The organism is Marinomonas rhodophyticola, assembly GCF_026113935.1.
Lineage (GTDB): Bacteria > Pseudomonadota > Gammaproteobacteria > Pseudomonadales > Marinomonadaceae > Marinomonas > Marinomonas rhodophyticola.
Genome location: NZ_JAPEUL010000012.1, coordinates 342,119 through 399,789 on the forward strand (window position 1 = coordinate 342,119; position 57,671 = coordinate 399,789).

Sequence of the window (57,671 nt, forward strand, 5' to 3'; positions counted from 1 at the left end):
AGTGACCGTGATTATTCGAGACGTTGATTCGATGGCCTCTTTGGTAGTGTTAACACCTGACTACTGTGTGGATGAGTTAGATGTTGATGTATCGGAATATCATCCTAACGCGAGCTTGTTGACAACTGACGAGACCATGGGGATGGTTGAAGAGCGTTTGGTGAGTCATCTTTTAAAATCCAATTGTCCGGTTACCAATCAACCTGATTGGAACTTCGGTTTTTATTGATTATAAAGGGCCTAAAATTCACCACGAAAGTTTGTTGAAATATGTTATTTCGTTTCGTGAACATACGGACTTTCATGAGCAATGCGTTGAGCGAGTTTTTATTGATATCATGCGCCAATGTAAGCCTGAGAATCTCACCGTTTATGCGCGTTATGTAAGACGTGGCGGTTTGGATATCAATCCTTATCGCTCAACAATGCCTCTAGTATTGGGGAATGACCGTTTAACACGTCAGTAGCTTTTTATTCAAACGTTGCTTTGGTTCACTTATGTAAAACAAAAAACCGCCTGTTAAAAAACAGGCGGTTTTTGTTTTAAAGGCATGGGTTTATTGGATGTTCAGTTGTTTTCTTACGACCGGCAATGCAGGATTTCCTTCAAAGGTAGACACGCCTTGCAGCCATTTTTCAAGTACTTCTGGGTGAGCCTTGATCCAATTTGCCGCTGCTTGTTCTGGCTTTTCATTTGAGTCGATGATCTCGTTTTCCATTGTTAGGCTAAATTCGAGGTTACTTAATAGTTTGCCAACATTAGGACACTCATCTGCATAGCCTTTACGAGTTAGGGTTTGAATGGTTGCACCACCATAATTAGGGCCAAAATACTCGTCGCCACCTGTTAGATATTTTAGGTCAAAATTTACGTTCATTGGATGGGGACTCCCAGTGCAAGAAACACGATAAAATTGTCACGTTTTACACTTCTTGCCACTTGAGAGAGCATGGCTTGTTCGCCTGACTCTACTACTTTCCAGTCTTGTAAGCTAAAGTCGTTGTTGTCTATCATATTTTGCAATTTTTGATTGGCTGGTGCGCCTGCGTCAATACCATAGATTCGTTGATGAAATTCTTTGCCAAATTTATGCAGGTCGGCGAAGTCTTTGACGCCTGCGTCGAAAACGTATGTTGGAACGGCTAAGGTGAATTTTACACCTTCTAAATTGGTGCGGACCACGTCTACATTGTCTTTGTATTTATCAATAAAAGTGGATTGTGCGGGCATCCAGTTCCCCATGAAGGCGTCTATTTCTGCGTTTTTTAAGCCTTCAAATCCAACTGGCACGCTGAGTAAATATACTTGCGTATCGTATCCCATGGCTTTTAAAAGGGTGATAGCGATGCCATTTGTGGCACCTATATCAGTCCAACCAGGGTCACTAAACGTCACTTTTTTGCATTGCTCAGGTGCGGCAGATATGGCGAAACTACTGCCAATCAGTAGGCTGGCTATCCCTAGGCTTTTTAGTCCTGCGACACTAAAAGGAAGTGCTTTCTTCATTGGTGTGCTCCTATTTGTGATGTAGCTTTTTTATGTATTTGGTTTATTCAACTTTAGGGAAGCGAGATCGACTTTCCAAATCATCGAGGTCGATGTGATTTCTCATATACATTTCGCTGCTATCGAACATGGGTTGATGATCCCATGTTGTTTTTTTGCCTTTGTTCATGGCGCTTACAATTAATCGACGTCTACGCTGGCTGATGACTACGTCTTGGGTAAGAGCGTCCGAATCCCAACGCGCTAATGTTTCTTTTTTGAAGCTTCGGAGTAAATCAGCATATTCTGGGTTAGTCGCAAGATTTACTAATTCATTGGGGTCGTTGTCGAGATCAAAGAGCTGTTCTGGATCGATGTGACAGTAGACATACTTATATTGCGCTCTTCGTATCATTAGCAGTGGCGCTATGGCGCCTTCGCCAAAATATTCACCAATTACTTCATCGTGAGCGCCACTTTTGCCTTGAATGTGTGGCATTAAACTTCGGCCTTGTATTGGCATGGCATATTCATGATTGGAAGTGCCCGTTGCCATTTCAAGGAAAGTGGGCAATAAGTCTATGGTGGAAACCGACTCTTTAACCCGTTTTGCGGTAAAGCGATTGGGGGCATGAACGATCATGGGGACACGAGCAGACCCTTCAAAGAAGGACATTTTATACCAAAGGTTGCGTTCGCCTAACATATCGCCATGATCGCCAGAGAAGACAATAATGGTATTGTCATCGAGCTCCCGTTTCTTTCAGCGTTTTGAGTAGCATACCAATTTTATCATCGACATAACTGATGGCACCATAATAGGCGTGTCTAGCGTTACGGATCTGTTGCTCACTTAAATCTTGAGCGTAATAGTCATACACGTTTTGCAAGCGAGCAGAATGAGGATCTTGGTCTTCTTTTTTAATAGTGATTTTCGGCAGATCGATTTCAGCGTCCTCATATCTGTCCCAGTATTCGGGCGGAATGGCGTATGGGTCGTGAGGGTGTGTCATGGATACCGTTAAGCAAAAAGGACGATCTTGCTCCCGTCTTACATAGTCGTATAGGTAACGTTGTGCGTGGAATACGACTTCATCATCAAAGTCTAGCTGATTGCTGCGTATACAAGGTCCAGCTTGAGTGACAGAAGACATGTTGTGGTACCAAGTAGGGCGTGTTTTTACATCATCCCAATTTGGAAACCAACCATAATCGGCTGGATAAATGTCTGTAGTAAGGCGCTCTTCAAACCCGTGCAGTTGGTCTGGGCCACAAAAATGCATTTTTCCTGATAGGGCGGTTTTGTAGTTTTGTGCTCGTAGGTAATGGGCAAATGTTGGAATATCAGCCGAAAGGTCAGCGGCATTGTCATAAGCGCCTATTTTGCTCGGCAGTTGACCTGTCATAAGGACATATCGAGAGGGGGCGCAAAGTGGGCTGTTGCAATAGGCTGAGTCAAAGACGACACCATTTTGTGCGAGCGAACTCAAGTTTGGGGTTTTAACAAGAGGGTGTCCATAAAAGGGTAGAGCAGAAGCTGCTAGTTGATCTGCCATAATGAAAAGAATGTTTGGTTTTTTTTCTGCCATGATTTTCTCTAATGGATAAGGAGTGAAGGTAAGATAAGTGAACACGGATTGCTCAATAATCTTATGATGTCCACTAGATTGCGCTATGGAAACAATGCTGTAAACTGACTAAAAATTTATACATGGGATAAGCTGAGCTTATGTTATCAGATTCAGATCTTCCACCTTTGCAATCACTTGTCGTTTTTGAGTCAGCAGCAAGGTTGTTAAGTTTTACGGCGGCGGCACGTGAATTAGGTACAACTCAGCCAGCGGTAAGCCAGCAAATACAGGCCTTGGAAGCGTCACTGGGTGTCGCTTTATTTGAGCGGGTATATCGCGGTGTTGTGCTCACCGATGCGGGGCATATTTTGCTAAAAACGACTCAGTCGAGTTTGCGAGATTTGCGTGAGGTGTTACAAAAAATAAAGCAAAAACCCAAATCCCAACGAATTTCTGTCGCAACGGATTTTGCTTTTGCCGCTTTTTGGCTGATGCCGCGCTTGCCTGAATTTCGACGATTGCATAAAGATATTGATATTCGCATCCACACATCTCAATCCGAGGTCGATTTGGCGTCTCTTGAGGCCGATGTGGCTGTACTGTTTGGTGAGGGGCAATACCAAGGGTATGTGGCAGAAAAACTTTTACCAGAAGTGGTCTATCCGGTGTGTAGTCCGAAATTATATGCCGAGTTTGGTGGCTTTCCTGGTCTTGCTGATTTGATAAAGGCGCCATTACTAAAGTTGAATGCAGATATGGGGCAAAAATGGATGGATTGGGATCTTTTATTCCAGCTCAATGGCTCACATTGGACACCTTCAGAATCTGTCATGGAATTTGATAATTATACGTTATTGGCTCAAGCGGCTATTTCTGGACAGGGAATTGGTCTTGGTTGGTCGCCACTGCTGGATGATTTTATCCAAAGTGGCGTTTTGATTGCGCTGCCCGACTTTGCCGTACAATCGGATCATGGTTATCACATTGTTGTCTCAAAAAAACGTGCGCCGACAGCGCCAGTTTCTGCTTTTATCGATTGGCTTAAATCTTAGGTTATTCATATATACAACCACCATAGTAAACCCACTGTACAAAGCGACATTGGCAGTGAAAGCAATATCATGAGTGCAATTTCATCCACGGGTCCTTTGAATTTAGTCGCCAGCATGTAGCTAATAACAGCAACGGGCATGGTGCTAAGAACGATCAGTACAGCACCCTCTAGCTGGCTTAAGGGAAACCACATCACCACAAAACTGGCACATAATGCCCCGACAAGAGGGCGGAACAACGACAGCAACATAGCTCGGTTAATCTTGTTGCTTTCTTTGATCGTAAGGCTGCTGATGGATTTACCAAGCAGCATGAGCATAATAGGTAAGGTTATTTGACTGAGCATGTTCATTGTATTCATTAAAGGCGTAGGCAGGCTTACGTTTAAACTTAACAACACACCGCCAGCGATTAGCGCAATCACAGGGCCATTTTTGAGGATTTGCTTGGGGTGGTAGGCGCCAGACATAAACCCAACACCTAATGTGAAATGGCTTATTTGCACGACAGATGAAATCACCACCGCGATGGCCATTCCTTCCGCGCCAAATAAAGCGTACGCAACGGGGATGCCTAAATTCCCCGTATTGGGGTTGACCAATGGTGGTAAATAAAACCGTGTCGGAAGTTTGAGAAGCTTTAGAAAACCATAAGAAAGTAAACTAACCAGTGCTAAGACAATCGTGGTCGCTACAATGATTTTTAGCATACTAAAAATCTGCATCTGCATGGACAGTACGGAATGAAGTAGCAGAGCGGGTAAGCCTAAATTGGAAACTAGGGCGCCTAGTGACGGATTTTCTAGGTAGTTGGTTTTTTTGCCGAGAAAAAAGCCTAAACAAATCAGTAATAGAATGGGAGTAAGTGCGCCTGCTAGTGCTGTTAGCATAAAGAACCCTTGCGAGTGGTTTGGTTTATGGTTATTTCAATGGAATTAATCGGCGGTTATGTTAAAGGCTTCTATTAAATAGTCCACCAAGGCTTTCACTCTTAAGCTGATATTTCTTGATTTAGGGTAGAGCAAAGTGACGTCAGAAGAGGATAGCTGCCAGTCTGGTAAAGGATTAACGAGTAATCCTTCCGCTATTTCTTGCTCTACATAATAGGCAGGCTGTCTGGAAATACCGGCTCCATTGAGCGTTGCCAGCTTGGAGACATGACCATTTGAACAGGTTAATTTTGCTAATACGGGGAGCCTCATACTTCTCTTTGGTGGTGGTGTGTGTAAAAGACCATCTTTTCACCGAGCCATTGATTAATGCATGGTCTAATAAGTCTTTCGGACTCTTCAGTGTAGGCATGGATTTTAAATAGTCTGGGCTAGCCACGAGATGATTCGTATAGTGAGTTAACTTGCGACCAACTAGGTTAGAGTTGGATAGGCTTCCCATTCTGACCACCAAATCATATTGCGCCTCAATTAGATCTTCCCGAGTACTGGAAAAGCTCAGGTCAATTTCTATTTGCGGATTGTCAATCATAAAGCGAATCATGATCGGTGCGAGTATGGCTTCACCAAACAAACCTCCAACTGAGTTTATGCGAATTTTCCCACTGATACTGGCGTGAGCATTTTGCGCGGATTGAACCGCATGTTCCAACTGATCTATGCCTTGGCGAGAAAGTTGGTAAAAGGTCTCGCCTGCGGGAGACAAAGACAGAGAGCGCGTGGAGCGATAGAGCAATTGAACGCCCATGTGTTTTTCTAATCCACTGATGATTTGCGATATTCTCGCACGTGACAGATTGCGTTGTTCGGCTGCCTTTGAAAAGCTCTGTGTCTCTACCACGGCCAAAAACTCGGGTATGCCTTCTGGGAAGTTGGCGTTCATATTGTTAAGCCTTAATAAACAATGCATTTAATGGATTGATAATTATAAACAGTAAAAAGGCTCGTATAGTAGTGTTATGGGTTATTAGATCTCACTGAGGAGGATGTATGAAAACGAGAGTGTTAGGAAAAACAGGCTTTGAAGTATCAGAAATTGGCTTAGGTTGTTGGCAACTGGGTAACGACTTCGGCCCTTTAGAAGACAAAGACGCTGAGCAGATATTGCAAACGGCGATGGCTGAGGGAATTCGTTTTTTTGACACTGCGGATGTATATGGTGGCGGAATCAGTGAGCAGCGAATTGGAGAATGGCGTAAAGCCTTAGCTAAGCCGCCCATTATTGCCACAAAAGTGGGACGAAATGCCGCGTTATACCCAAACGGTTACAGCAAGGCAGCAGTGAAAAAAAGTCTGCAAGAGTCTGCGAAACGGTTGGGAGTTGATAGTATCGATTTGGCGCAATTACATTGTGTACCAAGAGAGGTACTGTTTGATGGTGATATCCTTGCTTGGATGGAAGATCTTAAGCAAGAGGGCATTATTAAGCATTTTGGTGCCAGCGTAGAAATGTTAGACGAAGCAAGGTTTTGCTGTGAACATCCTGAAATGGCCAGCTTACAAATTTTGTTCAATGTATTTCGTCAAGATGCCGTTGAGTCGCTTTTGCCATTAGCCGAAAAGAATAATGTTGGCATCATAGTACGTTTGCCTTTAGCAAGCGGATTGTTGTCAGGCAAAATGTCCAGCCATCATCAATTTGATGAGCATGATCATCGCTCTTATAACAAAGATGGCGCAGCGTTTCATGTGGGCGAAACTTTTAACGGCATTCCGTTTGAAAAAGGTGTGGCGTTAGTGGAATCATTAAAGACGAAATTACCTGAAGGGCAGAATATTCTTGATGTCTCACTGCGCTGGATTTTAGATCAACCTCAGGTGTCTAGTATTATTGCCGGAGCCAGTCGTTCCTCACAAGTTGTTCGTAATGCGGCGGCGTCTTCACTGCCTCCATTGAGCAAAGAGCTGCATGTGTTGCTGGCCGATTTTTATCGTGATGAGGTGAGATCGGAAATTCGCGGCGGCATTTAACGTATTAAGAATTCAGACAAGAAAAAGTGGGACGCGAGCATAATGGCGTCCCACTCTGAATGCTTTATTTTAGTATTTGTTCTGCATGAGCCTTTGTTTTTACCTTACTAATGACATCACTAATGACGCCATTTTCATCAATGATAAATGTGGTTCTAACGGTTCCCATTGATTCTCTTCCCATGAATTTTTTCAATTGCCAAGTCCCATATAGCTCGTGTACCTCTTTTTCGGTATCGGCAATCAGTGGAAACGGCAAATTGTATTTGGCAATAAAGTTTTGGTGTTTCTTCTCTGTGTCGGTACTTACCCCAAGAACGACATAGCCTTGATCTAACAATGCTTGATAATTGTCACGCAAATCACAGGCCTGAGCGGTACAGCCAGGTGTTGCGTCTCTTGGGTAAAAGTACAGCACCACTTTTTTGCCTTTAAATTGGCTCAAAGTGATGGTTTCGCCATTTTGATCTTTGGCGCTAAAATCAGGCGCAATTTGTCCAATTTCGATTGTCATAATGCTACTCTCTGTGATTAACGAAATGTGTTAAATAAGAATAGCTTACCAAGAGCGAAGCAAAAAATCCCCCCGAATGCGTTTTCTTGCGAATTTACTCCGGCTTTACGTCCCTGAATTATTGTTAAAGCTGAGTCTGGACGTTACTATAGGCGCGCTTATAATTTTATCGGAGACTCGAAATGATCACAGGTAGTTTAGTTGCGCTTATCACTCCTATGTCACCAGATGGCGCTGTAGATACCAAAAAATTAGATGATCTTATAGAGTTTCATATTAATGAGGGTACTCACGGTATTGTAGCGGTAGGGACAACGGGTGAGTCTTCGACTCTAACACCAGAAGAACATGCCAATGTGATTCGTCAGGTTGTTAAGACTGTTAATGGTCGAGTTCCTGTTATTGCTGGTACAGGTGCTAATGCTACACATGAAGCAATTGACCTTACACGTCGTGCCAAAGAGGCGGGGGCTGATGCCTGTTTGCTTGTTACACCGTATTACAACAAACCGACTCAGGAAGGTCTGTATCAGCATTTCAAGGCCATTGCTGAGGCAGTTAATATTCCACAAATTCTATATAATGTACCAGGTCGTACCGCCTGTGATATGCAAAATGAGACAGTTGTTCGCCTTGCTTCTGTTAATAATATTGTGGGTATCAAGGATGCTACAGGTAACCTTGAACGCGGCGAAGCCTTGATTAATGCTTTGCCAGAGCATTTTGCCGTGTACTCTGGTGATGATGCTACCGCGGTTTCGCTAATGCTTTTGGGTGGAAAAGGCAATATTTCCGTAACCGCCAACGTTGCTCCAAGAGCCGTTGCTAAAGCCGCTGAACTCGCTTTAGCGGGAAAAGCTGATCAGGCGCATTCGGTGGACACAACGATTGCATCGCTTCATAAAAATTTGTTTTTAGAATCTAATCCTATCCCCGTTAAGTGGGCTTGCAGCCAATTAGGTCTCTGCGAAGAAGGAATTCGATTACCTCTTACCCCACTTTCAGAGCAACATCATGCCGCTGTAAGACAAGCTATGATAGAAGCTGGAGTTTTATTAGTATGAATAAATTCACGTTACAGCTAATGAGCGCAAGTTCATTAGCTATTTTATTGTCTGGTTGCAGTCTTTTTTTGACCGATCATTCTGACGATTATCAAGATGGAACCCCCACCGCCACAACCTTGGTTGTGCCTGAAGGGTCTATACCGTCAAAAGATGTATTAGTGATTCCGAATGAAGATAAAATTGCCAGTTTGGAGCCCTCTAAGCCGTTTACGACGCCGCGAGCCTCCTTTTGTTTTCTACCCAATGGTTGATGTTGGCGTAATGGAGCAAGATGATGCATTTGAATTGTCTGTGCCAGCAAATATGGAGCAATCTAAGCGAATTGTAGCGGATTTTTTGACTGCTCTGAATGGTGCGGGCGACCCGATCGCATCACAAACACAAGATCACATTATTTCTATTCCTTTTGACTTCCATCCGCAGGGATGGTGGGCATCATTGTGGAGCAAGATTACTCGTTTACACCCTGCGCAAACGGCTTTCTCATTTCGCTTTAGCGAATCTGGCGAGAAAACTTTGGTGAGTGTCCAGTTCCGCAACGTGCAACAGGATGTTGAGCCAAGTGACTGGATGAGTCCTGTTCAGAATAATGATGCTTATTCCGTTGCTGTACGCTTGTGGGGCACAATTGGTCGTCAGTTAAACCAATCATCTGCGTATCTTTCAAACCGTAATGATGCCTCTCCTTTTCCTGTTTGGGTCGATCATCAAGGCGTGTATGCCATTTATTTAGGCAATAAAGTTTCTCAAGCGGACATTGAAGCTAAGTTAAATGCCGCGGATATTTATCTGATTCCGGGGCTGAAAATATGCTTGCTCCTGTGCGACCAGAAGACGTGGCCCGAGTGGGTGATGTCATTGATTTCAGCGTTCCTCTAAGCAATGGAAAAAAGCTGGAATCCATTAAGACAATTCGTCGAGATTTAGACGACGTAAGCTGGGAAGAGCGCGAGTACGCTTATAAAATCACACATCAAAAAGCAGGTGACTTTTTGGTAATTGATGTGTCCTCGATGGCGTTTCCAGAGGTTGTATCGTTTCATTTGGCACAACGTTTTGTAAATTAAAGATTAACCCCTCAAAAAGAAAACCGGAGACTCTCCAATGGAAAAACGACAAGAGCTGTATGCAGGTAAGGCAAAATCTGTATTTCGTACAGATGATCCTGACAAGATGGTTCTAGTGTTTCGTGATGATACCTCTGCCTTTGATGGTAAGAGAATAGAACAGCTTGATCGTAAAGGCATGGTGAACAATAAGTTCAATGCATTCATCATGACAAAATTACAAGAAGCCGGTATTCCAACTCATTTTGAAAAACTGTTAAGTGATAACGAGTCGCTGGTTAAGTGTCTCGATATGATTCCAGTCGAATGCGTGGTTCGAAATGTCGCAGCTGGCAGCCTATGTCGTCGATTAGGTGTTGAAGAAGGTATTACGCTTACACCGCCAACATTTGAGTTGTTCTTAAAGAATGATGCGTTAGGTGATCCAATGATCAATGAGTCGCATGTTGAATCATTTGGTTGGGCGAAAGCCGCGGACTTAGCCAAAGCGAAAGAGCTTACATTCAAGGTGAATGATGTATTAAAAGCGATTTTTGCGGAAGGCGGCATGATTCTAGTTGATTACAAATTAGAATTTGGACTATATAAAGGCGAGGTTGTGTTAGGGGATGAGTTTTCTCCTGACGGCTGCCGTTTGTGGGATGCCAAAACCAAAGAAAAATTAGATAAAGATCGTTTCCGTCAAGGCTTGGGTGGCGTAATCGAAGCTTACGAAGATGTAGGTCGTCGTATAGGTATCGATTTCGACGCATAAGCGTATTGGTAACTTAGTTCAAAATGGAGGAGGCATGCTCCTCCATTTTTACCGCGCAAGGACATACATTGATTAATTTCCTTCCTATTGCCATTGGCTTGCGTTATGCCCGGGCAAAACGTTCCAATCATTTTATCTCTTTTATTAGCTTTTCCTCGATTGCTGGTCTGGCTCTTGGTGTCATGGTTCTTATTACTGTTTTGTCAGTAATGAATGGCTTTGATCGGGAGTTGCGTCAGCGCATCTTGGGTATGGTGCCTCATGCTACATTATGGGGGACTCCTGTGCTCGATGATTGGCGAGCTACGGCCAAGCTTGTTGAAAAAATGCCCAACGTGATTGGTGTTGCGCCTCATATTCAAGCTCAGGTAATGTTTCAATCTGGCGACAGTGTTCATGGTGCCATTCTTAATGGGATTAATCCCAATATGGAAAAAAAGGTCTCGATTATTGATAGCAATATGGCATCGGGCTTCACTGAGTGCACTTGATGATACCAGTTTTGGTATCGTTTTAGGTGCTCAGCTCGCAAAGATGCTCGGTGTGGCTGTGGGGGATAAAGTCACAGCTATTTTACCTAAAGCCAATGTATCGATTGCTGGTGTGGCTCCGGTTCTAAAACGTTTTACGGTTGTTGGTACGTTTGAGGTTGGGGCTGAGTTAGACAGTAGCTTGGCTTATATCAATATCAAAGATGCTGCCAAGCTTAAGCGTTACAATGAAGATGATGCAGAAGCGTTAAGAATATCTTTTGATGATTTGTTTGTGGCACCTGTTCGTATATGGGACATTGCCCGTGACGTACCAGGACAAAATAGAGTCAGTGATTGGACTCGCACGCACGGAAATTTGTTTCAAGCCATCCAGATGGAAAAGACCATGATAGGCTTGCTGCTTCTTCTTATTGTTGCTGTCGCTGCTTTTAACATTGTGTCTACGCTGGTTATGGTTGTCACAGATAAGCGTAATGATATTGCGATTTTAAGAACGATGGGATTAACATCTGCTCAAGTGATGTGGGTGTTTATTGTTCAGGGTATGTTTATCGGGATGTTAGGTACTGTGATTGGTGTGATATCTGGAGTGGCTCTAGCGTTGAACGTCAGTGATCTGATTGCAGCAGTGCAGACATTATTTAACGTTCAGTTTTTGAATTCTGATGTGTATTTCATTAACTACTTACCCTCGCAACTAGAATGGTCTGATGTCAGACTTATTGTAGTGTCCGCTTTTATCATGACGGTTGCGGCGACAATCTATCCCGCTTGGCGAGCTTCCAAAGTGGAACCGGCAGAGGCATTGCGCTATGAGTAATAATATTGTTCTAGAGTGTCACGCGCTTTCCAAGCAGTACCAAGATGGTAAGCAGGTTGTAGATGTGTTTCGTTCCATCGATTTGTCCTTGAATAAGGGGGAGGCCTGCGCCATTGTTGGAGCATCGGGGTCAGGGAAAACAACTTTATTGAATTTGTTGGCGGGTTTAGACCTAGCAACGACAGGAGAGGTCAAGCTTGCGCAAGTTTCTTGGTCTAGCATAAGTGACTCGAAGCGCGCCAAAATGCGCAATCGTGAAATGGGTTTTGTTTATCAATTTCACCATTTGTTGGCGGAATTTAGTGCTTTAGAAAACGTGCTAATGCCAATGTGGATAGCGGGCATGAATAAGCAGGAAGCAAAAGTGCGTGGTGAAGAATTACTTGCTCAAGTGGGTCTGAAGGATCGCTTAAATCATAGACCTTCACAGCTGTCTGGTGGAGAAAGGCAGAGGGTGGCTATTGCGCGAGCGCTGGCTAATAGGCCCGCTTGTGTGTTGATGGATGAGCCAACAGGGAACTTGGATGAAACCACTTCCTTGGAGATTCAGAATTTGATTAACGAGTTGAAAGTGACTTATAACATGGCATTTTTACTCGTTACTCACGATGAAAAAATGCTCAGCTGGATGGATTCTGCTTATCGCTTATCTAAGGGAACGTTACAGAGATTAAAGTGATCGATTGTTCCGTGTTCTAAGAACCTTTCTCAATCTTAAAAGCCAAGCTTATGAATGGCTTGGCTTTTAAGCCTATTTTTGAGATTGGTTACGTTGTGAGCGCTCTTTCCAGCGCTTTACAACGTGTAGTCGCCATAATATGGTGATTAAAGCGTAGCTAATGGCACCTACAATCACGCCGGACACGATTGAACCAACATAGAGTGGTAGCCAAATGTGTTCCATTTTGTCCCAAATCCATTCAACAGAAAGTTGAAAGTCTTTCTTGTCATGAGCGCCAAGGATAAAGGTCCCAAGTTTATAGTTGAAATAAAAGACAAATGGCATAGTCAGTGGATTGGTGATCCAAACCAGTGCAATCGATAGCGGTATATTGGCACGCAAGGGAATAGCGAGCAAAGCGGAAGCCAACATCTGAAAAGGCATGGGTAAAAATGCCCAGAATAGGCCATTAAAAAAAGCGCGAGCAACGGACTTACGGTTTAGGTGCCATAAATTCGCTTCATAAATTTGAGCGCCTAATAAGCCAAGGGCTTTACTCTGCTTCAGCTTTTCTGGATTTGGTATGAATTTTTTAAGATAGTTTTTTGGCATAATTAGGTGAAAAATAATTTAGCAATTTAAGACATGGAGGTCTTGTGTTACTAAGTAGTTTATCCATATTGATGGGCGCCATATTGGTGCCGAGCCATTATTTGTGGCTGTATTCTACGCATATCATTCTGGTGTGTCTCTACCTAATATGGTCAAAGCGTTTAATAGTTTTGTTTTTGACACTTCTCTCCTTTATTTCCGTTCTTTTTAATGAGTTTTCCGCGGTAACCATGCTTACGGTGAGTGCGGGAGACGAAGTATCAATTGATTTTGAAAAGAAAAGTGTGCTTATCGAACAAGCATCATCCTTTGATGAAGCGGCGTTTTCTAGAAATCAGCGTGTTCAAATTATGTACTTTTCTGAAGACGGTTCGCGATTCGTACAAGAAGATTTTACACTTATTTTTTACGACTCTAATGGCGCATCAGTCGCAAGCCGTGACAACGCACAAAAGCCAAACGCCATATTGCATCAAGGCGTTGTTACGGGGGTTGTATTGGCCGATAAAACAGGCCCTTGGTGGCAACGAAATCTTTATATACAAAGACAGTTAGCTCAGCTAAACCTGCGGTTTGAGCATTATGATCCACAGCGCTTCCATCAAGCCGATGTTTCCTTAAGAGACCAGATATTGTTTAAGCTTGATCACCATTTGGAGCGTTTTGACTATTGGCGTTTTACTAAAGCGTTATTACTAGGAAAGGATGACCTATGGAGTCAAAGGGACACCTGGATTGTGCGTACTCTTGGGTTGGCTCATCTATTTGTTGTGTCGGGGTTGCATACTGGTTTTATGTTTATTATTGGTCGAATGCTAAGCCGGATGGTTTGGCAGATCATGCCGCGTAATATTCTTTTATCTGGGGTGACGCGTTGGCATTGTGACGCTGTTATTGTGATTCCTTTGCTGTTTGCTTATGCCTATGTGACAAGCTGGGGAGAACCGGTTGTTAGGGCATCCATTATGCTAAGTGTGTATTTGTGCGCACGCATGCTTGCTTTAAAAGTGTCTCCTTATAGCATCATTACGTTTGCGCTGTGGTTGGTATTGTTGTTTGATCCAAGGGCTGTTTTGAGCTCTGGTTTATGGCTGTCGTTTAGCATGGTGTATTTGTTAATAGGGTTCTGCCAGACGTCGACAAAATTGCTACGCCTATTGATGGTTCAGGTGATGTTAAGCACGGCATCGATGGTGCTCATCCTTGGCTGGCAAGAGGTTATTTCAAGCGTTTCAATTTTAGTCAATATTCTGCTCATTCCGCTTGCGGGCGTTGTCTGGTTTCCATGGGGGCTGCTTTCTTGTGCTGAAGTGTTGTTGCTGGGATCGAGTTATAGCTACGCGCTGTTAGACATAGGGCTTGGTTACCTTATGTTAGGCATCGAGTGGGTCGCTTTTTCGTTGCCAGTATTGTCATTTGACACATTCTCGTCGAATTTACCAAGATGGATAATGTTATCGTTGTTAATTGCATGGGTGTATCAAAGTCCATTAAAACGTGGGTTTATAGCGGCGACAAGTATTTGGGCGATTCTGTTTTTCTCTACCTTTTTTAACGGATTTGAGGCCAATGTAACAATAGTAAACAACCACCATTCGTTGGCATTGATGGATCAAGAAACACCGGTCTTAGTGGATACTTGGGCGGATTCTGATTTGAGTAAATTAAGGTTTGATTCATACTTGAATCGTGCTCAGGATGGGTATTTTTTATCGCCAAAGCCTGCTGCAGAACTCACGCCACACGCTTTGCTGCATCATGATGTGAAATGGGTTGTTTTGCATCAGGAAGGGCTGTCTAAAACCGAGATTATATTGGACGCTTTGGGCGTGAATTGGTTGGTGGTTCCGGCTGGGGAATCACTGGCTTTTTATTTTCATGATGGTTCTGTTTCGTTGCGGCATTCTTTGTGTATTTATGACTTTTTTCTCTTAAAATCTGACACTTGCAAGCGTGTAGAAAAGTTAGAGAGTGTGTTAAATTACAAGCAAATCTAAAATTGGAGAGCGAAGTGTTAGCTTTTATTCAAACTGGTGGTGTTTTTATGTGGCCTTTGTTGGCCTGTTCCATTCTTGCACTGGCTATTATTCTTGAGCGATTTTGGACGCTGCGTAGGTCAGGAGTAGCCCCCAAAGGGTTGTTGTCGGATGTTATGGCGCGATTGCGTGATGACAGAATGACCATTGAGTACATTCGTTCTATGCAAGCGAAAACAGGTCTTGCGTCTATTTTCGCCGCGGGACTTTTAAACTCTAAACATGGTCGAGATGCGATGAAAGAAAGTGTTCAAGAGGCCGCCAGTCATGTAATCCATGAGTTAGAACGCTTTATGAATACTCTGGGTACCATTGCTGCCATTTCTCCATTGTTAGGTTTGCTAGGGACAGTGGTTGGTATGATTAAGGTCTTTTCTGTCTTGATGGAAAGTGGGGCTGGAAATACGGCGTTACTCGCAGGCGGTATCTCTGAAGCATTGCTTACCACCGCGGCGGGTTTAGGTGTGGCCATTCCAGCGTTAATTTTCCATCGGTTTTTCAGTCGTCGAATTGATGAACTTGTTGTAACAATGGAGCAGCAGTCCACAAAATTGGTCGATGCTTTGCATGGCGATCGAGATAAAGCAGGAGTCGCCCAGTGAAGTTTCGTCGTCAGAAAATAGATGACGTTCAAATCAATCTAACACCATTGATTGACGTCGTTTTTTTATTGCTTATTTTCTTTATGGTCAGTACGACATTCAATCAAAGTACTGAGTTGACGATTGACTTACCAACGGCCACCTCAAATGCCCCTAGTTCTGATCGTGCTAAAAATGTCGAGTTGGTCATTACTGCGGATGGTCAGTATGTTATCAATGGCCAAACACTCATTAATGAGAAAGTGAGCACATTAATACAAGGATTAGAAGAAGTCAGTGAGGGCGACTATACTCGTCCGCTTATTATTACTGCTGACGCAAAAGCCTCTTATGACATGGTGCTTAGGGTGTATGATGCGGCAGCAAGCCTCGGTATTACAAAACTTGCTCATACTGCACAGAAAGAAGCCCATCCAGTGAGTTTAGAGTCTTTATTTACTCGTTCTTGGTACGGTCGTTGTGGTTGGACAAATGTGTTTCGGCCGTTACAGCCTCTTGTTCGAAGAGTGATACTCAATAAAAGGCAACGCTTTTTAGCACACCCTGAATGGTCTTATAAAGCGCCTGTTCCCGTGGTGATCGTAGGTAATATCAGTGTCGGCGGTACGGGGAAGTCTCCCATGGTTGTGGCATTGTGTGAACTGTTGTCCGCCCAAGGCTATCGACCCGGTATTGTTTCCCGAGGACATGGCGTAACGCTTAAAGTGCCGACTAGGGTGTATCCTGACAGTTCAGCTCAGGCCGTTGGTGATGAGCCTGTTATGCTTGCTCGTCGAACGGCTTGTCCTATGGTGGTATTCTCAAAACGAGATGAAGCCGTTAAACACCTTCTTGCAACAACAGATGTAAACATTATTGTTAGCGACGATGGTATGCAACATTACCAATTAGACAGAGACATTGAAATCGCAATGCTAGACGCAAAGCGTGGGGTGGGGAATGGCCATTTGTTACCCGTCGGGCCGTTAAGGGAACCGATTGACCGTTTAAAAGACGTGGATTTTATTGTCAGTGTGGCGGACAACATGACGAATGCCCTCGATCAACTGAATTTGCCTATTACCGTCGCACCTTTGGTGCCGAGTATGTTGCTGTCTTTAGATGGCACAAAACGCGTAGATTGTCTTGACGCATTTGTGGATCAGGCAAAATGGCATATTATGGCGGGTATTGGTAATCCAGAGCGTTTTATTGAAACATTAGAGCGACTCGGCCTGCAAAAAGAAAACATTACTCATCAATGGTTTGCCGATCATCACGTGTTTGATGTTAACGATATTCCATCTGATGGTGCCGTTATTATGACGGAAAAAGACGCTGTGAAATGCCAGTCCTTAGGTCTAGAGAATTCAAACGTCTGGTATTTGCCAGTCTCTTTAGTATTGCCAGAGCATTTTAAGCAGCGCTTTTTAGAAAAACTCAACCTTATAAAATTGGATCATAGCCATGAATAAAACGTTATTAGACATACTTGTTTGCCCTGTCACGAAAGCGGCACTTACCTTGAGTAAGGATGGTACTGAGCTGATCAGCAAGATTGGTGGAATGGCGTATCCCATTCGTGATGGTATTCCTGTGTTGTTAGAAACCGAAGCGCGTACTTTAACAACAGACGAGAGACTGGAGTCAGGTTCATCAAAATGACATCGCAAAAAGTGCTGACCGTGTGTTTGGGGAATATATGTCGTTCTCCAGCCGCACAGGGCATCATAGAAAGCTTGAGCGCTGAAAGTAAAAGCGTCTTTTTGGAACTCGATTCTGCTGGGACAGCCGCTTACCACATTGGCAGTCCACCGGATCCTCGATCCATTGCTGTATTAAAGCAAGTTGGCATTCATATTGATCAACAAAAAGCCAGACAAGTAAGTAAGGCGGATTTCGATGAGTTTGATTGGATTCTAGCCATGGACAGAGAGAATTTAGCCAATCTTAAGAAAATTCAACCTAAGCGCAGTCGGGCCACTTTGGTTTTGTTTGGTGAGTTTCATCCAAGTGTGTCCTTTGGGGAAGTGGTGGATCCTTATTATGGCGATGAAAGCGGGTTTATTGAAATGAGACAGCACCTTACTAATATTGCACAAGCGTTTGTGAACCACCTTACTTTAAAACGAGAAGACTCTGTCAGCCGATGAATATGCGACTTAATACCAGCGATTTTTTCACACAAACCGTTGAAGATTCCATCCAAAAAAACATGTCTTTGGCTGCTTACAATACGTTCCGATTTGCTTATCAGGCGGAATATTTTGCTATTGCAGACAGCCTTGAAACGCTTAAAGTCTTATTGGCTTGGGCGAATCGCTTGGAACACCATGTCACCATGATAGGCGGTGGTAGTAATTTGCTTATTTCTGGCGATGTGCCAGGGTTGGTCATTATTAACCGATTGTCTGGTATCAATGCCAGAGAGCACAGTGGCAATTTGATGAGTTTGACGGTTGCGGCGGGTGAAAATTGGCATCAGCTGGTCGAATTTGTTGTCACTCAAGGGTGGTTTGGTATTGAAAATTTGGCTCTCATCCCTGGAACGGTTGGGGCTGCTCCTGTTCAAAATATCGGTGCTTATGGGGTTGAGATAAAAGATGTATTGGCCCGAGTTCAAGTTATTAATACCGTGTCTGGGGATGTTTACTGGATTAATGCTCGCGACTGTGGATTGGCTTATCGCGACAGTTATTTTAAAAGCAAATGGCAATCTGTGTTTATTATTACGGCGGTGGAGTTATCACTGAAAAAACAGGGGCAACTGCAGTTAAGTTATGGCGGTCTCTCTGACCGAGTTCAAGCTCAGCCGAGCTTGAAAGATGTTTTTAACGCCGTGTGTCAGGTTCGCAATGAAAAATTGCCCGATCCAACCGTGCTGGCTAATGCTGGCAGTTTTTTCAAAAATCCAATTGTCAGTCAGGCCAAACATAGCGAGTTAATCGCTCGTTTTCCCTCGCTCGTTTCATTTCCTTTTGAGCAAGGATTTAAATTGGCGGCTGGTTGGATGATTGATCAAGCCGGTTGGAAAGGAAAGCAATTCCAAGGGGTTGGTGTCTATGATAAACAGGCGCTGGTGCTGGTTAATTATCAGGAGGACACAGCGGATTCTTTATTGGCGCTAGAAGCACAGATAAAACAATCTGTTTTGGATTTGTATGGTGTTGAGCTAGAGCGTGAACCCGTTCAATTGCCCTCGACAATCTCGGTTGATCACAGTATGAACGCGGAGTCATTACGTTGAAAGTTGGGGTGATTGATTCTGGCGCTGGGGGCTTAACCATTCTCAACGCGATACATAAAAAACAACCTTATCTTGATTTGGTCTATTTGGCCGATGATGCGTTTGCGCCCTATGGCAGTAAAAGCATCCCGCAATTGCAGGAAAGGTTGATAAAAATAGGACAGTTTTTGAAAATGAAAAAGTGTCTGCCATTGTTGTTGCTTGTAATACGGCAACGGTGGCTGCCATTGATGCGTTAAGGGCGAGCACGTCATTGCCTATTATTGGCGTTGAGCCTGCCGTAAAACCAGCTTTTCGTATTAGTAAGCAGCGTAAAGTGGCGGTGTTGGGTACGCCAGTGACAGCACAAAGTCCGCGTTTGAACCAATTGATTGGGCTTTGGAAGTCGGACAGTCAAGTATCGATTATGTCCAGCGATACCTTGGCGTTTGATATCGACGCCTGGCCTGAAACAGAAGATAAAATCAAACAGACGATCAATGTGTTGAGCCAAGATATGCTAGCTCAAAACATTGATACGTTGGTTTTGGCTTGTACCCATTATCCTTTGGTGAAGCATTTGTTTGTTCAGGCCTTAGGAAGTGAATGCAGAAATTATTGAGCCAAGTGAGGGGGTAACCGCTCAACTTATTCGGCGTTTAGAAGCGTCTTATCCTGAGCAAATGAACGCTTTGCAGAACTCCTCCTCTCAGCCAAAGGGGCAGATAGAGCTATGCAGTTCTTTGGGCGCCAAAAACATGCAGCGACTCACCTCATGGGTGGTGGCAAGTGACGCTATAAGCGATAAAAGACACGTTAATATTTAAACGTGTCCTTCAAAAAAAGCAATAATTCTATCCTTTTCCCACATGGCATCCTGATACCCCAAATCCATCAAGGCTCGGCAATATTGCGGCGTGAAAAGTAAGTAGCTTGCTGCTGAGCTTATTTTCTCTGAAGTCGACCCGCCTGCCGCCTTTAAGAGGATACGCACATTTTTCGGTAGCGTCTTAATGTAGTGATGGGCTATGGCGTTAAGTTCTTCCGATGGAGAAATGATTAACGTCTCTGTGGGAAGGTTTTGATGTAATGCTTGTTTATCTTTAGGTAGATCTCGAATAAGGCTATTCATGATCTCTAATTGGTTGATATCGTCTTCCAAATTATCAATAAAAGCGCTATTCAATAACTGACCTAGTATTTGTGCCATACTGGGAGCGCTGGACTCTACCTCTTCATCCGGTGCGGCCCATTTTTTGGCGCTGCGGTTACCGCTCACGCCAATGATAAATAACTTGTTTGCTCCCAATTTAAGGGCAGGATAGATGGCCGATTTTTGGCGAATGGCGCCATCGCCGTAATAATGATTTTGAATTTTATGAGCAGGAAAAATAGTGGGAATGGCGCTGGACGCTAACAAGTGGTCCACCCCTAAACGCGCTATCACGCCTTTGCGTCTTTTTTCTTGCCAGCCTTGAATATCGGCTTGTCCTTGAAAAAAGTAGTCGATTCACCTGTGCTATAGCTCATAGCGGTGATCGCTAATGCTCTTAGTTGTTGTTTGTCTATTGCAGTGTGTATTTTAGAAAAGTCTAAATGATTTGAGAGCAGTTCTTTCAGTGGCGTATTGTCCATCAATGCCATGGATGTTTCGCTATTGTGGACATGAAAAAGGGATAATAAAGTCTTTGTGAGGGACGTGGCCACAGGCCAGCGTCCCACGGTATAGATTTGATCCGGAGTTAAATGACGCCACACAAAAGCTAAGGTCGAAACGGCTTTCGAAAAATTGTCTGCATAGGAGGCCAGCATAGTGGCGTTCAATGCGCCAGCAGAGGTGCCGCATAATATTGAAAAAGGTAAAGCGGTATGTTTTGGCAGTATTTTTCCCATGGCTGAGAGTACACCTACTTGATAGGCTGCACGCGCACCACCGCCAGATAGAATTAATGCATTGTTATTGGTCATAAAAGTCCACTTTGTATGGTTTTATTCCAGTGATCTATGTATCACATAAAAACAGCGTTTCTTCAATTAAAACAATCATTGAGAAACAGTATGGGAGAATTTTACTGAGAATGCCATGCTATAAAACCAGTCTATTATAAGTATTCTGGATAATATGCTGCCATTGTTATTACATTTTGTAGACTGGCGCCATAATGTGATTCACAATCTCTTCTATACTGTTGTTAAAAACAATAAAAAGGATACGAAATGAATTATTCCGCCGTTATTAGTGGGGTGGGTCTATGGACCCCCATGCATTCTATTAGCAATGAAGAGCTTGTCGCGAGTTATAACGCATGGGCTGAAAAGTATAATCTTGAGCACGCTCAAGATATTGAACGTGGCGACATTGAAGCAAAGCCTTTATCTAGCGCTGCGTTTATTGAGAAGGCCTCTGGTATTAAAAGTCGCTATGTTTATTCCAAAGAAGGCGCTTTAGATATCCACCGGATGCGCCCTGTATTAGAAGTTCGTACTGACGAGCAGCTATCTCATCAAGCTGAAATGGCGATTGCCGCTGCCCAGAAAGCCCTCCAAGCAGCCAATAAAACCGCCGCAGACATCGATATGGTGATAGTGTCTTGTGCCTATACTCAGCGTTCTTACCCCGCTATTGCCATCGAAGTGCAAGCGGCACTAGGCATAGAGGGCTTTGGTTTTGATATGTTAGTAGCGTGTTCTGCTGCGACATTTGGTTTGCAAAGAGCGGTGGACGCGGTCAAAGCGGGCACGGCAAAAGGGGTATTGGTTATTAACCCTGAACTAACGTCTCCACAAGTAAACTATATGGATCGGGATTCTCACTTTATTTTTGGCGATGTGGCAACCGCTGTCGTTGTAGAAAGTAGTGAAACCTGTCAGTCAGCTCACTCGTTCGATGTGCTAAGTACGAAATGCATTACGTCTTTTTCGAATAATATTCGTTCTAATTTTGGCTACACCACTCGTGTTACTGATGAAGACCCTTATGGTGCGGATAAGCTATTTCATCAAAATGGTCGTAAAGTATTTAAAGAGGTTTGTCCAATGGCGGCCGATCACATTGAGGGCCACCTGAATAGTCAAGGCATTCAGGTGTCACAGTTAAAACGTTGGTGGTTACATCAAGCGAATATCAATATGAATGTGCTGATCAGTAAGCGTCTATTGGGTCGTGATGCCACCCTTGAAGAAGCGCCAGTGGTGCTTGATGAATACGCAAATACGGCGTCAGCGGATTCGATTATTGCCTTTGCGAAATATCATGAGGACTTAGTGGCTGGCGACATTGGTGTGATTTGTTCATTTGGGGCGGGGTATTCAATAGGCAGTTTGATTCTTCGTAAACGTTAGTGTTTGCTTCGGATTGCTTATTCTTTTCAATGCGTGGATAAATTGTCTAAGTTAAGTAATACCTTGGTTAAGTCATTGAAACAGATCTGATTATAAGAGAGACTAATTGCACTGGTTTCCATGACTTAATAGGGCATCTTACATATGGCAATTCATCCACAAGCAGGGCAGCTTGCTTCTCACGATTTACTGGTCAATCTTCCTGAACTCATGTCAGCTTATTACCTGAAAAAGCCTCGAGTGGCGACTCATCCAGATGAGCGTGTCAGTTTTGGTACATCCGGTCATCGTGGCAGTGCCTTACTAACCAGTTTCAATGAAAATCACATTTTTGCGATTGCCCAGGCGATTGCGGAATATCGACTCTCTAAAAATATCTTTGGTCCTTTATACTTAGGTAAAGACACGCATGCGTTGTCTGAAGCGGCGTTTCAAACTGCAGTGAGCGTGCTCACCGCAAATGGTGTTCGCGTTCGCACACAGTTAAACGGCGGCTACACGCCAACGCCAGTTATTTCTCGCGCAGTCTTAACCCATAACAAGACCCAGTCCGATATCAGCGATGGGATTGTCATTACGCCTTCACATAATCCGCCTGAAGACGGCGGTATTAAATACAATTCCAGCAAAGGTGGGCCAGCCGATAAAGACATTACCGATTGGGTAGCAAAACGCGCTAATGCGTTACTGGAAGCAGACTTGCAAGGCGTTAAACGCTTCTCTCCAGAAGAAGTTGAAGCCAGTGGCTTGATTGAGCCTTTTGATTATATTAGTCATTATGTTGACGATCTTGAAAACGTCATTGATATGAAAGCCATTGCAGATGCGAAGATTCGCATTGGTGTTGACCCTATGGGTGGGTCAGGTATTCACTACTGGGAGCCTATCGCCAAAAAATACGCCTTGAACATTACTGTCGTGAATAAAGAGGTTGATCCAACGTTTCGCTTTGTACCTCGTGACAAAGATGGTCGTATTCGTATGGACTGTTCATCCCCTTATGCCATGCAAGGGCTGCTAAAGCTGAAAGACGAGTTTGATATTGCCGTTGGTAATGATCCAGATTATGACCGCCATGGGATTGTCTGTGCCAAATCTGGTTTAATGAACCCGAACGCCTATTTAGCCGTTGCGATTGAATATTTATCGCAACACAGAAAACATTGGCCACAAGATGTTCAATTTGGCAAAACACTGGTCTCCAGTGGCATGATTGATCGTGTGGTAAATGGATTAGAGCGCCAACTTTGTGAAGTGCCTGTTGGTTTTAAATGGTATGTTGATGGCATGTTTGAAGGCACGATGGCATTTGGAGGCGAAGAAAGTGCCGGAGCATCCTTTCTTCGTAAAGATGCGACCGTCTGGACCACCGATAAAGACGGCTTCATTATGGCGTTGCTGGCGGCTGAAATTTTAGCGGTAACTGGCAAGGATCCGCAGACACTTTATGAAGCGCAAGTAGCTAAATATGGTAAACCTTTCTATAAACGCATTGATGTTGCTGCGACTTCTGCACAAAAAGCACTACTCGGTGCGTTGGATGTAAAAAATGTCACGCAAACCGAATTGGCGGGTGAAGCCATTGTGTCTGTATTGACGCATGCACCTGGCAATGGTGCTGCCATTGGTGGACTGAAAGTGTCTACTAAGAATGGTTGGTTTGCCGCTCGACCTTCTGGTACAGAAAACGTGTATAAAATCTATCTAGAAAGCTTTGTATCAGAAGATCACCTTGCTGAACTTGAAAACGAAGCAAAAGCGTTGGTGGGTAGTGTGCTTGGTAGTTAATCAAGTATCCTTTCCTGCTTAAAAGCGATTTTAGCAAAAAGAAAACGCCGCTTATCTTTTACAAGGATAGGCGGCGTTTTTTTGACACGCTAGCGTTCTTACTAGACTAAAGCTCATCCGTCTTGGGTGAATTATTCAATTTTTCGAAGCCTCTGTAAGTAAGATTAATCATATTTCGTACAAATTAGTAAGAAATAAGTTGACTAAATAATGCTTATGTAAATAATAACCGAAATCATTTACATAAGCATTATTCGGTCAATTTTTTTGGAATTACTTAATATGAATCAAAGTCTTAATATTCATCAGTCAAGAATGAAAGCGAAACGTCATCCATTGGTGTTAACTGGTATTGCTTTAGCTGTATCTGCCTCGTTATCTAATCAAGCAAAAGCGGAAGAGGAAAATCTAAACACTTTGTTGATAGAGGATACTGAACTTGCGAGTGATGCGAATCCTTATAGTGAGCAAGGTGCACCTTATAAAGCCAAGAGGATGTCTGATTCTAAATACACCCGTGATATTGCTGAAACACCAAAAACGATTACTGTGTTAACAAAAGATGCGATTGAAGAGTCCGGTAAAACAGACCTAGAAAGTATTTTGAGTGCACAGCCGGGTATTACCCTAGGAACGGGTGAGGGTGGTAACTCGTTTGGCGATCGTTATATTATTCGTGGTTACGAAGCCCGCAGTGATGTCTATACCGATGGTTTGCGTGAGCTCGACATCATCTCACGTGAAACCTTTGCACTTGAACAAGTAGAAATATCCAAAGGCCCAAGCTCGACATTTGGCGGTCGTGGTACGACGGGTGGCGCTGTGAATTCTGTGACAAAGAAACCCTCTTACGATGAAGACTTCTCTATCGTTAGCGGTACTCTTGGTACTGATCACAAACAACGCTATACCCTTGATACAAACAAGGTAGTTAGTGACGAAGTAGCGGTGCGTTTCAATGCTCTCTACTCTGAAGCCGATGTTCCTAATCGAGCTCCTGCAGGAACTCAACATGAAGGTTTTTTGTTATCAGGTGTTTATGAACCAAATTCAGATGTTGCCATTAATGCTGACTATTACTACTTCCGTGCAGATGATAAAGAAGATGTAGGTCATGCACTTAATCGATCAACAGGCAGTTTTAATAAATATGATTACGTAGGACAAAATGGTTTAGATTTTAAAAATAGTGAAGCGGACATAGCTACAGTAAAGATAAGCGCTTATCTTTCTGATGATTTTCGTATCGAAAACAAGTCTCGTTATGGTGAAACAGTAAATGAGTACATTGTCTCTATGGCAAGAGGTACAGGCATAAGAAGTTTTTCTGGCTGGCAAGAGAATGAGTATATTGGCAACCAAACAAACTTTATCTGGGACACAGAACTATTTGGTAAGAAAAACAGTATTGTTACTGGTGTCGAGTATGCAAATGAAAAGACAGATACGGGTAGCTATACAATAAATCAAACGAACTCTTTTACACTTGATCCTTATAATGCGAATAATAATTTATGGGAGGGTTCTGTTACTAGAAATGACGCAACCAATAGTTTAAAACTGCAGACATTGTCTGCTTACATTATGGATACCATTACATTATCGGATACTTGGGAAGTACATGGTGGTGTTCGTTATGATTATTTTAACTATGATGCTGACGTATTATTCCGTGGTAATACGGGGGCAACAAATGTTGAGTTCAATGATGGTTTCTTGAATGGTCATCTAGGTGTTGTTTTCTCTCCATGGGAACACGGTAATGTATATGGATCATGGTCTACGTCATCCAATATAAATGGTGGAGAAGTCGATGCGGTTAGTCAATGTGGCTATGGTGGCATTTGTTTAGATTCTGATGGTAATTATAAAAATGCAGAGCCAGAGCAATCCACAAATTTGGAGCTGGGAACAAAATGGAACTTAATGGATCATAAGTTACTGCTTACCGCTGCAGCATTTCAGATTACTAAAGACAAAGTAATTGAGGGGGGAAATGATTCTTATGCATCAGGTGGTTCTCTTAACACAGGGAAAAATCGAGTGCATGGCGTGGAATTCGGTTTATCAGGTAATGTGACAGATAACTTGAGTGGTCAGGTTGGACTAGCGTTAATGAAATCCAAAACACTAAAATCTTTTGATGAAGACAATGTCGGCCGACCTAAAGCAAATTTTGCAGAGCGTAGCTTTAACGGTCAGCTCAAATATCAGTTTACACCGAAATTTGCTGTTGGTGCTATCGCAACTTATTCAAGTGAAATGTTAGGTGGTCAACCTGATGCGGGGACAGATCCTGATACTGTTGTTAGAACGCCATCATATGTTGTTTACGATGTTTTTGCGCTGTATGAAGTGAGCAAAAATTTCGATATCCAAGCCAACGTGCAAAATTTAACCGATAAAGAATACTATACGGCAATCTACCGTGGCGGAAGTATTGCTTACCTAGGAGAAGGTCGTTCTGCTAGCGTGACTGCAAAGTATAAGTTTTAATAACTATTATTATGTTCTAATTACAACGCAATCAGGAGTAATCTTGATTGCGTTTATTTGTTTCTATTGAGGGAAAATATGGTAATCACTATTCCAAATGTTTTGTCTGATAACGAACTTAAACAGTATCGACAACATTTGAATTCTGCTGATTGGGAAAGTGGTTTAAGTAGCGCAGGTGAACAATCAGTTCAGGTTAAACAAAATCAGCAGCTTCATCCAGAGAGCAAGTTGGCTCAACAATTAGGCGATCATATATTGCAGGCGATATCTGAAAGCGCTAAGTTTGTGTCTGCCGCCTTGCCATTAAAAATTTCTCCTCCAATGTTTAATCGTTATCAAAGCAGTGGTCATTATGGCTGGCATGTTGATAATGCTATTAGAATTATTCCTGGTACGCCGATTCGATTAAGAACAGACTTGTCGGTGACCGTTTTCTTGAGTAACCCTGATGATTATGATGGTGGCGAGCTTTGTGTTAAGGATACGTATGGGGAACATCAAATAAAACTGCTTGCTGGTGATATGGTTATATATCCTTCTACCAGTTTGCATCAGGTTTTACCTGTGACAAAAGGCCAACGATTGGCAAGTTTTTTTGGGTTGAAAGTATGGTGCGAGATCATGAACAGCGTGAGATTTTATTTGACCTAGATCAAACCATCCAAACATTAGGGGCTGATCACGGTTTAGATAATCCTCAAGTGATTACGCTAAGTGCTTTATACCACCGTTTAATTCGACTACATGTGAATACCTAAATGACCACTTCGATTACTCCGATTGATGCTCTATGCGTTGCTGATTATCAACGTCTTGCCAAAGACGTATTACCTCATGATATTTATGAGTATATTTTTGGGGGAGGTGGTGATGAAATCACTCTCAAGCATAATCGAACTGCGCTTGATGCTATTCAACTTTGGCCGAGGGTATTAAATGATGTTACTCATGGTACAACTATGACGTCCATACTCGGTGAGTTTTGGCGTTCTCCTATTATGCTGGCGCCTGTTGCTTTTCAATGCATGGCTCATGAAGAAGGGGAAATAGCCACTGCGCGAGCTGCCAGTGCCTTAGAAATTGGCATGATTGTAAGTACATTAGCCAGTCACACTGTTGAGAGTATTAGTGAGAAACTAACCAGCCCAAAATGGTTTCAGTTGTATTGGCAACTGGATCGAGACTTTAATGTAGAGTTGGTTCGTCGTGCTGAAAAATCTGGTTATTCGGCTTTAGTCGTCACCGTTGATTCAGCCATACACGGTATTCGTAATAGAGCACAAAGAGCGAACTTTGTTTTACCAGATGGAATAACAGCGGTGAATCTTATCAATCGTCCGCCTTTGCCTTCCAATGCTTTCACGCCAGATCAAAGTATTATTTTTCAAGGGATGATGAGTGAAGCGCCAACTTGGAAAGACATTGCTTGGTTGATAAAGCAAACATCCTTGCCGGTGTTGATAAAAGGCATATTACATCCTGCTGATGCAATTAAAGCCAAGTCTATCGGGGCAAAAGGTGTTGTTGTATCAAATCATGGCGGCCGTACATTAGATTGTGTACCAAGTGCCATTGATGTTTTACCAGTTATTCGTCAATCAGTAGGAGGGGAGTTCACGGTATTGATGGATGGCGGTGTGCAGCGTGGCACGGATGTCTTCAAGGCGGTTGCACTTGGCGCAAACGCAGTGTTAATTGGGCGGCCGCAGGTTTATGCTTTGGCTGTAGCTGGAGCTGCAGGTGTTGCGCATATGTTGCGTATTCTTCGAGAAGAATTAGAGGTTGCCATGTCGTTAGCAGGAACTGCAACGATTGAAGATATTAAGGTCTCGCCAGCATATACAAACATCGTTAGTTCAGGTTGCGTTACGTATTTATAAAAATGCCAGCGTACTTATTAAGGTGGCTGGCATTTCTTATTGAGTAAATTTCTGTAACGAAAAATTTAGTAACTTTATTTCCAGCCGCCTTCATTCATTAGCTCTACGGCCAATCTGTTATTTTCTCCTAAAGCACTAAGAGATAGGGAATCTGCTTTAAACTCTCCAAATGGCTGCAAGCTTTTAGGTGGCGCAATTCCTTCCACAACAGGGTACTCAGTATTAGCTTGAGCATACCAAGATTGACTTTCTTCATTTGTAAGGAAGTCGACTAAACGTCTTGCATTACGAAGATTTGATGCGGACGCAGTTATACCTATTCCACTAACATTGACATGAGCACCGCGTTCGTTTTTGCCCTGATTTGGCCAAAAAAGTGCAACAGAATTATAAATTTCACGTTCTTTGGCGTCATCACTTTGACCCAGTCGACCATAGTAATAAGAGTTGGCTAGAGTCACATCACAAACACCGACTGAAACAGCGTTAAGTAAATCAGTATCGCCACCAAAAGGAGGGCGAGATAAATTATTAACAAATCCTTTGATCCACTCTAACGTTTTGGCTTTACCATTTGCGACAATCATGGAAGCCACTAACGACTGATTATAGATATTAGAAGAGGAACGAGTGCACAAACGTCCTTTCCATTTTGGATTGGCTAAATCTTCATAAGTAGTAAGCTCAGATTCAGAGACCTTTTTTGGATTATAAAAAATAATACGTGCACGTTGTGATAGGCCATACCAATAGCCTTCGGGATCTTTTAGATTATTTGGTATCACTTTCTTTAACGTGTCAGTCTCAAAGCTTTGTAGTACGCCAGCTTCCTTTGCTCGAACAAGCCGTCCAGCATCGACTGTAATAAAAATATCAGCAGGGCTTGCATCACCTTCGGCTTTTAAGCGATTTAATAATACATCAGCGTCACCCGTAACTAGATTTACATTCACCCGATATTTTTTAGAATAAGCATCTAGCACAGGAGCGATCAAAGCTTCTTTACGAGCGGAGTAAATATTTATCTCTCCACTCGCAAAAACAATCGAAGACGTGGTGGTGAATAAGGTTGCGCCTAATGCTGTCAATGTAGATGTTAATATGTGAAATGAGACTTTTTTTGTTTCATGTTGAGAGCCGTTAGTTGTATAAATAGGAAACAGTTTCGATAGACATCTAGATAATTCATGTTGAATGTATTTAATTTTAAATGAAAACTATTTCTATTTAAAAGTGATTTTTGTTTTATGTGTTAAAAAGACAAATATCACTATTGGTTCCTCGAGAACACTGATAGCTATAGAGCTAAATCTCCGACAATCTAGACAACCATTTGGTTAATTGAAAGCCCATTTTGTCGCTGAGCCTTTGTGCAGCGACTTTGAGGCTCTTTTGCGTTACTGTTATCGACTCTTTTGCCCGCGATAATAACCCAGTTGCCGCTGCCAGTATCTAGTGCTCGAACGTCATTAAAATGTTGTTTGATGATGGCGGTTAATTCATGATTGTTTTTTTGATCGATCCAGCAATTTAACGCTAACCAGCCATCTTCTTTGATGTTCTTCGCACAATTTTCAATGAAGCTTGTTTGGAGGACAGCACAATCCATTCCTTCGGTGTTATAGAGATCGGTCATTAATACATCGACTTTTTTAGGCAGGCCATCCGCTATGTAATCAATGGCGTTAGCCACTTCTAGATTAATGCGTTTGCCTCTGGGGAGTTTGAAATACATCTCGGCCGCATCCATGACTTCTTGACGCAGCTCAACCGCGGTGATGTGAATAGCGGGAACGGTATGATAAAGCGCATTCAGTAAGGTTCCCCCCCCAGCCCCAATATACAGACGCGTTTGGGTTCGCAGAATAAGAGTGGCAATATCATGGCTTGGGTATATTCATGCTGTAAAATATGCGGAGTAGAAAGACGAATACGGCTTTGCTCATCACCATCAGCAAATGACAAAATGCGATATTGACCATCATCAAAAATGCGAATAGGGCCAAGTTCATCGGCGCTGTCATGTAGTAAGTGTTGGTGACTCATGTTGTCCCTTTTTTAAATATCATCGTTGCGTAGATTTCTTATAAAAAAATAAGGCTCGGGGTGCTGAGCCTTAGAAGATCATTAATACTGACTATTTGCTCACCGTTGCGTCTCTTAGGTGTTTCAAAAGTGCCTGCACAGGATGCGGTATTTCAACATCGTCAAAGCGTTTTGCTTGGCTTCTGCAAGAATAGCCTGTTGCTACGAGCCTTCCGAGCAGCCCTTGGTCGGTGACTTTATCCTTCCATGACAAGTCATAAATGGTTTTAGACGTCTCTTTATTGGCGGTTTCATGACCATAAGTTCCTGCCATGCCGCAACAACCGACATTTTCGACTTTTAGTTCAAGCCCTAAAATACGATAGATTTTTTGCCAATCTTGGATTGACGCTGCTGCGTTGGTTTTTTCGGTGCAGTGGGTCATTAGGTGGTAAGTTGCATTATCGCACACCAAAGGTTGTTTAATCAGATGGTCGCTTTTTTCATCAACCATTCCTGCATCAACTGGATATTTGGAATCTGCCGACTGTCTCCAAAGGCTTTTGTGTATTCCGCTCGGTAGGTCAGCGTCATAGAAGGGTCAATGCCAATAAAGGGTAAACCATAGAAGGCCAAACTTTGCAGCATGTCTAAATTTTTACGTGCTGTGCGCTGAAAGGCTTTCATAAAGCCATGCACATGCAAGGGTTTACCATTAGGCATGTAAGGCGCCAGATAAGCCTGAAAGCCTAGACGACTCAGTGTTTCCATAGTGTCTAATACCAGCTCGGTTTCAAAATAACTGGTAAACGCATCTTGTACGACAATGACAGCGCGAGAACGGTCTCTCGGACTTAAGGCTTCAATAGAGAGTGGTGTGGCCAGGCGAATGCCACGGCGTGACATTTCTTTTTTTAGATTGAGCTTGCTCAGTTTAGGGTTGTCTGACAAACCAATGTACTTGCTGCTGAAATGATTCACCCAGCTGCGGCTAACTAACCAGTTATAAGGTTGCGGAAAGATCGCCATCATTGGTATCACAAACTCTAATGAGCCAATCAGATAATCTTTGGTAGGGCGAAGGTAGCGGCTATAGTAGAGTTCTAAGAACTTTGCTCTGAACTCTGGGACATCGACTTTAATTGGACATTGACCAACACAAGACTTACACGCCAGGCAGCCCATCATTGATTCATGAACCTCGTTGGAAAAGTCATAATCACCACGACGCTTTGCTAGCGTGTTTTTCAATCTGGGTAAGAAGCTAAGTAAAAAACGGCGGTCTTTCGCGTCTTTGCTGGCTTGGACAGTATCAACGCCTTGCTGACTCATGCCTCGCAGCCATTCGCGCATTAAAGAGGCGCGACCTTTGGGCGAGTGGCGACGATCTCGCGTACCTTTCCAAGAAGGACACATGGCATCATTTGGGTCGAAGTTGTAGCAAGCTCCGTTACCGTTGCAATACATGCCTTCTTGAAATTGATCGCGGTTTTTAAGGGGGATTTGGCGATCAAATTGACCTCGTAGTGGGACAGCATCGATTTTTAATAAGTCAGCACCCAGTTCAAAGGGGGTGGCTATCTTGCCGGGTTTAATTGGTTTCTTGGGTCGAAAGCGCCTTTAACTTGTTGAATGCTTGGATAAAGCTCCCCAAAAAAAGCTGGGGCATATTCAGAGCGAACCCCTTTGCCATGTTCCCCCCACAGTAGACCATTATACTTTTGCGTAAGAGCAACCACTTTGTCGGTGATGGCACGGATCTTTTTTTCTTGGGACTTTTCTTTCAGATCAAGCGCTGGACGAACGTGCAGTACGCCCGCATCGACGTGACCAAACATGCCATATTGTACTTTGTAGCTGTCTAATACTTCGCGGAATTCCATAATAAAGTCAGCCAAATTTTCTGGCGGAACGGCGGTATCCTCAACAAATGGAATCGGTCGTTTTTCTCCCTTGGCGTTACCTAATAACCCCACCGATTTTTTTCGCATTGCCCAAAGTTTGTTAACGCAGTCGTGCCCCATGGCAATGGTATAGCCTAAGGTGCTGCTGTCTCCCTGCTTGGCTAAATTATCCAGCTTATCGGTGAGGATTTTAATTTTATCGGCAACCTCTTTTTCATCGTTACCTGTGTACTCAACGAGATTAATGCCTTGAATGTTCTCTCCTGGGTTTTCCAGGAAAAACTCAGACACTGAATTCCAGATAATATCGCCTTTGGCAAGACCGAGTACTTTTGAGTCGACGGTTTCGATTGAAGTAGGCTTGGTGGCGAGTAACTCACGCGCATGGCGCAGCGAACCTTCGAAACTATCGTAGCGAATATTGACTAACGCCGCATAGGTCGGAATAGGTAGGAGGTTTACTTTGGCTTCAACAATAAAACCTAATGTACCTTCTGATCCACAGAGTACTGAGTTCATATTGAATCGACCGTCTTCGGTGCGAATGTGAGCTAAGTCATAGCCTGTCAAACACCGGTTTAGTGCTGGGAAAGTATCTTTGATCTGTTGCGCTTTGCTTTTCTGAATACTATCGACAATACGGTGGGCATGGGCGGAATAGTCACTGCCGCTTTGGATTTCAGCCAGTGTTTCGTCATCAATAGGCGCGGATTCTAATAGATGACCATCTAGTAACACCGTTTTAAGGGAAAGAACATGATCACGCGTTTTGCCATACATTACCGAACCTTGACCGCTGGCGTCGGTGTTGATCATGCCGCCAATGGTGGCACGATTGCTGGTAGATAGCTCCGGAGCGAAGAATAAACCATGGGGTTGAATCGCTTTGTTCAGCTGATCTTTTACCACACCCGCTTCCACACGAGTCCAACCTTCTTCGGCATTAATTTCCAAAATTCGATTCATGTGCTTGGATAAGTCTACGATCAAACCATCGGTTAGAGACTGGCCGTTGGTGCCCGTACCGCCGCCTCTTGGACTGAGTACAATGTCGTTAAATTCTTCTTGGTTAGATAGTTTGACAAGCAACTGAATGTCTAGAATATTTTGGGGGTAAATAACCCCTTGAGGCAGTATTTGATAAATAGAGTTATCGGTAGAAAGGACCACTCGGTTGGCGTAATCAGGCTGAGTATCTCCTGAGAATCCTGAAGCGTTCAGGCGTTCGATAAAAGAAAGGTACTTAGTTTGAACGGGCGACACGTCAGAAAGCTTTGGAATCATGTTTCATCTCCACAAATGATGAGTGCGCCGATTTTAACAAAGAAATAGAAGAGGTAGTGATATTTATCTGATGAAAAACAGCGATTTCCACCAGATAAATCGAGTTTGTGTTATTCGTAGGTCGCTTTGGCTTTAGTGACCTTTTCAAGGTATTTTTGCGATTCTGTTCTGGGGTGGTTGTACCTAAGCTTTCTATACACTTCTTTGGTCGAGGTCTGATTTATTTTCTGCACAGCTCTGTTTCTATCTACATCAAAGGTTTTCAAAACATTGCCGGTTCCTCCGTTATAGGCTGAAATAATGGAGTATTCTTGGCTTGTTTTATTCGTTACGTTAGCCAAATAGCGCGTTTGTAGCAGATACAGATAAGCACTGCCAATGTCTATGTTATTTTCGGGCGAGAACAAGACGGCTTTTGTTGGCTGTCCTGCTCTTTTTTTGACTAGGCTGTATACATCTTTTCCTGCCGTGGAAGGGACCACTTGCATTAACCCATATGCATTAGCTGGACTAACCGCGTAGGGATTGAAAGAGCTTTCTGTTTCAATAATGCCATAGATAAGAGCGGGAGATAAGTGATAGCGATTGGCTGCAGCGATCACATATTGACTGTACTTTTCCTGACGAAGATGTTGATGTTGTTGAACCAGTTTAAATTCTACGGCATAAACTGTTTTGCCATTGGCTTGTGTTTTTTGTAATTGATTAGTAACCAAATAAGTTGAATAGCGTTGTGCACGCCAAGGGTATCTTACTAATTCCCCATCATGGTCCATGACTTGTGGGTATAAAAAGGGACGCCATCAACATTCGGTGCTGAGCTGGAGAAAATGTCGGTTTTGCTCGGATCGGAGGTTGTCAGTAACGTGGTAGTAATCGCGTTTGTTAATGCGTCAAGGGGGGCGCTAGTGGCTAACGTCTCGACACGGACAAGACCTTTTTCAAAATCGACGATGGTTCTTGCTTGATAATCGTTAGTATATTTAACGTATTTTTTCTTATCAGGCAGTTCGCTGTTTCCTTTGCCCCATCGCTTATTTACCTGTTCATCCAGTTCTTTATATAAGGCTTGAATTGCTTTTATGTCCGCTCTAATCAAGTCCCGACTTGTTTTAGCTTGCTGAGCAATCGCTTTGATGTCGTCGATGTCCTCTGCGTTTTTTATTTGTTCAGACAGTTTTTTAACTGAAGTGACAGAGTCAAACGAGGCGAGGGATTCGCAACCGCTCAATGTTAGCAAAATGAGGCTAATCCATAGCATTGAGTAGGGTGAGATCGTTCTCTTGGACATTAATGATTACTCATACAAATAAACGGCGTAATATTTTGTCGGAAAATTATATCAGAACAGTCGTTTGAGGGGGAAATCGACTTGGTAGTATGAACATATAGAGCCGATAGGCTCACTGGGGCGTTTATGGATATGTTATTGTGTGCTGTTTTTTTCGATGGATTCAGTTATGTCGTATCTTTGCCCAATTGATTTGTCTTTGTTGGGGTCGCATCTTGCAGATGGTGATTACAGGTTTGATGTTTATCGTGGCGATCTTGAGCATGCTCAGGCACCGGGTAATAAATGGCATAAACTTCAACACCATTTGAGTGCTGCAGCTCAACAAAACGCAGATGCTATCGCCACGTTTGGTGGCCCTTTTTCAAATCACTTGCATGCGTTTGCGAAAACACTGAAGAATCGGCCGTTTGAGGCTGTTGCTGTCGTGAGAGGAGAGTTACACCCGCAATTAACACCCACTTTACAAGATATGGTCGACGATGGGGTGAATTTGTGGCCCTCTTCTCGTTCAGACTATCGATTAGGAACGTCTTCCGGTGTGGCGGACGCAATCAACCTGTATTATAGAAATGTTTATTGGATACCTGAGGGCGGTGGCGGAATTCTTGGGGCACGAGGGTGTCTCGATTGGGCCGAAAAAATTCGTCGCTTGGCTGGTGATTATGATGCGTGGGTCGTGTCAGCAGGGACGGGGACAACTGCTGCAGGTTTCTTATCTCATGATAAAACACCTGATTTGCATGTATTTAGCGCTCTAAAAGGTGCTCAAGCGCAAAGGCAGCACATTATTGAGCAAGCTCATTTGCTTGCAAATAAACGTGTGTCGCAAAAGTATCTTGCAAAAAAGCTGTTTTTTCACGCAAACTGCCATGAAGGTGGTTATGCCAAACATAGCCAGACATTGGTGCGTTTCATGCATGAGTTTGCAAAGGACAATCCAAGTTGCTTCTTAGACCCCGTTTATACCTGTAAAAGCATGTTTGCAGTAATAAGCGCCATGAAAGCTGGGACTTGGCCATATCGTCGTACATTATTTATTCATACGGGAGGTTTGCAGGGATGGCGAGGCTTTTCATCAGACAGTAATCCTTTTGTGGTTTCTTAACGAGATGGCGAGAATAGGCTGCTTCATGTTAAAGTTATGCTACTTATGTAAAACCCAGATAAATAAAATAGCGTTACACAATACCAATGGGTTGCTTTGCTTACATCGACAGACGGGAAGAGAATGACACATGAGTCTTTTTAGACGTGTTGGTATTATTGCTCGGTTAGACAAACCTCAGATTCTTGATACGGTCAAGAAGCTGATGGAGTACCTTCAAGAAAAAAACATTGCGCCAGTGCTTGAGGATCAATTGGCGACCATGATGCCGGGCGTGAAAGTCGCATCCTCGGCTCTAAAAGAATTAGGCGATCACTGTGACATGGTTATGGTGGTTGGCGGTGACGGCAGTTTTCTTGGCGCTGCTCGAGCCATTTGTAATTATGATATTCCAGTATTAGGGATCAACCGAGGGACGTTGGGTTTTTTAACGGACATCTCACCTCACAACTTACAAGAAGAATTGGATCCTATTTTTCGCGGTGAATACCATGAAGAAAAACGCTTTATGATCGAAGCCAAGATTAAGCGCCAGAATCGTCCTAGCGGTGAAGGCATTGCCTTGAACGATTTGGTTCTTCATCCAGGTAAATCCGCTCGAATGATTCGCTTTGATCTTTTTATTGATGATCAATTTGTGATGAACCAAAAGTCCGATGGTTTAATTGTAGCAACTCCGACAGGGTCAACCGCTTATGCTTTATCGGCTGGTGGTCCTATTATGCTGCCAAAGTTGGATGCCTTAGTCTTGGTGCCAATGCATCCTCATACCTTGAGTAATCGTCCTATCGTGATTGATGCTAATGCGCGAATCCGCATTGTTGTATGTGAATCCAACTTAACGTATCCAAGTGTGAGTTGTGATGGCCAGCTAAATATTACAGCGGCACCAGGCGATGAAATCCATATCACTAAAAAAACAGGGGGTATACGTTTAATACACCCTAAAAACCACGATTTTTATAACGTATGCCGTGATAAGTTGGGTTGGCAATCCAGCTATCGACCGTAAAGTACATTTGGTTATAGTGTTGTATCTTATTATTTTACAAAGAGAATCATTTTTAGAAATTTTATGTATTTTGTTTATCAGTTCGAAGAAACAGAAGACCCTTCAGGCTTAACCAAAGCGTTGTGGCAACACAAAGTAGCGCATCAAATTGTTTCTACACAACAGCATGATGAGTTGTGGATATTGGATCAAAGTCAATTGCCAACGGTTGAGCAATTGATAAACATTTGGAAAGACGACCCTTCCTTGTTACAGCAGGCAAAACCCGCTGTCATTGCTAGAGAATTGTCTAAGAGTGGATTCTTTTCTCAGCTTAAAATGGCCCCGATCACCAGCTTGCTATTATTATTGACCTTGTTGGTGGCGGTTGCTACTCAACTTGGTGGAGACCTTAAAACAGTTTCTTACTTGTCCATTAGCCCATTTGATATAAAAAATGGGCATATTTATTTTTATACCTCGGCTGAGGTTTTTGCTAGAGGTGAGTATTGGCGATTTTTTACACCGGCATTACTGCATTTTAGTGTGCTTCATATTGTATTCAATACGCTATGGGTATGGGACATCGGCAGAAAACTTGAGCGTCTACTAGGACCGGTAGTGTGGAGTTTGGGTGTTATTGTTATCGCGGTGCTGAGCAATCTTGTGCAATATCAAATCAGCAAATACCCCTTATTTGGCGGTTTATCTGGTGTCGTTTATGGTCTCATCGGCTTTGCTTGGCTACTACCACTGCTTAGTAAGAGGTGGCCTACGATTATTAGTAAACAACTCATGATTTTTTTTACCGTTTGGCTAGCGATAGGCTATACCCCTTTTCCAGAGATGATAGGTCTCGGTAGTATTGCGAATACGGCACATACTATAGGCTTACTATCAGGATTGGGTCTTAGTGTAATCTATTGGTTAGCGACCAAATACCGCCGTAATTGATTAGTATATTTCACTTTATATTTACTATTAGCCTGCCTAGGCGCAGGGAGATCCGAAAATGAATTTTAAAGAAATGATCGACAATATGTCGCCTGAAGTTTATGTCAGATTAAAGCAAGCGGTAGAGCTTGGAAAATGGCCAAATGGTGTGAGACTGACTCCAGAACAAACAGAGTTATGTTTGCAAGCTGTTATTACTTATGACTACAGTAATAAAGAAGAAAAAGATCGTGTTGGTTACATTGATACCACAGGTCATAAAAATATAGGCAAAAAAGCCCCTGCTAAAGAGCAAGATACCATCAAATGGGTTGGCGATGGCCCTGAGGGGCAAGCTTAATGTTACAGGGTAACCTTAAGAAGATGTCAACTGAGGTTCGTGATGGTCAAGTTTATTATCATTTAGACTTGGGTGATGACCGCGTATTCGTCAATGATTTGTTGGGTAAAAAAGTGAGCTTGCACATTGATGGAACCATTCATTGTGTTAATTGTGGCAAAGTCACTAAAAAATCCTTTAGCCAAGGCTTTTGCTTTAATTGTTTTCGCAAATTAGCTGCGTGTGATACCTGTATCATGAGTCCAGAAAAATGCCATTTTCATTTAGGTACTTGCCGTGAACCGGAATGGGCAGAGCAATATTGCATGCAGAGTCATTATGTTTATCTGGCTAACTCGTCCGCGTTGAAAGTGGGGATTACCCGTGGCGATCAATTGCCAACGCGTTGGATCGATCAAGGAGCAACGCAAGCGAGGGCTTTGTTTCGAGTTCAAAATCGCAGAATGTCAGGTTTGGTTGAAACCTTATTTAAAACCCAAGTAGCGGATAAAACTAATTGGCGAAATATGCTCAAAGGATCATCGGTCGAGATGGATCTTGAGCAAGAGCAAGAACGCCTTATTGATCGAGTGTATGAAGGCTTAGACTCTTTGCAACATGAATTCGGATTGCAGTCTATCACCGATTTGTCAGACGAAAACGAAACCCATGAATTTGCTTACCCCGTTTTAGAATATCCCACCAAAATCACCAGCCTTAATGCAGAAAAAAAACCTATCATTGAAGGCACCTTGATGGGCATTAAAGGCCAATATTGGATGCTTGATACCGGTGTGATCAATATTCGTAAATATACTGGTTATCAAGCGACATTGAATTTTTAGGAGAGAGCACATGAAAGAGAGTCAGCCATCTGCGATTTATTTAAAAGACTATAAAGTTCCTCCTTTTCTCATTGATAAAACAGAATTAACGTTTGATTTGGATGAGACGACTACGATTGTGACGTCTCGTCTGCATATGCGTCGTAATCCAGCGTTTGGCAAATCCACTGCGCCTTTAATTTTAGACGGTGGAGAAGAGGTCAAGTTGATTGGTGTCGCGATGGACGATTACGAATTGCCTCCGGAAGAATACCGCATCAGCGAAGATAAGCTGATCATTACGGCAACTGCGGATGAGTTTGTGTTGACCTGCGAAACCTTGATTGAACCGCAAAATAACACGCGTCTTGAAGGTTTATACCGTTCGTCTTCCATGTTCTGCACTCAATGTGAAGCGGAAGGTTTCCGTCACATTACGTATTATCTAGATCGTCCAGATGTAATGTCTGTTTTTACAACAACGATCATTGCTGATGAAGCCCGTTATCCAGTGATGTTGTCCAACGGAAATGAAGTGGAGCGTGGCAAAACTGATGAAGGTAAAACGGTTGTGGTATGGCACGATCCATTTCCTAAGCCGGCTTACCTTTTTGCCTTGGTGGCAGGGAATTTAGCGGTAAAAAATGATGTCTTTATAACGCAAAGTCAGCGTGAAATTAAATTGCAAATATTCACAGAGTCTCACAACATCGACAAGGTCGATTACGCGATGGAAGCTCTAAAGCGTTCTATGCGTTGGGATGAAGAAACCTACGGACGTGAATACGATTTAGACATTTTTATGATCGTTGCTGTCGATGACTTCAATATGGGCGCCATGGAAAACAAAGGATTGAATATTTTCAATTCCTCTTGTTTGTTGGCGAAGTCCAGAAACCACAACGGACGACACTTATCTGCGGGTTGAAGCCATTGTTGCTCATGAATATTTCCATAATTGGTCTGGCAACCGTGTGACCTGCCGTGATTGGTTCCAATTAAGTTTAAAGGAAGGTTTTACTGTATTCCGCGATCAAACCTTCTCTGCTGATATGCATTCTGAAACCGTAAAACGTGTAGAAGACGTGTCTTTTCTGAAAACAGCGCAGTTTGCTGAAGATGCGGGTCCGATGGCGCATCCTGTTCGTCCTGCGTCTTTTATTGAAATCTCCAATTTTTATACGCTAACGGTTTATGAAAAAGGAGCTGAAATTGTACGAATGATTCATACGCTGTTAGGTGCGGAGAAGTTTCGTGCTGGTTCGGATTTGTATTTTGATCGTCATGATGGCCAAGCGGTGACGTGCGATGACTTTGTTGCCGCTATGCAAGACGCTTCGGGAGTCGATTTATCTCAGTTCAAGCGTTGGTATTCGCAAGCTGGAACACCTGTGGTTACCGTGACCGATAGCTATGAAGAGTCAACGGGTACGTATCGCTTGGTCATGACGCAGCACACGCCAGCAACGCCTGGGCAACCAACGAAATTGCCATTGCATATTCCTGTTCGTGTTGGTTTATTGAGTCAGCAGGGTGATGTTTTGTCTGCGCAAGTCAATGGTGTCGCAGCAGAAGATCATGTGCTGCATTTGAAAGCGAATGAGCAAGAGTTTGTGTTTACGGGGTTGACGTCTCGCCCAGTGCCGTCTTTGCTGCGCAGTTTCTCTGCACCAGTAAAATTACGTTATGAGTATTCCGCAAAAGATTTGCTGCTACTATTGTCAGCGGATTCTGATGGTTTTAATCGTTGGAGTGCGTCGCAACAATTGGCCGTGAATGAGTTAACATTGTTGATTAATCAGGCGATTAAGGGAGATGAACTGAGTATTGAATCTCAGCTAATCCAAGGATTTAAAGCCTTGTTGAGTGATGCTGCACTTGATCCCGCTATGGTGGCTTTGATTCTTGCGTTACCAAGCCAAGCCTATTTGTCTGAACTGGCTGATCCCATTTACCCAGCCGCCATTAAGCAGGCACGACAACACTTAAAGGCGCAACTGGCCAATGCATTGTCAGCGGACTTTGAGCGAGCGTATCGCGAACATAAAATTCATGGTGAATATCAAGCAACCGCAGAAGACATTGCTCATCGTTCTCTAAAAAATATAGCGTTATCGTATTGGGTAGAAACTGGAAGTGAGCTTGCTCAGCAAGAGCTGGTGACACAATTTCAGACAGCAAACAACATGACAGATCAATTTTCAGCTTTGTCTATTGCCGTTCATTCTCAACATCCTAAGGCGGCTGAGCTACTGGCTGATTTTTATGAGCAATGGCAGTCTGAACCATTGGTTGTCAATAAGTGGTTAATGCTCAGCGCGAGCCAAGAGCAAGAGAATGCTTTATCGACAGTCAAAGGCTTGTTGGAGCATCCTGCTTTTGACTTGAAAAATCCGAACAAAGTTCGCTCTGTTCTTGGTGGTTTTGGTCAAAGCGTTTCAGGTTTTCATAAGGCGGATGGCAGTGGCTATCAGTTCCTTGCAGATCAAATTATTGTATTAAATAAGCGTAATCCACAGATTGCTTCTAGACTTTGTACACCGTTGACTCGATGGAAAAAACTGCAACCAGAGTTAAGTGTAAAAATGAAAGCAGAACTTGAGCGTATTTTGGCCGAAGATTTATCAAAAGACGTTTTTGAGGTTGTCTCTAAAAGTTTGGCATAACAGGTTCAACATAATAGCTTCAATATCTGTTGCTACTGGTTGCGTGCTTTTAAGTGTGTGTAAAAAACACTCAAAACCTTCATGGCTTTCCCCATGGAGGTTTTTTTAGGCCATAATTCAAAGTTCTTTACCTGTTCTTTGCATTCTGTACGCAAATCTGGCATAAGAGTGTTAACCTATTGTCGACCTTGATTTTATTTAAGGAGCGAAAAATGAAAGCACGTACGACGATTTTAATTCCGATCACGTTGGGGCTGATGATGTCTGCTTGTAGTACGACATCACGTCAACAAACTGATGGAATAACTGAACCTGTTAATAATCAGATAGAATCACCTTTACAGAGTTCGGAAGTCAGTCCTAAGGAAAGCGAATTAGAAAAAGCATTAGAGTCCAAAGTTTCTCTTATCGATACGTTACAGCAGCAATTAGCAGCCAATAAAAAGCAATTGTTTGCGCTTAATCAATCTCTTGATGAAAAAGACGCAAAGATAGCGGCTTTGCAAAAATCCGCTAATAATGCCGAAAATTTGATGGCATTAGAAGAACAGAAAAAGTTACGTCAGGCTCTAGAGTCCCGCTACGCTGCGTTGAAGCTTGATAATGATTTACTCGTGCGTCGTATTAGCCAATTGGAAAATGAAAATACATCTTTAAAGAGCCAAGTATCAAGCCTAGAAAACATGCCAACGTCTCAAGATGACTTTAAGCAAAGTTACCTTGCATTGTTGAGCGATAATACTGAGTTACAAAAAAAATACGCTAATTTAGAAGCGGATAATCAGATTAATCAGCAAAGACTCAGTGCGTTAAAAAAAGAAAATCTCATGTTGGGAGAGTCCTATCTGATGCCCGTGCTCAGCACCAAGTTTTATGGGATAAAATTCGTGCGTTAAGTGGTGATGGGGCGGCTGAACCTTTGCCTTCTGAAGGCGCAGACGCAACATTAATGTCGAATGGTACTGTTGATTATGAGCGTGAAAATGCTCAGTTGCGTGTAGAGCTTGCCGATTTAAGAAATCAAATGGCGGCACAAAAATCCCTGATTGATGAATACAAACGTGACGTATTGAAATTAGAGGCGGCGCTTGATGAAGGGGCTGATTACGCTGCGCGTTGGAAGGATCTTGATAATAAATTGGCACAAGCCCTACAAAATAATGCCTTACTCACTGATCAATTAAATACAGCGAGTGCTGCATTAGCTGCTAGTCAAGCGGAGCTTGCAGCTTTGTCTGCTCGCCTAGCCAGCACACAACAGGCATTAGAGTCCAAAGAAAACAGTGGTATTTCGATTGCTGCGGCAATAGATGCTCTGCAATTGCAACTTAGCTCAACATTGCAGAATGTTCAATGGCAGCTGCCAAGCGAAGTCTCTTTGCATAATAACTTTGAAATTTTAGTGTCGGCTGAGGTTCAGCCTTCGCTTTCTGGACAGAGTTATCAGGCAGAATTAGTAACAGACAGTGATATTCAGATGGTAAGTGATAGCATTGCGACGGCTGTCGTTCAAAATGGTCGTTTGCAGTGGCGTTGGCGCGTGGCGGGGTTAAACGAAAAACCGGATGCACAACTGAATTTGTTTGTCAGTCAGCAAATCAGCTTCCAAGATCAAACGATTCAGAAGCAGGTCTATCGTGGTAATGAAACTTTGTCTTTGATTAACACTAATTGGTTTGAAAAATATGGCTATTGGGCAGGGGCAATTTTACTTGCTTTACTAGGTGGGTTTTTCATTGGTCGCCTGAATAAAAGCAAAAACAATCAAGAATTGAATTCTTAAATTTTCTGCTATAGTAAAATTGCAAAGTCGATACAATATGTCGACTTTGCAACTCTTTCCCTCTCGTATCATTCAACTCCGCATTACTTTTTTTCAACGCCAAAAGCATGACTTTTCGGTATAGTATCCTCGCATATTCTTTTTTGAGGTGGTGAGCGTGGTAAAGTCCGATTCGTATTCTATTATTGAGAAACGATTAGCTGAAAACGTATTGATCTTAGATGGCGCTATGGGCACCATGATTCAATCGTATAAATTAGAAGAACAAGATTATCGCGGTGAACGTTTTGCTGATTGGAACAGTGACTTAAAAGGCAACAATGACCTACTTTCTCTGACTCAGCCAAAGATCATTAAAGACATTTATACCAGCTACCTTGCCGCTGGCGCCGATATCATTGAAACCAACACCTTTAACGCCAATTATATTTCCATGCTTGACTATCACATGGAAGATCTTAGCTACGAGCTTAATTTTGAATCTGCTCGTTTAGCGCGTGAAGCCGCAGATGAATTTACTCAACAAAATCCAGACAAGCCACGTTTTGTTGCCGGTGCAGTTGGTCCGACTAGCCGTACTTGTACTATTTCGCCGGATGTAAACGATCCAGGGTTTCGTAATGTGCATTTTGATGAGCTTGTTGCGGCCTATACCACAGCGGTTGATGGTTTAATCAAGGGTGGCGTTGATATTATTCTTATCGAGACAATTTTCGATACATTGAATGCCAAAGCCGCTATTTACGCGGTATTAGATTATTTCGAAAAAACTGGCGTTCGTTACCCGATCATGATTTCAGGCACTATTACGGATGCCTCAGGTCGTACTTTATCTGGCCAAACCACTGAAGCTTTTTGGAATTCTATCTCTCATGCTAAGCCGATTTCTGTAGGTTTGAACTGTGCTTTGGGGCCAAAAGAGCTGCGTCAATATGTTGAAGAACTTTCACGTATTGCGGATACGCATGTCTCTGCTCACCCTAACGCAGGCTTACCAAATGCATTTGGTGAATACGATGAGTCACCAGAGGAAATGTTGGAAGAAATTCAGGGCTGGGTGGACTCAGGCTTTTTGAACATCATTGGTGGTTGTTGCGGTACGTCACCAGAACACATTGCTACCTTCGCCAAAGCTTTTGCTGATGCGACGCCTCGTGTTATTCCTGTTATTGAAAAAGCGTGTCGGTTGTCCGGTTTAGAGCCGTTTAATATTGACGGTAATAGTTTGTTTGTGAACGTCGGTGAGCGTACCAACGTGACGGGAACTCGGCGATGTTTAAACGTCTTATTAAAGAAGGGGATTTTGATACCGCGCTGGATGTGGCACGTCAACAAGTGGAAAACGGTGCCCAAATCATCGACATCAACATGGACGAAGGCATGTTGGATTCGCAGGCTGCCATGGAGCGTTTTCTTAAGCTTATCGCATCAGAACCAGATATTTCTCGCGTACCTATCATGCTTGATTCTTCGAAATGGGAGATTTTAGAAGCTGGACTGAAATGGATTCAAGGTAAAGGCGTCGTTAACTCTATCAGTATGAAAGAGGGCGAAGATAAGTTCCGTGAGCAAGCTCGTAAACTCATGAAATACGGTGCAGCCGTTATTGTCATGGCGTTTGACGAAGTAGGGCAAGCGGATACCCGTGCTCGCAAGATCGAGATTTGTCGCCGTTCGTATCATATTTTGGTTGATGAAGTCGGCTTTCCGCCAGAAGACATTATTTTTGATCCAAATATTTTTGCGATTGCCACTGGGATAGAAGAGCATAACCGTTACGCTTTAGACTTCATTGAGGCAACAGGCGACATTACTCGTGAATTGCCTTATGCCAAGGTATCGGGTGGTGTGTCGAACGTTTCCTTCTCGTTCCGTGGCAATAACCCTGTTCGCGAAGCGATTCACGCTGTGTTCTTGTATCATGCCATCAAACAGGGCATGACAATGGGGATTGTTAATGCGGGGCAGCTTGCGCTGTATGAAGATATTCCACCTAAGCTGCGTAATGCGGTAGAGGACGCAGTACTGAACCGCACTCCCGATGCAACGGACAATCTACTTGCGATGGCGGGTGAATTTGCCGGCAATGGCGAAGTGGCTGAAAAAGAAACCCAAGAGTGGCGAGGGTTATCAGTGTCAGATCGTCTTAGTCATGCACTGGTCAAAGGTATTACGGAATTTATTGATGAAGACACTGAAGAGGCGCGCCAGGCTTTTGCTCGTCCATTAGAAGTCATTGAAGGGCCATTAATGGATGGCATGAGCATCGTTGGTGATTTGTTTGGTTCTGGGAAAATGTTTTTACCACAAGTGGTAAAATCGGCTCGTGTTATGAAGAAGGCCGTTGCCTACTTGATGCCCTTTATCGAGGAAGAAAAACGCCTAAACATGGACACTGCATCGTCTAGTAATGGCAAAATTGTCATGGCAACAGTGAAAGGCGATGTACATGATATCGGTAAAAATATCGTCGGTGTTGTGCTGCAGTGTAATAACTTTGAAGTCATTGATCTTGGCGTCATGGTGCCTGCCGAAAAAATCTTGCGTACGGCGAAAGAAGAGGGCGCAGACATGATTGGCTTGTCAGGCTTGATCACGCCGTCACTCGATGAAATGGTGCACGTAGCGAAAGAAATGGAGCGCCAAGGGTTTAACTTACCGGTGATGATTGGCGGTGCGACCACATCAAAAGCGCATACCGCGGTAAAAATCGAACAAAATTACAAGCGTAATCAAGTGGTTCATGTCACTAACGCTTCTCGAAGTGTGGGGGTTGCTAGCGCCTTATTAAGCAAAGATACAGAGCGCCGTCAAAAATTTGTGGATGAGATCAAAGCGGATTACGAGAAAACGCGTATTCGTTATAAGGATCGAGCCAAAGCTGGTCGACGAGTTTCCTTGGATAAAGCGCGTCAGAACAAACCACCTATTCAATTCGATGGTCATGTTGTTCAACCTAAGAAATTGGGTGTAACTGTACTGACCGAAAAGGACATCGATCTTAATGTGGTTAAAGATTACATTGATTGGACGCCATTTTTCCAAACATGGGAATTGGCAGGCGCTTACCCGCGTATTTTAACCGATGATGTGGTGGGTGTTGAGGCAACGCGAGTCTACCAAGACGCGCTAAACATGCTCGATGAAGTGATCGCAACACAGTGCTTGCAAGCACGTGCCGTGGTGGGGTTGTTCCCTGCCAACCAAGTGAATCATGATGACATCGAAATTTATGCGGATGAATCTCGTGGCGACGTGATTGAGCGCTTGTCTTTCCTTCGTATTCAGAACGAACTCACCGCACCAGGTAAATATAATCACAGTTTAGCGGACTTCGTTGCACCAAAGGACAGTGGTGTCGCGGACTATATTGGCGCGTTTGCTTGTGCAGCAGGCTTTGGTATTGATCCTTTGGTGGCAAAATATGAAGCGGATCATGATGATTATAACTCTATTATGATAAAAGCCGTTGCTGACCGATTGGCGGAAGCAACGGCAGAATATTTACACGAAAAAGTGCGTAAAGAGTTTTGGGGGTATGCCGAAGCGGAAGAGTCTCACCAATGAACAATTGATCAAAGAAAAATACCAAGGTATTCGTCCAGCGCCTGGCTATCCAGCCTGTCCTGACCATACTGAAAAAGCCAAACTTTGGACTTTGTTGGGGGTGAAGGAGAAGATTGATATGGAGATCACAGAAAGCTTTGCTATGCTGCCAACAGCGGCGGTAAGTGGCTGGTATTTTGCTCATCCAGATGCAACTTACTTTGGTGTTGGCAAGATTGGTCCAGATCAGGTGGATGATTACGCTGAGCGAAAAGGAATGAGTAAAGATGACGCTGAACGATGGTTAGCTCCCAATCTTGGTTACGACCCTGAAGACGATCGTATTTAAACGTTTTTAGTCCATTTTTGAAAACCTAATTTGTGTCATCCATAAGCGCAAATTAGGTTTTTCTACTTTAAAGGGTGTTTACATGTCAAAAACAGTCAAAGATCCCGAATTACACAAAAAACGTATGCAAGCCATTAAGTCTCATGTGGATAAACGCATTGCGAAAGCACAAGAAGACAAAGGCACATTTGTGTTATTAACTGGAAATGGCAAAGGCAAATCCAGTTCCGCATTGGGAATGGTCGCCCGTGCTTTAGGTCATGGTATGAAGGTCGGGGTGGTGCAACCTCAAAGGGGAATGGAACACAGGCGAGATTGATTTCTTTAAAAAGCAAAAAAATGTGCAATGGGAGATCATGCCTGCGGGATTTACTTGGGAGACTCAAAATCGTGAATCTGATATTGCTTCGTCAGAGCAAGCATGGGAAAAAGCGGCCGCCATGCTAGCAGACCCTAGCATCGATTTGGTGGTTCTTGATGAGTTAACCTATTTATTGCATTACGAGTATTTACTTGAGGATAGGGTATTAAAAGCCCTGATGGACCGTCCCGAAGCACAACATTTAGTTGTTACTGGGCGTGGAGCTTCGGATGCTTTAATTGAGCTTGCTGATACGGTTAGTGAGATCAAAGAGGTAAAACATGCCTTCAAAAGAGGAATAAAAGCGCAAAAAGGGCTGGAGTTTTAATGCCTTGTCGTTTTATATTAGTCTGCTAATGATTTGTAAAATATTCTAATAACAACAAGATTATAATCTTTAATTCTCAATCAAATAGAGGTTTTTATGGCAACCATTGAGCGCATGGAAGTTGGTCAACGTATGAGTCGTATCGTTAAGCATAATGAGACGGTGTATTTATGTGGCCAAGTTGGTGCGGATGCGAATACGGACATTACCGAGCAAACACGAACAATGCTGAATAAGGTAGATGTTTTGCTTGAGCAAGCTGGTACGGATAAATCTTACATATTGTCTGCAACTATTTATCTTCGAGATATGAAAGATTTTACGGCTATGAACGCAGTTTGGGATTCGTGGATTCCCGAGGGGCATGCTCCTGCCAGAGCGTGTGTTGAAGCCAGACTAGCACGACCTGAGTTGTTGGTCGAAATATCCGTTGTTGCTGCGTTGCAATAATCCTTCAGAGCAAACTAACGATTGATGTCTTTGTGCTATCGTTAGTTTGTTTTAATTTCTTTTAACGACGACATCATTCTCTACTAAGGCATTACTCAAAACACGAATGGTTCTTGCCATATCCCTAGAGAGATTCATCAGCAAGATACCAAAATCGAATGGATATTGATCGTGCAAATCACTAAATAGCTGACTGGAAATTTCCAAAAGCAAGCAGTCTTCTAAAGCGTAAAGGCTGCCAACACGTTCATGCAATGCAATCATGGAAACAAAGCCAATCGCTTCACCAAAACTAATGGTTCGCGTACGTGTTTTCTTTTCACCATGCTGTTTGTAAAAATCCAGCTTTCCATGCAGCACTGCGTGGAAGCTATTGCCTTTACTGCCATAGGCAAAAATTTCATCGCCCTCACTAACGTTATGCAACACACCATTTTCTAATAAGAATTGAATGGCATTATCAGATAGTGCTCCAAAAATTGATCCCTCTTTCAGATGTTTAGGTGATATGTCATACCTTACTTGTTTTTTTAAGACGGTTTTCACTGTTTCCTCCGCCACTATTGGGTCTTTTTATGTCATCGGCTACAAAATACTTTTCTAAAGAGCCTAAGCAATAATTATAGTTTTAGGCTTATTCAGCCAATAACGATAGGAGTATTTTGTATTCTCTAGTAACTCTTATGAGGCTCAATGTAACAGTAAGTTCCAGCTTTTTTGTGGAATATGTGTTTTCTCTCTTAAAGACTGTTGTCAAACTGTGCGATAATGCCTTATGTCATTTTCACTCTAGCCGTTTTATTGACTTAAGACTGGAGTGCTCTAATTTACCTCATGATAAACGGAAGAATACTTTGTTAACGACGGCCAACATCACCATGCAATTTGGTGCAAAACCTCTTTTTGAAAATGTCTCTGTGAAATTTGGAGAAGGCAAGCGCTACGGCCTTATCGGTGCGAATGGGTGTGGTAAATCCACCTTCATGAAAATCCTTGGCGGCGACTTGGAGCCAAGCTCTGGAAACGTTTCTAAAGATCCTAATGAACGCCTTGGTAAGTTGAAGCAAGATCAATTTGCTTACGAAGAATATTCGGTTATTGACACCGTCATCATGGGGCACACTGAACTTTGGGCGATTAAGTCTGAAAAAGACGCTATTTACGCCAATCCAGAAATGACCGAAGCAGATGGACTTCGTGCCGGTGATTTGGAAGCGGAATTCGCTGAGATGGATGGTTACACTGCCGATGCTCGTGCTGGAGAGTTGCTTTTAGGTGTCGGTATTCCAACTGAGCAGCATTATGGTTTGATGAGTGAAGTCGCCCCAGGTTTAAAGTTACGCGTTTTGCTTGCTCAGGCTTTGTTTTCTGATCCAGATATTTTGTTGTTGGACGAGCCAACCAACAACCTAGATATCAATACCATACGCTGGTTGGAAGGGGTTTTGGTTGAGCGTAATTGCACCATGATTATTATTTCCCACGATCGTCACTTTTTAAATTCTGTCTGTACGAATATGGCGGATTTAGATTACGGCGAGTTGCGCCTATTTTCTGGTAACTATGATGAGTACATGACAGCGGCAACTCAGGCTCGTGAGCGTTTGTTGTCTGATAATGCGAAGAAAAAAGCTCAAATTAGTGAGTTAAAATCTTTCGTAAGTCGATTCTCTGCTAACGCATCAAAGTCAAAGCAAGCCACGTCTCGTGCGAAGCAAATTGACAAAATTCAGTTGGAAGAGGTGAAGCCTTCTAGTCGCCAAAGCCCATTTATTCGCTTCGAGCAAGAGAAAAAATTACATCGTATGGCGGTACAAATCGAAAATGTTGCCAAATCATATGATGAAGAATTGTTTAGTGGTTTAAACATGATGGTTGAGGTGGGTGAGCGTATAGCGGTTATCGGACCAAATGGTATCGGTAAAACCACTTTACTAAAATGCTTGGTGGGCGATACTGAGCTAACGAAAGGTCACATAAAGTGGTCTGAAAATGCCAATATTGGTTATTACGCCCAAGATCATCATCACGAATTCGAGAAAGATGTGGATTTGATCGAATGGATGTCGCAGTGGATTTCAAGAAGGCGACGATGAACAGGTTATTCGCGGTACCTTAGGGCGTCTTTTGTTCTCACAAAACGATATTAAAAAGTCTGTAAAGGTCCTGTCTGGTGGTGAACAAGGTCGTATGTTGTTCGGTAAACTGATGCTGCAAAAACCGAACGTTTTAGTGATGGATGAGCCAACCAATCATATGGACATGGAATCTATTGAGTCTTTAAACTTAGCCCTTGAAAACTACCCAGGTACTTTGATTTTCGTCAGTCACGACCGTGAGTTTGTTTCGACATTGGCAACGCGGATTGTGGAAGTAACCAGTGCGGGTATTGTCGATTTCCATGGCACGTACGATGAGTACTTGGAAAAACAGGAAGCGTGAAGTAAAGCGTTTCGATCATTTAGATAGAAAAAAGGAAGGCTCTTTTGCCTTCCTTTTTTTAGCCAAGTGGGTGATGCCAAGTGATATGCGATTTACTTGCGTCTGTCTTGGTATTTTTCCGCTTCTTGATACTCTAGTATCTCAACCTCATCACCAATATGGATGATGCCTGTATTAAGTGCGATTAGATTCGTGCCGAATGTAATGCCTTTTCCGTCAAGAAGGCGAAATTTGCCCAGCGTTTTTAATGGTTCACCTTTCGGAATTCTCTCTGCCGTTTGAGGATTCAATGTGGTAAAAATACAGCGTACGCAGGGTTTGATGTTTTCAAATTCAACATCGCCAATGCGAATGCGCTTCCAGCTGTCTTCTTCAAATGCTGAGTTACCATGAATAACAATATTAGGGCGAAATTGAGCCATCTGAATTTGCTGTGTGCAGGTTCGATTTAATTCCGACAGCGAGGCCTCTGTCGTTAATAGAAATGGATACCCATCAGCAAAACCCATTGGTACGTCAGGTCTGCGTTTGGTAAAGCGTTGCGAATGTTCGCCAAAATGCATTAGGTGAACGGATTCGCCTGCTATTTTACTAAACCAAGTGTCCGCTTCGTCTGAGGTGCGTTGCGCGTTTACGGTGTCTTCCCAAACAACTATCTCGCTATACTCTTGAGTGTATTTGGTTAAATCCAAGATAAGAGGCGTTTGTGTGCTGGGGTGTGAGAGCTGCCAAGAATGATCTGCTAATGCTTTCGCTGTAATTAGTGTTAATTGTGGGTGTGTTCGGCCTGTAATAAGTTCACCATTTGGTGTCACTAAAGTATAGCGCCGATCTCCACAAAGACCGGCATCATCTACCTGGCTAGACTGCAAAGCAATACCTTGAATAGATTTTACTGGATAAATGGCGAGTTCGCTTAGTGAATACAAGGAAACATTCCTTTTAGAGTATGAGGTTAGTATTGCCTAGATTATTGCTTAAGACGACGAACATGCCAATAAAAAAGCCCCAGATGTTTTCACTCTGAGGCTCTATGAACTTAATTTTAGTCGACGTTCTTACAAGTAGTAAGAAGCCAATGGCGGGAAGCCATTAAATTCTACAGCACTGTAAGTAGTGGTGTAGGCACCCGTAGAAAGCCAATACATACGATCACCGATAGCCAAATTAAGTGGTAGGCCATATTTGTAGTTTTCATACATAATGTCAGCACTATCACACGTTGGGCCAGCAATAATAACTTCCTCTAGCTCACCACCTTTTTCAACATGAATTGGGTACTTAATAGACTCATCAAGTGTCTCTATTAGGCCTGAGAATTTACCCACATCCGTGAAGACCCAACGGTTTAGTGCCGTGTGGGATTTACGAGAAATCAATACAACTTCACTCACTAAAATGCCCGCATTTGATATTAAAGAGCGACCAGGCTCTAAAATAATGCGAGGTAGATCTGTACCAAAATCTTCTTCTAAGAAGCGTGTGATTTCCTCTGCATAAGTGGCGAGATCATTGGTGCGAGCAATGTAATTTGCTGGGAAACCGCCCCCCATATTGATCATCTCAAGCACTATGCCGTCTTCTTCTTTAAGACGCTCAAATATCACTTTGACGCTGGCAATCGCTGCATCCCATGCGCCGATATCACGTTGCTGAGAACCAACATGGAAAGAAATACCGTATGGAATCAATCCTAGCTCTTTTGCAAGAACAAGAAGGTCCATTGCCATGTCTGGACGGCAGCCAAATTTACGAGAAAGCGGCCAGTCAGCTGTCACTGTGCCTTCTGTTAAAATACGAACATATACACGAGATCCTGGAGCAGCCTTTGCTATATTGCGCAAATCTGCTTCTGAATCAGTGGCAAACATGCGCACACCTTTTTCATAAAAATAGCGAACGTCTTTCGCCTTTTTAATGGTGTTGCCATAGCTCACTCTATCAGGGGAAACGCCGCCAATGGCCATTAGTTTGTCAAGCTCATAGCGTGATGCCACATCAAAATTGGAGCCGCGGTCGCGAAGCAACGTTAGAATTTCTGGTGCTGGGTTGGCTTTAATAGCGTAAAAAATATCCGCAACTGGGAAACCTGTTGTTAATTCCGTGTAGGCTTCGTCGATAATTTCTGTATCGATAACAACGAAAGGGGTGTCTTTAGTTTCTGCAAACGCTTTAAAACGGGCAAAACGCTCTGGAGTGTAAAATGAGTTGACATCAATAGTCATGGGCTGGAAGCTCCTTAATTATGCAAAACATAAACCGATTAAAAAAAGTAAACGTCTTTACTCTATCACGTCCTACTTATGGCTGTTACTTATCCGGCTCTATGGCCTTAAGCGACTAGCGCAGCAGTTGAAGCGGTGCGGATTATGTTCAGCAATGACGCGGGCGAAATTTAAGACGCAAGGCGCCTTTGGTCAAGTATTTTTTCATATTTTAGGGCAAAAAAAGCGACCTAGGGCGTCTCCTTTTTATTTCAGCAATGTTTTCTTTACATTTTCACTGCACGGGGTTGGATGTGATGCACAGCACTGCCAACGATTAATGCAATAACAAAATAAATGCCTTCGCTTGGGTTGTTGACTAAGGCGGTTAATCCTGGCCCTGGACAATAGCCACTAATGCCCCAGCCAATTCCAAAGAGCGCCGAGCCAATGATTAATTTTGAATCAATCTGTCTTAAAGTCGGTACTTGCCATTTACTGGCAATAAAGGGCACTAAGCGTTTACCTTTGAGAAGGTAACCAATCATGCCGACTGCAATAGCGCTTGCCATGACAATAATTAGAGAAGGATTCCAATTTCCAAAGACATCTAAGAAACCCAAAACAACAGCAGGGTTTGTCATCTCAGAAAACGCTAACCCGAGGCCAAACAATAAACCGCAGATAAAGGTGATAATGGCGTACATGATTATTCTCCTAATTAAGAATGCTGACGGTAATGATGGCAGTAGTCATAAAAACTAAGGTGGCAACGACAGAACGAGGCGAAAGTCTGGAGATGCCACACACGCCATGTCCACTCGTGCATCCACTTCCTAGTCGTGTTCCATAGCCGACCAAGAGTCCAGAAATGATTAAAATAAGTGGGCTTCTCGTTTCGGGAAACGCCACGGTTTGCTCAGTGAATACACCATATGCACTGCCGCCTATGATAAGCCCTACAATAAATAGAAACGGTAAAAATCGCTCCTTACTAAAAAGTAATTGAGATAATATCCCGCTAATGCCAATGACTTTACCAAGGCTTAGGAGGTAAATGACTGTTGTGATGCCTATCAATAAGCCGCCCACTAATGGGTTAAAAATCATGTCCATCGTTAAATCCTCAAATTAATATTAGACTATTCTAATTTATATTTATGAGCAATGTCTAATGTATTGTGTAGCATATTGTTAAATGTTTATTGCGTTAAAAGTGCATGCTACCCCAGCATTGCTCTATGTGGTGCTTTAAATTGCACTGTCTTTACCCATTGCTTAGCGGATATTCGCCAGTGTGCATTGTATTCTTAATAAAATTTGGAGTTTGTCATGAATCGTTTATGGTTAGGGGCTTGTTTAGAGAAAGCGGATTACGTCTTCCTCCTGCCCAACGTTCCGATTTTGCCTAGTGCGCCATTGGATCCTTCTTTTTTAGAGCGACCGAACGCAGCTATTTTAATTGAACTAAACGGTAATCATTGGCGTAAAATATTGACCATCATGGCGAAGCTTACAGCACCTGACTACCACTCATGGAAAACGTTTCGGGATGATCAGCTGTTTGACAAGGTTGGAATGGTTTTTTCTTGTGATCAGCTTGATCACTATAAGGGGACTGTTTTTATTGTTGGGAATACGTTTCGAAGCGCATGGCCAGTGGACGACCGTGCCCAATCCATGGGTTATTCACACCATGCTTATGTGCATTTTCCCTATGTTTGGTGTCCTTATCTAGATTATCGACAGTTTCCGAATGTTCTAATCGAAGCTCTGCGTGAGCATATTTTGGAGAGATAATGTTTAAAGTATTAAAAAATCATTTTAGCCTTCCTGTTGAACAGGGAGAACAAATATCCTATCAAAAGGCTGTGGCTGCATTATTGATGGAAGTCATGCTCGCGGATCATCATGTTAGTGAGAAAGAAGAGAGTCAAGTGAAACGGCTTTTGCGCGATGTCAGTGAGCTGGGCGATGATGTGGATATACTTTTTGAAGAAGCCCGCGCGGGCGTTGAGGAAGCGAATGATCTGTATCAGTTTACTAAGGTCATCAATGAAACGGCAACACTAGAGCAAAAAATGTCATTGCTGAGAGGGTTGTGGTATGTGGCATTGGCTGATGGCAATATTGATGCTCATGAAGACCACCGCATCAGGAGAATAAGTGAGCTCTTGTTTATGCCTCATTCAGAATTTATTCAGGCAAAGCTCTTTGTGCAAAATGAGATCCAAACTTCTTAATAAAAAAACGCGGCACAGGCCGCGTTTTTTTGACTGGTCTAACACTATTTTCAAATCAGAAAATAGGTTTAAGCTGCGAAGTTCGCTGCCGCGAATTCCCAGTTAGCAAGTGCCCAAAAACCTTTTAGGTAGTCAGGACGAACATTGCGGTAATCAATGTAGTAAGCATGTTCCCACAAATCGACAGTAATGATCGCTGTTTGACCACTTGTCATTGGTGTTGCAGCATTACTTGTATTAACGATGTCTAGAGAACCGTCAGCATTTTTTAACCAACCAAGTCCAGCTAGAACCAAAGTTGTTTACTGCTTTGTCATCAAAAGCCGCTTGGAACTTTTCGAAAGAAGCCCCACTTTGCATTGATAGCATCAGCAAGAGCGCCAGTCGGTTCACCACCACCATTTGGGCTTAAGCTGTTCCAAAAGAAAGTATGGTTCCAGATTTGAGCGGCATTGTTGAAAACAGGCCCGCAGGAGCAGATACAATGATCTCTTCAAGCGTTTTGTTTTCGTATTCAGACCCGGGAAGCAAACCATTCAATTTAACAACATAAGTGTTGTGGTGTTTACCGTGGTGATACTCAAGTGTCTCAACCGACATGTGAGGCTCTAGTGCGTCTTTAGCATAAGGAAGAGCGGGTAATTCAAAAGCCATTTCAATTCTCCTTGCTTTTTATTAACGAAAAATGCTTGTTATCAAGCAGTTAATGGTGATTATATAGTAGCACCGAACAACTTAAGATAATATTATTTAGGTTTGTTCTAGAGAAATTTTCCATAATTCCTGTTAATAGCGACTATATAAGATATCCATGCGAAGAGACGATGATGTTGAGATCCCAAGCCTGACTCTGGATCAAGATGAAGTCAGCGAAAGAAGGCCGGTACTGGCGTACCTAAAGGTTCTTCAGCCCCAACCCCAGCAAGACCGGCTCATGCCCCGATTGTGGTGCACAAAAAGCAAAGTCTTGCTGGCATATATTTTTATTAATACTTTTGCTTTTGGTCTCTGGCGGAGCCGGTTATTGGTTGTGGCAGCAAAATACACAGCTTAAAAATGAGCTTTATGGTGCTAAAAGCGAAATACAAAATCTTGATCATCAGCTTCTTGCTGCCGATGTTTCTGCCAATAAACAAGGTGAGACGTTGGAAGAGACATTGAAGAATCATGACAGTGAGATTCGTAAATTATGGGGCGTTGCCTACGACACCAACCGCCAAGCGATTGCTGCTAATACAGCGGCCATTGATGATTTACAGAAAAAGCTATCAACCATGCGTGATGATATGTCAACTCAATCCAAGCTTATCGCGGTTCAGGCTGATGCATTTAATGAAGTGGAGGCAGGGTACAATAAACTGGTTCCCTCAGTTGCAACGATTGATGATGCTGTTAAAGCATTGGCAACAAAGCAAGAGAGTCAGACTAAGCTTATCACAGCTCAAGTAGGGCAGAATCAAGCTCAGCAGCTTAGTCTTGATCAGATTCTGCAAGATTTGAGCTCACTGCAGAAAAAAGTGGATACCCTTGATAAGCAAACGGCTGATACAAGCGTTTCAGATATGGTCAGTATCCAACAAACGCTAACGAAGCACCAAGATGCAATCAATTCAAGTGATGCATTTAGAACACAAGTGAATGCTGAAATCATTCGTCTGCGTAAGCAAATTAACCAACTTATGCTAGAGCAACAACTCAGTAGTCAGTAATGATACCGTGTGTTTAAAAAAGGCCGATTTATCGGCCTTTTTTTATGTTCGAAGTGCTGTATTTGTTGTTATTTTGAGGATTAATAGTTGTTCCCTTAGAGGTTCTCCTTATAAAGCTTTTTTAATATGCATATGCCACTAAAGTCTATATGAGATGCTTTTTATAACCTAAAGGCATGTTATAGTTCAAAAAATGCTGAAGCCTGACAACAGAGATGGGAAATTATGACAGAGGCAAGACTGACTCACTTAAAACAGCTAGAAGCGGAAAGTATTCATATTATCCGTGAAGTAGCGGCAGAATTTGATAATCCAGTGATGCTGTATTCAATTGGTAAAGACTCGGCCGTGATGCTGCATCTTGCCATGAAAGCGTTTTATCCTGGTAAACCACCGTTTCCATTGATGCATGTGGATACCGGATGGAAGTTTAAAGAAATGATCACCTTCCGTGATGAAATGGTTTCTAAGCTTGGTTTAGAGCTTATTGTGCATCAGAACCAAGAGGGTATAGAGCAA

The 57,671-nt window shown here is 43.0% G+C and carries 53 protein-coding genes and 9 pseudogenes (2 of these 62 running past the window's edge); 39 read left to right on the plus strand and 23 right to left on the minus strand.

Annotation, left to right across the window (positions count from 1 at the left end; genetic code table 11):
- Positions 1-467 (plus strand): annotated as a pseudogene (gene queF / locus ONZ52_RS23835) (NADPH-dependent 7-cyano-7-deazaguanine reductase QueF); it begins 350 nt to the left of the window's first position.
- A 90-nt stretch (positions 468-557) separates the two neighbouring features.
- On the opposite strand, the gene ONZ52_RS24970 reads toward queF, so the two are convergent.
- From ONZ52_RS24970 to betC, 4 genes are read right to left on the minus strand one after another with little or no spacing between them, the layout of a single operon-like run.
- Positions 558-878 (minus strand): glycine betaine ABC transporter substrate-binding protein, encoded by a 321-nt coding sequence (locus ONZ52_RS24970; RefSeq protein ID WP_321160410.1) that lies wholly within the window; start codon positions 876-878, stop codon positions 558-560.
- Positions 875-1,507, minus strand: a complete 633-nt coding sequence (locus tag ONZ52_RS23840; RefSeq protein ID WP_321160411.1) for a glycine betaine ABC transporter substrate-binding protein — start codon at positions 1,505-1,507, stop codon at positions 875-877. Before ONZ52_RS23840 ends, ONZ52_RS24970 begins: the two co-directional genes overlap by 4 nt.
- A gap of 43 nt (positions 1,508-1,550) precedes the next feature.
- Complete coding sequence (locus ONZ52_RS23845) at positions 1,551-2,192, minus strand: sulfatase/phosphatase domain-containing protein (RefSeq protein ID WP_265221050.1); 642 nt, start codon at positions 2,190-2,192, stop codon at positions 1,551-1,553.
- A 37-nt stretch (positions 2,193-2,229) separates the two neighbouring features.
- Positions 2,230-3,075: a choline-sulfatase gene (betC, locus tag ONZ52_RS23850; RefSeq protein ID WP_265221051.1), complete on the minus strand. Its 846-nt coding sequence runs from the start codon at positions 3,073-3,075 to the stop codon at positions 2,230-2,232.
- A gap of 140 nt (positions 3,076-3,215) precedes the next feature.
- On the opposite strand from betC, the gene ONZ52_RS23855 reads away from it, so the two are divergent.
- Entirely contained in the window at positions 3,216-4,109 is an 894-nt protein-coding gene (locus ONZ52_RS23855; protein ID WP_265221052.1) for a choline sulfate utilization transcriptional regulator, read from the plus strand.
- Positions 4,110-4,114: 5 nt separating this feature from the next.
- Here ONZ52_RS23855 and ONZ52_RS23860 read toward each other — a convergent pair whose 3' ends face one another.
- The 3 genes from ONZ52_RS23860 to ONZ52_RS23865 are packed head-to-tail and all read right to left on the minus strand — an operon-like array spanning position 4,115 to position 5,942.
- Positions 4,115-4,999, minus strand: a complete 885-nt coding sequence (locus tag ONZ52_RS23860; protein ID WP_265221053.1) for an AEC family transporter — start codon at positions 4,997-4,999, stop codon at positions 4,115-4,117.
- Between the two features lie 45 nt (positions 5,000-5,044).
- Positions 5,045-5,257, minus strand: coding sequence for a LysR substrate-binding domain-containing protein (locus tag ONZ52_RS25540; protein ID WP_428981203.1), 213 nt, complete (start codon positions 5,255-5,257; stop codon positions 5,045-5,047).
- Positions 5,175-5,942, minus strand: coding sequence for a LysR family transcriptional regulator (locus ONZ52_RS23865; protein WP_265221054.1), 768 nt, complete (start codon positions 5,940-5,942; stop codon positions 5,175-5,177). Before ONZ52_RS23865 ends, ONZ52_RS25540 begins: the two co-directional genes overlap by 83 nt.
- 107 nt (positions 5,943-6,049) lie before the next feature.
- On the opposite strand from ONZ52_RS23865, the gene ONZ52_RS23870 reads away from it, so the two are divergent.
- On the plus strand, positions 6,050-7,030 hold the full coding sequence (locus ONZ52_RS23870; protein WP_265221055.1) for an aldo/keto reductase: 981 nt from the start codon (positions 6,050-6,052) through the stop codon (positions 7,028-7,030).
- A 64-nt stretch (positions 7,031-7,094) separates the two neighbouring features.
- Here ONZ52_RS23870 and bcp read toward each other — a convergent pair whose 3' ends face one another.
- Positions 7,095-7,544 carry a thioredoxin-dependent thiol peroxidase gene (gene bcp / locus ONZ52_RS23875; protein ID WP_265221056.1) on the minus strand — a complete coding sequence of 150 codons (450 nt, stop codon included), beginning with the start codon at positions 7,542-7,544 and terminating at the stop codon, positions 7,095-7,097.
- A gap of 182 nt (positions 7,545-7,726) precedes the next feature.
- Between bcp and dapA the strand changes: the two genes are divergently transcribed.
- The 6 genes and pseudogenes from dapA (at position 7,727) to ONZ52_RS23905 (ending at position 12,425) form a co-directional block, all read left to right on the plus strand.
- Positions 7,727-8,608: a 4-hydroxy-tetrahydrodipicolinate synthase gene (gene dapA / locus ONZ52_RS23880; protein WP_265221057.1), complete on the plus strand. Its 882-nt coding sequence runs from the start codon at positions 7,727-7,729 to the stop codon at positions 8,606-8,608.
- Positions 8,605-8,862, plus strand: a complete 258-nt coding sequence (locus ONZ52_RS23885) for a hypothetical protein (protein ID WP_265221058.1) — start codon at positions 8,605-8,607, stop codon at positions 8,860-8,862. The genes dapA and ONZ52_RS23885 overlap by 4 nt, the downstream gene beginning before the upstream one ends.
- Positions 8,863-8,872: 10 nt before the next feature.
- Positions 8,873-9,490 (plus strand): hypothetical protein, encoded by a 618-nt coding sequence (locus ONZ52_RS23890; RefSeq protein ID WP_265221059.1) that lies wholly within the window; start codon positions 8,873-8,875, stop codon positions 9,488-9,490.
- A 225-nt stretch (positions 9,491-9,715) separates the two neighbouring features.
- Positions 9,716-10,432 (plus strand): phosphoribosylaminoimidazolesuccinocarboxamide synthase, encoded by a 717-nt coding sequence (purC, locus tag ONZ52_RS23895; RefSeq protein ID WP_265221060.1) that lies wholly within the window; start codon positions 9,716-9,718, stop codon positions 10,430-10,432.
- Positions 10,433-10,500: 68 nt separating this feature from the next.
- A pseudogene (locus tag ONZ52_RS23900) lies at positions 10,501-11,746 on the plus strand (lipoprotein-releasing ABC transporter permease subunit).
- Entirely contained in the window at positions 11,739-12,425 is a 687-nt protein-coding gene (locus ONZ52_RS23905; RefSeq protein WP_265221061.1) for an ABC transporter ATP-binding protein, read from the plus strand. The pseudogene ONZ52_RS23900 and the gene ONZ52_RS23905 overlap by 8 nt, the downstream one beginning before the upstream one ends.
- Before the next feature lie 72 nt (positions 12,426-12,497).
- Here the strand turns inward: ONZ52_RS23905 and ONZ52_RS23910 are convergent, their stop codons facing one another.
- A complete protein-coding gene (locus ONZ52_RS23910; RefSeq protein ID WP_265221062.1) occupies positions 12,498-13,019 on the minus strand; it encodes a DUF2062 domain-containing protein in 522 nt (173 codons plus the stop codon).
- Between the two features lie 176 nt (positions 13,020-13,195).
- Between ONZ52_RS23910 and ONZ52_RS23915 the strand changes: the two genes are divergently transcribed.
- The 8 genes from ONZ52_RS23915 (at position 13,196) to ONZ52_RS23950 (ending at position 19,689) form a co-directional block, all read left to right on the plus strand.
- Positions 13,196-15,016 carry a ComEC/Rec2 family competence protein gene (locus ONZ52_RS23915; RefSeq protein WP_265221063.1) on the plus strand — a complete coding sequence of 607 codons (1,821 nt, stop codon included), beginning with the start codon at positions 13,196-13,198 and terminating at the stop codon, positions 15,014-15,016.
- A 14-nt stretch (positions 15,017-15,030) separates the two neighbouring features.
- Positions 15,031-15,657, plus strand: coding sequence for a MotA/TolQ/ExbB proton channel family protein (locus ONZ52_RS23920; RefSeq protein WP_265221064.1), 627 nt, complete (start codon positions 15,031-15,033; stop codon positions 15,655-15,657).
- Complete coding sequence (gene lpxK, locus ONZ52_RS23925) at positions 15,654-17,111, plus strand: tetraacyldisaccharide 4'-kinase (protein WP_265221065.1); 1,458 nt, start codon at positions 15,654-15,656, stop codon at positions 17,109-17,111. Before ONZ52_RS23920 ends, lpxK begins: the two co-directional genes overlap by 4 nt.
- Positions 17,104-17,301 (plus strand): Trm112 family protein, encoded by a 198-nt coding sequence (locus tag ONZ52_RS23930; protein ID WP_111607775.1) that lies wholly within the window; start codon positions 17,104-17,106, stop codon positions 17,299-17,301. Before lpxK ends, ONZ52_RS23930 begins: the two co-directional genes overlap by 8 nt.
- Positions 17,298-17,789 (plus strand): low molecular weight protein-tyrosine-phosphatase, encoded by a 492-nt coding sequence (locus ONZ52_RS23935; RefSeq protein WP_265221066.1) that lies wholly within the window; start codon positions 17,298-17,300, stop codon positions 17,787-17,789. Before ONZ52_RS23930 ends, ONZ52_RS23935 begins: the two co-directional genes overlap by 4 nt.
- A 2-nt stretch (positions 17,790-17,791) precedes the next feature.
- Positions 17,792-18,883: a UDP-N-acetylmuramate dehydrogenase gene (gene murB / locus ONZ52_RS23940; protein ID WP_265221067.1), complete on the plus strand. Its 1,092-nt coding sequence runs from the start codon at positions 17,792-17,794 to the stop codon at positions 18,881-18,883.
- Positions 18,884-19,064: 181 nt separating this feature from the next.
- A complete protein-coding gene (locus tag ONZ52_RS23945; RefSeq protein WP_265221068.1) occupies positions 19,065-19,484 on the plus strand; it encodes a glutamate racemase in 420 nt (139 codons plus the stop codon).
- The gene (locus tag ONZ52_RS23950) at positions 19,465-19,689 is read left to right on the plus strand and encodes a hypothetical protein (RefSeq protein WP_265221069.1); all 225 of its coding nucleotides are present in this window, start codon (positions 19,465-19,467) and stop codon (positions 19,687-19,689) included. The genes ONZ52_RS23945 and ONZ52_RS23950 overlap by 20 nt, the downstream gene beginning before the upstream one ends.
- Here ONZ52_RS23950 and ONZ52_RS23955 read toward each other — a convergent pair.
- Positions 19,686-20,282 (minus strand): patatin-like phospholipase family protein, encoded by a 597-nt coding sequence (locus tag ONZ52_RS23955; protein ID WP_265221070.1) that lies wholly within the window; start codon positions 20,280-20,282, stop codon positions 19,686-19,688. The two genes, ONZ52_RS23950 and ONZ52_RS23955, sit on opposite strands and share 4 nt — an antisense overlap.
- Positions 20,283-20,305: 23 nt before the next feature.
- Complete coding sequence (locus ONZ52_RS23960) at positions 20,306-20,830, minus strand: patatin-like phospholipase family protein (RefSeq protein WP_265221071.1); 525 nt, start codon at positions 20,828-20,830, stop codon at positions 20,306-20,308.
- 249 nt (positions 20,831-21,079) lie between these two features.
- Between ONZ52_RS23960 and ONZ52_RS23965 the strand changes: the two genes are divergently transcribed.
- From ONZ52_RS23965 to ONZ52_RS23985, 6 genes are all read left to right on the plus strand, one after another.
- Complete coding sequence (locus ONZ52_RS23965; RefSeq protein ID WP_265221072.1) at positions 21,080-22,204, plus strand: beta-ketoacyl-ACP synthase III; 1,125 nt, start codon at positions 21,080-21,082, stop codon at positions 22,202-22,204.
- A gap of 144 nt (positions 22,205-22,348) precedes the next feature.
- Positions 22,349-23,992, plus strand: a complete 1,644-nt coding sequence (gene pgm, locus ONZ52_RS23970) for a phosphoglucomutase (alpha-D-glucose-1,6-bisphosphate-dependent) (protein WP_265221073.1) — start codon at positions 22,349-22,351, stop codon at positions 23,990-23,992.
- Positions 23,993-24,274: 282 nt separating this feature from the next.
- Positions 24,275-26,488: a TonB-dependent receptor gene (locus ONZ52_RS23975; RefSeq protein WP_265221074.1), complete on the plus strand. Its 2,214-nt coding sequence runs from the start codon at positions 24,275-24,277 to the stop codon at positions 26,486-26,488.
- Positions 26,489-26,566: 78 nt separating this feature from the next.
- On the plus strand, positions 26,567-27,142 hold the full coding sequence (locus tag ONZ52_RS23980) for a Fe2+-dependent dioxygenase (RefSeq protein ID WP_265221075.1): 576 nt from the start codon (positions 26,567-26,569) through the stop codon (positions 27,140-27,142).
- Positions 27,100-27,249, plus strand: coding sequence for a hypothetical protein (locus ONZ52_RS25110; RefSeq protein ID WP_346433256.1), 150 nt, complete (start codon positions 27,100-27,102; stop codon positions 27,247-27,249). The genes ONZ52_RS23980 and ONZ52_RS25110 overlap by 43 nt, the downstream gene beginning before the upstream one ends.
- Positions 27,250-28,371: an alpha-hydroxy acid oxidase gene (locus ONZ52_RS23985; protein ID WP_265221076.1), complete on the plus strand. Its 1,122-nt coding sequence runs from the start codon at positions 27,250-27,252 to the stop codon at positions 28,369-28,371. It begins immediately after the preceding gene.
- Positions 28,372-28,445: 74 nt separating this feature from the next.
- On the opposite strand, the gene ONZ52_RS23990 is transcribed toward ONZ52_RS23985, so the two are convergent.
- From ONZ52_RS23990 to ONZ52_RS24015, 6 genes and pseudogenes are all read right to left on the minus strand, one after another.
- Positions 28,446-29,459, minus strand: a complete 1,014-nt coding sequence (locus tag ONZ52_RS23990) for an extracellular solute-binding protein (RefSeq protein ID WP_265221077.1) — start codon at positions 29,457-29,459, stop codon at positions 28,446-28,448.
- Between the two features lie 233 nt (positions 29,460-29,692).
- Positions 29,693-30,268 (minus strand): spermidine synthase, encoded by a 576-nt coding sequence (locus ONZ52_RS23995; protein WP_321160413.1) that lies wholly within the window; start codon positions 30,266-30,268, stop codon positions 29,693-29,695.
- On the minus strand, positions 30,184-30,417 hold the full coding sequence (locus ONZ52_RS24000; RefSeq protein ID WP_265221078.1) for a polyamine aminopropyltransferase: 234 nt from the start codon (positions 30,415-30,417) through the stop codon (positions 30,184-30,186). The genes ONZ52_RS23995 and ONZ52_RS24000 overlap by 85 nt, the downstream gene beginning before the upstream one ends.
- 91 nt (positions 30,418-30,508) lie before the next feature.
- Positions 30,509-33,584, minus strand: a pseudogene (gene ydiJ / locus ONZ52_RS24005) (D-2-hydroxyglutarate dehydrogenase YdiJ).
- Between the two features lie 110 nt (positions 33,585-33,694).
- Positions 33,695-34,186: a transglycosylase SLT domain-containing protein gene (locus ONZ52_RS24010; RefSeq protein WP_428981204.1), complete on the minus strand. Its 492-nt coding sequence runs from the start codon at positions 34,184-34,186 to the stop codon at positions 33,695-33,697.
- Positions 34,187-34,258: 72 nt separating this feature from the next.
- Positions 34,259-34,875 (minus strand): annotated as a pseudogene (locus tag ONZ52_RS24015) (murein transglycosylase domain-containing protein); the annotation flags it as partial.
- A 169-nt stretch (positions 34,876-35,044) separates the two neighbouring features.
- Between ONZ52_RS24015 and ONZ52_RS24020 the strand changes: the two are divergent.
- The 11 genes and pseudogenes from ONZ52_RS24020 (at position 35,045) to ONZ52_RS24070 (ending at position 48,554) form a co-directional block, all read left to right on the plus strand.
- Positions 35,045-35,983 carry a 1-aminocyclopropane-1-carboxylate deaminase/D-cysteine desulfhydrase gene (locus tag ONZ52_RS24020; protein WP_265221081.1) on the plus strand — a complete coding sequence of 313 codons (939 nt, stop codon included), beginning with the start codon at positions 35,045-35,047 and terminating at the stop codon, positions 35,981-35,983.
- Positions 35,984-36,113: 130 nt separating this feature from the next.
- Entirely contained in the window at positions 36,114-36,995 is an 882-nt protein-coding gene (locus ONZ52_RS24025) for an NAD(+) kinase (protein ID WP_265221082.1), read from the plus strand.
- Between the two features lie 63 nt (positions 36,996-37,058).
- On the plus strand, positions 37,059-37,928 hold the full coding sequence (locus ONZ52_RS24030; RefSeq protein ID WP_265221083.1) for a rhomboid family intramembrane serine protease: 870 nt from the start codon (positions 37,059-37,061) through the stop codon (positions 37,926-37,928).
- 58 nt (positions 37,929-37,986) lie between these two features.
- Positions 37,987-38,268, plus strand: a complete 282-nt coding sequence (locus ONZ52_RS24035; protein WP_265221085.1) for a YeaC family protein — start codon at positions 37,987-37,989, stop codon at positions 38,266-38,268.
- Positions 38,268-39,092, plus strand: coding sequence for a DUF2797 domain-containing protein (locus ONZ52_RS24040; protein ID WP_265221086.1), 825 nt, complete (start codon positions 38,268-38,270; stop codon positions 39,090-39,092). The genes ONZ52_RS24035 and ONZ52_RS24040 overlap by 1 nt, the downstream gene beginning before the upstream one ends.
- A gap of 10 nt (positions 39,093-39,102) precedes the next feature.
- A pseudogene (pepN, locus tag ONZ52_RS24045) lies at positions 39,103-41,737 on the plus strand (aminopeptidase N).
- A gap of 212 nt (positions 41,738-41,949) precedes the next feature.
- Positions 41,950-42,633, plus strand: coding sequence for a hypothetical protein (locus ONZ52_RS24050; protein WP_265221088.1), 684 nt, complete (start codon positions 41,950-41,952; stop codon positions 42,631-42,633).
- Between the two features lie 23 nt (positions 42,634-42,656).
- Complete coding sequence (locus ONZ52_RS24055) at positions 42,657-43,520, plus strand: hypothetical protein (protein WP_265221089.1); 864 nt, start codon at positions 42,657-42,659, stop codon at positions 43,518-43,520.
- 157 nt (positions 43,521-43,677) lie between these two features.
- Positions 43,678-47,415, plus strand: a pseudogene (gene metH / locus ONZ52_RS24060) (methionine synthase).
- 82 nt (positions 47,416-47,497) lie between these two features.
- A pseudogene (gene cobO / locus ONZ52_RS24065) lies at positions 47,498-48,104 on the plus strand (cob(I)yrinic acid a,c-diamide adenosyltransferase).
- A gap of 96 nt (positions 48,105-48,200) precedes the next feature.
- Positions 48,201-48,554, plus strand: a complete 354-nt coding sequence (locus tag ONZ52_RS24070; RefSeq protein WP_265221090.1) for a RidA family protein — start codon at positions 48,201-48,203, stop codon at positions 48,552-48,554.
- 51 nt (positions 48,555-48,605) lie between these two features.
- Here the strand turns inward: ONZ52_RS24070 and ONZ52_RS24075 are convergent, their stop codons facing one another.
- Positions 48,606-49,100: a cyclic nucleotide-binding domain-containing protein gene (locus ONZ52_RS24075; protein WP_111607755.1), complete on the minus strand. Its 495-nt coding sequence runs from the start codon at positions 49,098-49,100 to the stop codon at positions 48,606-48,608.
- A 308-nt stretch (positions 49,101-49,408) separates the two neighbouring features.
- Here ONZ52_RS24075 and ONZ52_RS24080 point away from each other — a divergent pair.
- A pseudogene (locus ONZ52_RS24080) lies at positions 49,409-50,996 on the plus strand (ABC-F family ATPase).
- 92 nt (positions 50,997-51,088) lie between these two features.
- Here the strand turns inward: ONZ52_RS24080 and ONZ52_RS24085 are convergent.
- The 4 genes from ONZ52_RS24085 to ONZ52_RS24100 all read right to left on the minus strand — a co-directional run bounded on the left by ONZ52_RS24085 (position 51,089) and on the right by ONZ52_RS24100 (position 54,316).
- Positions 51,089-51,925 carry an MOSC domain-containing protein gene (locus tag ONZ52_RS24085; RefSeq protein ID WP_265221091.1) on the minus strand — a complete coding sequence of 279 codons (837 nt, stop codon included), beginning with the start codon at positions 51,923-51,925 and terminating at the stop codon, positions 51,089-51,091.
- Between the two features lie 129 nt (positions 51,926-52,054).
- Positions 52,055-53,221 carry a type III PLP-dependent enzyme gene (locus ONZ52_RS24090; protein ID WP_265221092.1) on the minus strand — a complete coding sequence of 389 codons (1,167 nt, stop codon included), beginning with the start codon at positions 53,219-53,221 and terminating at the stop codon, positions 52,055-52,057.
- Between the two features lie 266 nt (positions 53,222-53,487).
- Entirely contained in the window at positions 53,488-53,907 is a 420-nt protein-coding gene (locus ONZ52_RS24095; protein ID WP_265221093.1) for a DUF6691 family protein, read from the minus strand.
- A 10-nt stretch (positions 53,908-53,917) separates the two neighbouring features.
- Entirely contained in the window at positions 53,918-54,316 is a 399-nt protein-coding gene (locus ONZ52_RS24100) for a YeeE/YedE family protein (RefSeq protein WP_265221094.1), read from the minus strand.
- Between the two features lie 216 nt (positions 54,317-54,532).
- Between ONZ52_RS24100 and ONZ52_RS24105 the strand changes: the two genes are divergently transcribed.
- Together ONZ52_RS24105 and ONZ52_RS24110 are read left to right on the plus strand one after the other, a co-directional pair.
- Positions 54,533-55,000, plus strand: a complete 468-nt coding sequence (locus ONZ52_RS24105) for a DUF6942 family protein (RefSeq protein ID WP_111607749.1) — start codon at positions 54,533-54,535, stop codon at positions 54,998-55,000.
- Positions 55,000-55,443, plus strand: coding sequence for a tellurite resistance TerB family protein (locus ONZ52_RS24110; RefSeq protein WP_265221096.1), 444 nt, complete (start codon positions 55,000-55,002; stop codon positions 55,441-55,443). Before ONZ52_RS24105 ends, ONZ52_RS24110 begins: the two co-directional genes overlap by 1 nt.
- A gap of 68 nt (positions 55,444-55,511) precedes the next feature.
- On the opposite strand, the pseudogene ONZ52_RS24115 reads toward ONZ52_RS24110, so the two are convergent.
- Positions 55,512-56,097: pseudogene (locus tag ONZ52_RS24115) on the minus strand (superoxide dismutase).
- 374 nt (positions 56,098-56,471) lie between these two features.
- Between ONZ52_RS24115 and ONZ52_RS24120 the strand changes: the two are divergent.
- Positions 56,472-57,152: a hypothetical protein gene (locus ONZ52_RS24120; RefSeq protein WP_265221097.1), complete on the plus strand. Its 681-nt coding sequence runs from the start codon at positions 56,472-56,474 to the stop codon at positions 57,150-57,152.
- A 225-nt stretch (positions 57,153-57,377) separates the two neighbouring features.
- A protein-coding gene (cysD, locus tag ONZ52_RS24125; protein ID WP_265221098.1) for a sulfate adenylyltransferase subunit CysD crosses the window boundary here: on the plus strand, positions 57,378-57,671 show its 5' end (the start). 612 nt of this gene lie beyond the right edge of the window; 294 of the gene's 906 nt are visible here — the first part of the coding sequence; it begins with the start codon at positions 57,378-57,380; the stop codon falls past the right edge of the window.

Excerpts from the sequence above, each read along its gene's own strand:
- bcp (WP_265221056.1), bottom strand. The coding sequence starts at position 7,544 with ATGACAATCGAAATTGGACAAATTGCGCCTGATTTTAGCGCCAAAGAT.
- ONZ52_RS23960 (WP_265221071.1), bottom strand. The coding sequence starts at position 20,830 with ATGACCAATAACAATGCATTAATTCTATCTGGCGGTGGTGCGCGTGCA.
- ONZ52_RS23905 (WP_265221061.1), top strand. The coding sequence starts at position 11,739 with ATGAGTAATAATATTGTTCTAGAGTGTCACGCGCTTTCCAAGCAGTAC.
- ONZ52_RS23885 (WP_265221058.1), top strand. The coding sequence starts at position 8,605 with ATGAATAAATTCACGTTACAGCTAATGAGCGCAAGTTCATTAGCTATT.
- ONZ52_RS23870 (WP_265221055.1), top strand. The coding sequence starts at position 6,050 with ATGAAAACGAGAGTGTTAGGAAAAACAGGCTTTGAAGTATCAGAAATT.
- purC (WP_265221060.1), top strand. The coding sequence starts at position 9,716 with ATGGAAAAACGACAAGAGCTGTATGCAGGTAAGGCAAAATCTGTATTT.
- ONZ52_RS23980 (WP_265221075.1), top strand. The coding sequence starts at position 26,567 with ATGGTAATCACTATTCCAAATGTTTTGTCTGATAACGAACTTAAACAG.
- ONZ52_RS24970 (WP_321160410.1), bottom strand. The coding sequence starts at position 878 with ATGAACGTAAATTTTGACCTAAAATATCTAACAGGTGGCGACGAGTAT.
- ONZ52_RS23930 (WP_111607775.1), top strand. The coding sequence starts at position 17,104 with ATGAATAAAACGTTATTAGACATACTTGTTTGCCCTGTCACGAAAGCG.
- ONZ52_RS24025 (WP_265221082.1), top strand. The coding sequence starts at position 36,114 with ATGAGTCTTTTTAGACGTGTTGGTATTATTGCTCGGTTAGACAAACCT.
- ONZ52_RS24035 (WP_265221085.1), top strand. The coding sequence starts at position 37,987 with ATGAATTTTAAAGAAATGATCGACAATATGTCGCCTGAAGTTTATGTC.
- ONZ52_RS24100 (WP_265221094.1), bottom strand. The coding sequence starts at position 54,316 with ATGGACATGATTTTTAACCCATTAGTGGGCGGCTTATTGATAGGCATC.
- ONZ52_RS23855 (WP_265221052.1), top strand. The coding sequence starts at position 3,216 with ATGTTATCAGATTCAGATCTTCCACCTTTGCAATCACTTGTCGTTTTT.
- ONZ52_RS23965 (WP_265221072.1), top strand. The coding sequence starts at position 21,080 with ATGAATTATTCCGCCGTTATTAGTGGGGTGGGTCTATGGACCCCCATG.
- ONZ52_RS24040 (WP_265221086.1), top strand. The coding sequence starts at position 38,268 with ATGTTACAGGGTAACCTTAAGAAGATGTCAACTGAGGTTCGTGATGGT.
- ONZ52_RS23910 (WP_265221062.1), bottom strand. The coding sequence starts at position 13,019 with ATGCCAAAAAACTATCTTAAAAAATTCATACCAAATCCAGAAAAGCTG.
- ONZ52_RS24000 (WP_265221078.1), bottom strand. The coding sequence starts at position 30,417 with ATGAGTCACCAACACTTACTACATGACAGCGCCGATGAACTTGGCCCT.
- ONZ52_RS24090 (WP_265221092.1), bottom strand. The coding sequence starts at position 53,221 with ATGACTATTGATGTCAACTCATTTTACACTCCAGAGCGTTTTGCCCGT.
- ONZ52_RS23935 (WP_265221066.1), top strand. The coding sequence starts at position 17,298 with ATGACATCGCAAAAAGTGCTGACCGTGTGTTTGGGGAATATATGTCGT.
- ONZ52_RS23890 (WP_265221059.1), top strand. The coding sequence starts at position 8,873 with ATGGAGCAAGATGATGCATTTGAATTGTCTGTGCCAGCAAATATGGAG.
- ONZ52_RS25110 (WP_346433256.1), top strand. The coding sequence starts at position 27,100 with ATGGTGCGAGATCATGAACAGCGTGAGATTTTATTTGACCTAGATCAA.
- ONZ52_RS23985 (WP_265221076.1), top strand. The coding sequence starts at position 27,250 with ATGACCACTTCGATTACTCCGATTGATGCTCTATGCGTTGCTGATTAT.
- pgm (WP_265221073.1), top strand. The coding sequence starts at position 22,349 with ATGGCAATTCATCCACAAGCAGGGCAGCTTGCTTCTCACGATTTACTG.
- dapA (WP_265221057.1), top strand. The coding sequence starts at position 7,727 with ATGATCACAGGTAGTTTAGTTGCGCTTATCACTCCTATGTCACCAGAT.
- ONZ52_RS24095 (WP_265221093.1), bottom strand. The coding sequence starts at position 53,907 with ATGTACGCCATTATCACCTTTATCTGCGGTTTATTGTTTGGCCTCGGG.
- ONZ52_RS24110 (WP_265221096.1), top strand. The coding sequence starts at position 55,000 with ATGTTTAAAGTATTAAAAAATCATTTTAGCCTTCCTGTTGAACAGGGA.
- ONZ52_RS23865 (WP_265221054.1), bottom strand. The coding sequence starts at position 5,942 with ATGAACGCCAACTTCCCAGAAGGCATACCCGAGTTTTTGGCCGTGGTA.
- ONZ52_RS23860 (WP_265221053.1), bottom strand. The coding sequence starts at position 4,999 with ATGCTAACAGCACTAGCAGGCGCACTTACTCCCATTCTATTACTGATT.
- ONZ52_RS24105 (WP_111607749.1), top strand. The coding sequence starts at position 54,533 with ATGAATCGTTTATGGTTAGGGGCTTGTTTAGAGAAAGCGGATTACGTC.
- ONZ52_RS24030 (WP_265221083.1), top strand. The coding sequence starts at position 37,059 with ATGTATTTTGTTTATCAGTTCGAAGAAACAGAAGACCCTTCAGGCTTA.
- ONZ52_RS24050 (WP_265221088.1), top strand. The coding sequence starts at position 41,950 with ATGAAAGCACGTACGACGATTTTAATTCCGATCACGTTGGGGCTGATG.
- ONZ52_RS23840 (WP_321160411.1), bottom strand. The coding sequence starts at position 1,507 with ATGAAGAAAGCACTTCCTTTTAGTGTCGCAGGACTAAAAAGCCTAGGG.
- murB (WP_265221067.1), top strand. The coding sequence starts at position 17,792 with ATGCGACTTAATACCAGCGATTTTTTCACACAAACCGTTGAAGATTCC.
- ONZ52_RS23845 (WP_265221050.1), bottom strand. The coding sequence starts at position 2,192 with ATGTTAGGCGAACGCAACCTTTGGTATAAAATGTCCTTCTTTGAAGGG.
- betC (WP_265221051.1), bottom strand. The coding sequence starts at position 3,075 with ATGGCAGAAAAAAAACCAAACATTCTTTTCATTATGGCAGATCAACTA.
- ONZ52_RS24070 (WP_265221090.1), top strand. The coding sequence starts at position 48,201 with ATGGCAACCATTGAGCGCATGGAAGTTGGTCAACGTATGAGTCGTATC.
- ONZ52_RS24020 (WP_265221081.1), top strand. The coding sequence starts at position 35,045 with ATGTCGTATCTTTGCCCAATTGATTTGTCTTTGTTGGGGTCGCATCTT.
- ONZ52_RS23975 (WP_265221074.1), top strand. The coding sequence starts at position 24,275 with ATGAATCAAAGTCTTAATATTCATCAGTCAAGAATGAAAGCGAAACGT.